Source organism: Arthrobacter sp. ISL-95 (assembly GCF_018613695.1).
Lineage (GTDB): Bacteria > Actinomycetota > Actinomycetes > Actinomycetales > Micrococcaceae > Arthrobacter.
Map to the genome: position 1 here is coordinate 55,068 of NZ_JAGGPR010000009.1, position 57,671 is coordinate 112,738.

Here is a 57,671-nt window from a genome sequence, read left to right on the forward strand (position 1 = left end):
TGACAATCGAGAATGATCCTGACCAGGAAGCCGTGGACGCCGCCTGGGTCCCCATCCAGGAACTGGCCCGGAAATTGTCCTTCCCGAATGAACGCCGCATCGCCGATCTGGCACGGGAAGTGCTGCCCGAACATCTCTGAGCCCGGTACATGGGACGATAAAGGCGATGTCTGAAGCCAAAACAACCCAGTCCGTTCAGTCCGGAGAAGCACGTTCCAGCGCCATCATGGCAGCAGGAACGCTCGTTTCCCGATTCCTTGGCTTCGCCAAAACCTGGATGCTCGGCGCCGCCCTCGGCCTGGGCTCCACAATCAATGACACGTTCATTAACGCGAACAACCTACCGAACCTGATCTTCCTGCTGGTTGCCGGCGGTGTGTTCAACGCCGTCCTGGTCCCGCAGATCATCAAGGCCAGCAAGGCACCGGACCGCGGCGCGGACTACATCAGCCGCCTGCTGACATTGGCAGTCCTGGTGCTGCTGGCGTTGACGGCGCTGGTGACACTCGCGGCGCCGTTGGTCATCGATCTCACCACCCAGGGCTACTCCGAGCAACAGAAAGCCTTGGCAGTAACCTTCGCCTTCTGGTGCCTTCCTCAGATCTTCTTTTACGGGCTCTACGCCCTCCTGACGCAGGTGCTGAACGCCCACGGAGCGTTCGGTCCCGCCATGTGGGCCCCCATCCTCAACAATTTGGTGGCTATCGCCGGCCTGGGGATGTTCATCTGGCTTCTGGGCGAAAACGTCTACAACCCCCACACTTTGGACAACTGGGGGCCTACCCAGACACTCCTGATTGCCGGTTTCTCCACGTTTGGTGTGGTGGCGCAGACTGCCATTCTGCTGATCCCCGTTTTCCGTTTGCGCCTTGGCCTGCGACCCCGGTTCGGTTGGCGCGGCGTTGGACTGGGCCAGGCCGCCAAGTTGAGCGTCTGGACGTTGGCTACGGCCGCCGTCGGGCAGTTGGCCTTCCTATACGTCATGAGGATCGCCACCATTCCCGGTGCTGAGCGCCTCCGGCTGGACAATGCAGGGGACAAGGCTGCCGCTGCTGTCCTTCCCGGTAACGCCGTCTTGGAGGTCGCGAGCCAGCTGTACCTGCTGCCACACTCGATCATCGCTTTGTCCTTGGCCACCGTCCTCTTCAACCGCATGACACGCGCTTCGCAGGACGGCAACAAAGCCGAACTGCGGGACGCCCTTTCCCACGGCCTCCGCACCATGGCCGTGGCCACGGTTTTCGGTGCCTTGGCGCTCTTCGCCTTGGCCGGGCCCCTGGGCATGTTCTTCTCCGGCGGCGAGCCACAGGACGGCGTCATGCTGGCCCAAACGCTCACCATCCTTGCCCTCAGCACGCCGTTCTTGAGTGCCAACTTCATGATGTCCCGCGTGTTCTACGCCAATGAGGACGCCCGCACGCCCCTGTACGTTCAGTTGTGGCTGGCCGTGATTTACGTGGTGGGTGCGTTCTTCATCCAGTTCCTTCCCGTGGGCCAGATCATCTACGCGATCGCCATCCTCTACACGCTGGGCAACATCCTGTCCGTGGTGATCAGCGTGGCGTTCCTACGACGCCTGCTGGGTCACCTCGACGGTCCTCGGATCGCCAATTCCTACATTCGCATGGGCTACGCAGGCTTGGGTGCTGCGCTGGCCGGCGCAGGGGCACTGTGGCTCCTGGGAAGCTACCGTGCCGACGGCTTCGCGTGGAGCAGCCGCCCGGCCGCCCTGGTGACAGTGGTCGTCGTCGGGCCTGTCATGTTGCTTGCATACTTGGTCCTCCTACGCGTCTTCCACGTCACCGAACTGCGCGATCTCCTGCGTCCACTCATGGGTCGTCTGGGTCGCGGCGCACCTGCACCGGTCACCGGCGCAGCACCGGAACCCACGACGCCGGCACGCGCCACAGTCTCGGACGATACCGGTTTGATTCCGCGCATCTCCGGCGAGTTCGATGCTGCCTCGTTCAGGGCCGGGCCTGCGCTTGCTCCTCAGCGTTCCACCGAACCCGCCGAACCCGCCGCTGGAGACTCACCCGAGGCACCCAAGACTTACCTGCCGGAGGAGGACTCGCCCAGCACGGCTCGTGGCAACAAGTTCAAACCACAGGTCCCTCTGCCGGGTCGGCGCACCTACCAGGGCGACGCCGGACAGAATCCGTACTTCCCTACACGCGGAAACCATAGGAAGTGAGCCGGTGCCGCCAACATGGGCGGCGGGCCTCAATCGGCTAGGCTAGAAACGAATATAGGTAGTTGCAAAAGAGGTTCAACCGGCCAGCCGGACGAACCAGTGCAGGACCGCAGCTCCCGGACAGCCTAGGAGGAACACGTGTCCCACCCGATCGACGTCGGATCAGTACTTGGCGGCCGCTACAAGGTCACGGCCAATGTATTGACCTCGCATGACCAAGATCAGGTGCTCGACGGCGTGGACCAGGTCCTCAACCGTCCCGTGAGCATCCTTGTTGCCGGTCCCGGAAATGCCGAGCAGGTGGCACAGAGCGCCCGCGAAGTAGCCACAGGGGAGCGGCCGGGTCACGTTCAGATCCTGGACCTCGGCATCAGTGAAAACACCACTTACCTGATCACCAACCACAGCAAGGCACCGGACCTCCTGGACCTGGTGGTCGCCACCAACCCGCCGTACATTGAGCCCTTCTTTACGGAGACCCTCGGAAGCGAGATCTTCGGCCAGCCGCGCACCTATGAGCCTGAGACGTACGACGGCCTCTACGAGGATGATGAGCACGACGCCGAGTACATCCAGTACGACGAAAACGGTTACCCCATCCCGTCGGAGTATGACGAGCCCGAGTCCGAGCCTGCCGCGCCCGCACGCACAGCGCCGCACGTACCCCCTATGCCCTCTTCCAGCCCGTCTGCGCCCAAGAGCGGTATTGCGGGCAAGCTTGCTGCCGCAGCTGCCGGCGCCGGAGCAGCGGGCGTTGCCGCCGCTGCTGCGCTGAAGAACTCCGGCTCCAAGAACAACGACGCCGGTGCTGGCGCTGGTGCTGCCGGCGCAGGTACTCCCGGTGTCAGGGGCGGAGCGTCACCTGCTGCTGCCTCTCAGCCTCCTACCCAAGCCGTGTCCTCACAACCTGTCAGCCGCGAGCCTGCCCGCAGTGAACCTGTCAGCCGTGATTCGGCCGCGGAACCCAAGGTTTCGCTGTGGTCCGAAGAGGACTACGGCTTCAGAGACCGAGATGCAAGTGCCGGTGCAGCTGCCTCGACCGTCACCGCTGCTGGTGGTATCGGAGGCCGTGGCAACGACTCCGGCTACGATCGGACGGCCAGCAACTTCCCGGCGTCGTCCGCTGCCACTGGCGATTACGCAGATGACTACGCGGACGAGGAAGTTTACGAAGACGAGGCCCCTGAGAAGGAACCGCGTTCCCTTCGCTGGCTGGTAGGTGGCCTGCTCGCTGCCGTCTTGGTGGTGGGTCTCGTCCTTGCCGTGACCAACCTGGGCAGTCTCCTGCCCAGCGGCGCGCCGGCCGCGACGCAAAGCACGCCCGCCCCGCAAACCACCGCCGCGGAAAGCGAAGAGCCCGAGCCCACCGAAGCTCCGGCCCCTGCCACACCGCCGGAAATCGAAGGGATCACCCGCCTCGGCGATTTCCCCTTTGCCGCTACTTATGACAAGGACCTGGCACGGGCCTTCGACGGTAACGCAGCCAGCTACTGGTCGGACATGGAGTTCGCATCCGCAAACTGGGGTGGACTTTTCCAGGACATGCCGCTCGTGGTCAAGCTCAAGGAGCCCACAGAGGTCAAGTCCGTTGTCCTCAACCAATTGGGTGGCTCCGGTGGCAGCATCAGCGTCTACACCAATGATCGTCCTGCCATGGATGGTGCCAAGCTAGTGGGAACCAACAGTTTCACGTCCCCTGAACTGACTATGCCGCTTGCAGCACCGACGCAGACCGAGTACGTGATTGTGGTCATCAGCGCCCTCCCCAAGCTCGCTGCCCCGAAGACGCGATTTGGATTCGGTCTGCGGCTCGCTGAGGTCACCGTCCAGTAGCCGCACCCAACTAAGGAGCTGTTGAGGTCGTTCTGATTCGTCGGGACGGCCTCAACTGCTACATACATTGGCGTCACCGCTTCGATTCGTCATGCGAGCAGACGGTACCCTGAATGATGGTGGCTTTTAGGGTCCCCAACTCCAACGGAATATTTGGAACACAACAGGGGTTGAGTCAGATGGCTGCCCCGAAAGCCGCAGCATCGACTAAGGAAGAGGTTCACGCCAAGTGAGCATTGCAGAAAACAGCGCATCGCAGGTGCGTGACGTCATCATCGTAGGTTCAGGCCCTGCCGGCTACACAGCCGCTGTTTACACCGCCCGAGCCAACATGAAGCCTCTGCTCATTGCCGGTTCAGTCACTGCTGGTGGCGAACTGATGAACACCACGGACGTGGAAAACTACCCCGGTTTCCCGGAAGGCATCATGGGCCCGGACCTCATGGAGAACTTCGAAAAGCAGGCCGCTCGCTTCGGTACAGAGATCCAGTTCGAGGATGTTACCGAGCTGGACCTCGACGGCGACATCAAGACGGTGACCATAGGAACGGGGGAGACCTTCCAAGCGAAGGCCATCATTCTGTCCACGGGTTCGGCGTACCGCGAGCTCGGACTGCCCAACGAAAAGCGTCTCTCAGGCCACGGCGTTAGCTGGTGTGCAACCTGTGATGGTTTCTTCTTCAAAGACCAGGACATCGCCGTGATCGGCGGTGGCGACTCGGCCATGGAGGAAGCACTGTTCCTCACCAAGTTCGCGAAGTCCGTCACCGTTGTCCACCGCCGCGACACCCTCAAGGCTTCAAAGATCATGGGCGACCGCGCCCAGGCTCACGAGAAGATCAACTTTGTGTGGAACACCGCAGTGGAGGATGTACTCGGTCAGGACAAGGTCACCGGCCTGAAGCTGAAGAACCTCGTTGACGGCACCGAATCCGAACTCGCAGTCACCGGCGTGTTCGTCGCCATCGGCAACGACCCCCGCACCGACCTCATCAAGGGCAAGGTAGATCTGACCCCCGAGGGAACCATTGCCGTGGAGGGCCGCAGCTCCCGGACCAACATCAAGGGTGTCTTCGCCGCGGGCGATGTCATTGACCCCACCTACCGTCAGGCCATCACGGCTTCGGGCTCCGGTTGTGTGGCCGCCCTTGACGTTGAGCACTACCTGGCAGACCTGAACTCCTAAGCTGCATCCAAGCAACCATACGAAGGGAAAAGTTATGAGCAACGCAAAAGACGTAACTGACGCAAGCTTCAGCACGGATGTCCTGGCTTCCGAGAAGCCGGTCATTGTGGACTTCTGGGCAGAGTGGTGTGGCCCCTGCCGCAAGCTCGGCCCCATCCTCGACGAAATCTCGGTGGAGTACAGCGACAAGGTTGAAGTTGTAAAACTCAACGTCGACGACAACCCCGCCATCGCCGCCGAGTACGGCATCACGTCCATCCCGGCCGTGTACCTGTTCAGCGGGGGAGAAGTGAAGAGCACCGTCATCGGCGCCAAGCCGAAGCAGTTCTTCGAAAAGGAATTCGCAGACGTCCTGTCCTAACCCTGTGCTTAGTTAAGTTAGCCGAAAGCCGGCGGTTACTGCTCCTGATGGAGTGGTATGGTAGCCGCCGGTTTTTTGCTGTCCTGACAGTAATGAACCCGAATCGGTCACTTAGTGGTTCTTCTTGCTCCTGAAAGAGTCGTTCGTAACCAGAAACCACCGTTTCACTTGTCCCTACCTGGGGTAGGCAAGAACTCCAAGCAATCAGCCAACCGCACCCGTCGGCGGCCCGTCCGCACCATGATCCGCAAGCGGGTGGCTGGATGAGTAGGCATAGATCGTCAAAGATCATTTGGGCGGCCAACTGGACCTGGGGGGAGGGGGTTGAATTTCTCTTGACCCACCGCTGCCGCTGAACGAGAAGAAGATCGACTGCGTTCTTATCAACACTGCAGGCACGCTGGAACCCGCCAGTTGCGGTTCTGCCGTACAACTCACTGGGTGGTTCCCGGACTTAGGTTTATGCGCCACCTCTTCCGCAGACTGCCTTGTTTCGCGTGAAACGGCGAGGACGGGCACTGCTCTTTTTGAACCTCTCCACGCACGTCCTTGGTGGTTGTTTCACGTGAAACAACGCTTCGTATGACCGTCGGCACTATCCACTCAATTTGTACCTCAAGGGCAAGGGCAATTTGCGCCTCCCGGCAAGGAGAACGGGTCGTCAGGGAGCCTGGTGATGTTGCGTGCCCTTCCACCGGCGCACAACTTCGCCCACGGATTTGTGGGCTGCTGGGCCCAAGGTCACTCTTCAACCACTCGAAGATCGCTCAAGGTAGCCTGAAAGTCCGCTTAGCTGAGGCCATTTGGGGTCGATGGGAGTGGTCCAAACTGTGTGCTTGATGAGGTTCTTGGCACTACTGCATGGATCTTTGACTGGCTCTAGGTCTGCACCACAGCAGATTCCCTTGTTCAGCCAAGTCCCGCAACTGCCGGCTCTTGGAGCATTCAGCCAGGTCATCGACGTGCAAGCTCCCCTCCTGCTGGTCCTCCGCGTATACACGTCAGGCCGGGGTCTGGTGCCAATCAGGGCTCCGCAGAGGCCATAATGGAGGCCTCCCGATCCTTCGGCTACGAGTCGCTTCACAGGCACCTCACGAGAACCAAGGAAAGGCAGAACGCGCAGAGGGGCAACCCGGTTCTCCGGCCGGTCTATATGGCATCCAAGGGCGGGAAGGCCCGAAAAACGGTCTCTCTTGCCGGACCATTGCCCCAGGGTCCACAATTGCACGTAGGGTCAGATCGGTATGCAGTTCCACCCGAGCTGGTCAGCCAGGCACCGATCCGATCAACTCAGCCGTATGAAACATGAAACAAAACCCTCCGCCGGGACTGCGAGGGTCCTCCGGTCACCGTGCCGATCTGCGAAGCAGAACATCCGGAGTCACTTGATCTTGGCCATGACTGCCACTCCTAACCACCACGAGGGACCAAAAGCCCGAATGTCCGGGAGTCTTCTGCCGCGCCGTGGACCATGGCATCCATCGCACCCGAGAGCGCGCATCGCTGTCAGGAGCCTGATTTGCTCGAGTAGGCGATTGACCGTGTCCGAAGCGCGCACTTCACCAACCGCAACTTCAGGTATTCACATCCACGCTTACCCTCGAGCAGTCGGCTTACAGTTGCAGCCGCCTCCTGGGCATCCTCTACCCACCTTCAGCATCGGACGATTGTCGAGGCCCCTTGAAGAACAGCAGCACCAGTATTTCGCTACTGGTGCGGGTCCATGTAGGTTGCGCGGCGCCGTAAGGCGCTAAGCAGAAGGTTCGTACCGGGAGAAGCCAGTGAGGGTCCACACGCACCTTGTTTCACGTGAAACACGTGCCGGACGCCCGGCGGTGTGGTTTTGCAGTAGGTCGAGACTCGGAGACGGCTGTTCTTCGAACCACTTGGACCCTTTTGTGCACCAGATGACCTTTTAAACTCGATGACTCTGTCATATCGCCAAAGGGTCGGCGATCCACGAAGCACTGGCGCTCAAAGAGTCGGTCGATGCCGACGCCTGAGCTCAACTGCAGACGCATGTAATCCCCGGGCCAGTAGCTTCCGCCTCATAGCAAGCCCCGCTTCGCGCCCGATCCACCTCTGTCAACCACTTGGTCGATGCACAGTGGAGCGATCTATGTCCCCAGTTCAGGACGGACCCTAGTCAATACCTCGTGCGGATCTCAGTTGGGGCAGCAGTACGTCCAGCAACTCCACGTGCCCACAGGCGCTGGAAGCTGCGCATCTCGATCCCGCGCGTCCATACCTGCTGGACTCCAGATCCCTCCACGCTCAAGGTCCCTAGTTCAGCCCGCAAACACGTCGAGGGGGCTTCCGAGGTCAGAGAGACCGGGGTCGTGGCCTGCATGTCCGCGTCTATCACCATCTGTGGCCCAGGCCTGCCATGTCCCCGTCTATCACCATCTGTGATCGTACCTATTGCCGCCGTCGGAGAGACCACCGGCGTGGAGGGCACGATTTCGGTTCCAGACCTACCGTAGTGATAGACCGTGAACAGTGCTGTTTCACGTGAAACCCGGAACGCCTCTAGCGCGCTGTGAAGCCACCGGTGCTGCTGGCGCGCCAGAGGGACCACGAGTGCCCCCGGATCCACCTAGCCTCCGCTACCACAGCCCTTCAGTAAGCCCACGGCCACTGCAGCACTCCAGCCAGCCCAGGTCTACTGCGGCACTTCAGTGAAAGCACGGTTGATCCTGCGGCTACTTGGAACTCTTGCTGCCTGCAGTTCGAAAGGGCCAGGACAGTTCCGACTGTTCGCGTTAACTCAAGGAAGAGGGTGGCTATGTTCCACGTGAAACATTGCTACAAACTCCCTTCGTCACCAATCTCGCTTTCCTTTGTGGCTTTCCCAGTAGTTGAACGAGGGGACCGAGCCAGGCGCTGACGATGTTAGATCCAGCGCGAGGCAGCGGAGGCGGCCCCGCTCGGTCGTGTTCAGGTTCACTAGGGAAGTAGCAGCGCCCACCCAGCTGTGTCCTATGCGGGCCACAAGACACCTGTAGCTGTCTAAAGCTATGCGAGAACCCTGTGGCACTCGCCGCTCGCGCTCCTTGCTCGGCCTGATACATCGGATGAATCATCAACACAGCCCGATCTCCTTCGATTGAAAGTCATCTACTGCCGCCACCGGGTCAGAGCTAAAGATTGACTTGGCATGGCGTTCCTCAGACAACGATCCACCCTCGTGTGCGATGTTGAGGCATAGTCGGCTTAGGCTAACCAAACTGACGATAGAGCAGGGTCATCAAGGTTCAAACGGAAGCCAGAGCCGGCACCACTCCGGCGCGCGTGTCGACAATGGTGGACCTTCTTATCCACCCTTTTATACACAGGGTTATCCACAGGTTTATCCACTGCTCATGACCTTGCCCACATGCGATCCCCAGGAGGCCCTCAAGCCCGGAAATTCGACGAGCTGGAACACGACGAAGCGGGCACGAGACAGTTATGTAAGGGAGGCGTGCCACTCAGCCAAGTCGGGCCTCAAAAATCCTGAAATCAATGCAAATACGGCTACCGGGCAGCTTTGAGGTCACTAGACTGCTAAGACACTTCGCTCACTGAAGCACTTCGCATCCTTCCCCATCCACAAGCCAAATATCCACTTGCCTGGGTCTTTCAAAGGTGATGTGCCGGTGGCGTGACCACGCCGTGTATTCACATAGTTATCCCCAAAGTTATCCACAGTGATATCCACCGGTTTATCCACTATCTGCGATGGCGTTTTTCAAAAGCTGACCAATCCTCACCGCGGGGCATTGCGGTCAGCACTGCTCTGTTTCACGTGAAACAGAATGCAGTCATACATGCACTCCGCGCGGGCTTCCAGCCTGGCGCCGCGTGCAGGCATCTGCTTAAGCTTCCGCCTCTGCCTCGCTCACTAAGGGATGAACAACAACTAACCCGGCGCAGTACCCTAGGCGCGGCACCCATCAGACCAATCGTGAGCCACATCTCTGTGAGCAGACGTGGCGTCTCAAAGTACCGGGCACGACTCAGCCGCTTTCTTTGCACACAGGACCAATCCTCGACCGGCCCTAGGTAAGGATTCGGGTCTATCCGCGACGAGTTAGTCTGTGGACACACTTACGCGAGTGGATCGTCCTGCTCCTAGTGCTGGCCCCAATAGAGACTACTGAAGTCCCTTTTGCCAGCTCGCCTTCTGGGCCGGAGATGACATGGAACGTGAATATTTGGAGGTGTTCGCAGTCCTAGCGCACAATACGCTCAATCACCGGGCGACGATGTTCGACCTGGACCAGAACGCACACTGCCATCCCCAGAGACTTAGGGCCCGTTCAACCCGGCACCTTGATGTGCTCCAGGTTCGAGCCCACAACCCCAAGGCGGCAGGAACGGCGGACCCCTCACCAAGTGGTGGCAGCGCGCCGCCCTCACAATCGAAGGGTAAGCCTGGGTATATGTCAGCCGGTGACCTCAATGCTGGACTTGTGGTGGGCAGTAGGTAGAGGGGCACGCACTCTACGCTTGATGGCCTACGGTACAGAGCGCACTCGTGGTGAACGTCGAGATGCAGTCACTGGTGCTCACGGGGGAGCGGTACTGTCCCAAGCACGCCTCGGCCGTGTAATCTCCGCGACCCTTCCCATGGGATGTTCGAGGTCACCGACTGCCCGTCCCGGCCAGTGCCGCGCAGTGGGTTCACTACAAGAGCGCACCTGTCTGTAAGTCCACAGGCAAAGCTGATTGCTTCCGTGAAAAGGGGATCCGCTACGGCAAAAGTTCAGGGACTTGATGGGCTCCCTAGTTCGGACGCGAGCGATACGACACGGACACCGTGGGCTTTGGCCGCAGGAGCACCCCGTAGACAAAGGCTGGGAACCGTTGCTCGTCTCTCTGTGGGACCGAGCAAAGAAGAAGCAGTGAGGGCCATTGATGCAGCAGCGGCTTTACCGCTTCTCAGCGTAACAAGTCCGAGCAATCCGATACGAGCACCACATCCTGTGCAAGGCACGGTTGACGTCAACGCGTCATCCTCTTCGTCATCTCTTCCACGGACGCCAACCTAGACCGAAAAGGGCGGCGCGAGGCCGGCTGACCCGGTGTTTCACGTGAAACGGCCACCTCAATGGGCATCAGCAGTATCAGGTGGGATGGGCGGCATCTGGCAGCCACCATAGCCCAGGTCGTTGAGGGATGCGGTTTAGCGTGACGCACACTACAAATTGCTGGGCAAATGTTCCTTACGCGGCAAGTGCCCCATGTTCATGTTTCACGTGAAACAGCCGAGATGCGGTAGGGTCCAAGAGCGCTCGGCGGGTTCAGATAACGCAGATACCCAGCACTTGCGGCACCATCCGCGCTTGCTGCGGCATCCGGAAACCTATGCCCCACCTTCCGTCGCCCAACGGCTACACAGCCGCCCCGGCATCGGCATTTCCATGCAGGGGACGGCGTTCGCATCCGCGGGGAGCGCCCTGCGGCCGTATGGGAGCCAATCCACGGCTGCGGGGCAATCCTTGCGATCGAGTGGACGCCGTTCGCATCCGCGGGGAGCGCCCCTGCCGCCGTATAGGAGCCAATTCAAGGCTGCGGGGCGGTCACTGCGATTGAGCGGGCGACATCGCCCGCGGGGGGTAGTCCAAAGCCTGGCACGATCGAGGGATCAATGTAGTTCCCACTGCCCATTCCCACTAGACACGTAACGAAAAGTACGCCCGACTCCCGACTCCCTCTTGCTCTTACTTCAAGCATCGTTCCGCCAGCCTCTTAGGGACGAACTACAGGGGCATTGTCCCCGGGCCACATCAAACCAACTGCTACCGGGTAAAACACGAGCGCGACGACATGTTTCACGTGAAACCGAGATCACCGAGATCGTATGCACGCGTTTCCCTGTTCAGCCGTTTTAGCCGGGATTCCCGATGACTCTATAGTTTGTGGCAATCAAGCACCACAACGCTTCCCCGTGACGGCTACAACCTGCCCATCCAGTGCTCAGCTAGAACCTAAAAAACTGCGGAACGGGTGCATTGGGAGCCTAATCCTCCCGTTTATGGTCATGTGCCGGTTGGATGGTTGCTATCGCGTACGTGGGTCGCAATACTATTTGTTTGGCATTCGGCGACAGCAGTAATACCCAAGAAGCTGACAACTCGTGGATCGATATTAACGAACTGCAGACTTACTAGGGTCCACGCGTCCACGACTGCGCTGTTCTGCGTCAACATCTTGGGTCATCAGAATGCCCCAGGGACAGAGAAGGCCTCCCCGACGACCCTGAAGGCCCACCTGGGGCCGGTGACTGCCTAAAATCTGCAGGGAATAACCGGTTTCACGTGAAACAAGCTAGCACGAACACAGACGTCAGCATGGAGGCGGGCATCCCAATCCAAAACCCGAGCCTCCACAAAAAATAGGGCCCACACAGTATGTGAGCCCCATTCAATCGACTGTTAGATCTAGTCCTCGGCGCCTGGGCCAAGAACATCCATAATCCGGTTGAGATCCTCAACGCTGGCAAACTCGATACTGACCCGACCCTTGCGAGCACCAAGAGTGATCTTTACATTTGTGTCTAAACGGTCCGACAACGATGACGCAAGGTAATCCAGACGTTCATGCCGCGCATTCGGCTTAGGGATGCTGCTCTTGGCAGGAGCGGTGGGATCCTGGTAAAGAGCAACCGATTCTTCGGTGGCCCGGACAGACATACCCTCAGCCACTATCTTCTGCGCCATTCGTTCCATGGCTGCAGCGTCCGGGAGTGCAAGCAGAGCACGTGCATGCCCAGCCGACAAGACGCCGGCGGCTACACGGCGTTGAACCAGCGGCGGAAGTTTGAGCAGACGCAGGGTGTTGGACACCTGAGGACGGGAGCGACCAATACGGTCGGCCAACTGCTCATGCGTCGTGCCAAAGTCTTCCAGAAGTTGCTGGTAGGCCGCTGCCTCTTCCAAAGGGTTCAGCTGGCTACGGTGAAGGTTTTCGAGCAGAGCATCGCGGAGGAGGTCGTCATCCGTGGTATCCCGAACAATTGCAGGGATCGTATCCAGTCCAGCGGCTTGGACTGCACGCCACCGGCGCTCTCCCATGACCAGCTCGTACGGCTCTCCACCCTTTTCGGTTGAAGTACGTACAACGATTGGCTGGAGGACACCGATCTCACGAACAGAGTGTACGAGCTCCGCCATGTCGTCTTCATCGAAGACTGAACGTGGCTGTTTGCGGTTCGGGTGGATGTCACCGACTGGGATCTCAGCAAACCTGGCCCCGGGAACTTCCACTAACTCCACCTCAGGAGCGGATGGTCTGGCCGGAGCGGCAGGCGCGACAGACGCCGTCGACTCTTCTGCTTCGGTTGCTTTCTTGTTCGCGGCCGATCGTGAAGCGGGCGTTTTGGAGACAGTGTTTGAGGGTGCAGCAGATTTAGCAGTGGAGGACTTTGTCGCCGCGGCCTTGGTGGATGACTTGGCAACAGCGGCACCATCTGCTGCGGATGCAGCAGGCGACTCTTCAGCCGCCGGCTTTGAATCAGCAGCGCTGGATTCATCGAGTAGCGTCTCCACAGTCGTCGATGCTGTCTTCCTCGCCTCTGGAAAGAACAGATCCACAGGACGGGACGGTGCAGCACCATTTCCCTGGGCCGAAGCCGAGCTAGGAATGAGAGCCCCAAGACCCCTGCCGAGGCCCCTTCGCTTTTCGCTCATTGATTCATCCCTCCGATGGAATAGCCGAGCACGGATCGGCCCAAGCTGTTGCAGTGTTTCAAGAATTCTAGCGTTCAGCTATTTCGGCTGCGGCTTCCATGTAGGAAAGCGCGCCGCTCGATGACGGATCGTATGTCATGACTGTCTGCTGGTAGCTGGGAGCTTCCGAGATGCGCACCGAGCGGGGAACTACAGCCCCTAGAACCTGATCCGGGAAGTGTTGACGGACCTCAGAGGCAACCTGTGCGGCCAAGTTGGTGCGGCCGTCGTACATGGTCAAGAGGATGGTCGAAACCTCCAGATCAGCATTGAGGTGCTTCTGGATCATCTCAATATTCTTCAGGAGTTGGCTCAGACCCTCCAGTGCGTAGTACTCGCACTGGATAGGAATAAGTACTTCGCTGGCGGCGCAGAACGCGTTGACCGTCAGCAGCCCAAGGCTTGGCGGGCAGTCGATGAAGATGTAGTCCAGGCGATCCTCGCCGTCGTTCGCGCGCTCCTTGGCATAAACGTCAATGGCACGGCGGAGGCGCTGCTCGCGGGCAACGAGGGAAACGAGCTCAATCTCGGCTCCCGCCAGGTGAATGGTGGCGGGTGCGCAGATGAGATTGGGAATGTCGGGGCACGGAGCCACGACTTCTTTGAGGGGAAGATCGTTGATCAGAACGTCGTAAATACTGTCTACGTCTGCGTGGTGTTCGATACCCAAAGCAGTGGACGCATTGCCTTGGGGGTCAATGTCTATCACCAAGACGTTGAGGCCGGCCGATGCCAAAGCCGCAGCAATGTTCACCGTCGTGGTGGTCTTGCCGACACCGCCCTTTTGATTGGAGACAGTGAAGATCCGGGTTTTCTCGGGCTTGGGCAGTTCCCTGCCGATCAACCGTTCGCGCCTGCGGGTCTCGTTAGCAAGTTGACGGGCGATGGGGCTGGAATCATCGATGGAATCCATGACGTTGCGCACTCCATCTGAGACGGTTTCACGTGAAACGGCAGCATTATCAACCGAATCAGTACGCACGATCGCAGACTGAAGAGATGCGGAGGGTGTAGCCATGGCCCGCGCGGACCCCAAAGACATAAACGGGGGGATTCGCTGCGTGGAGGTTTCACTACTGCCCACTGGTCACACTCTCACTCTCATTTGGCGCTTTGCTGCCGTTCTCTAGCCTAACCGCTCAGCCGCCGACACGCGGGAAACCGAGCGGGACCTACGCCGTCTTTCCGGGCTTGTTGACGATAATCCTCACCACTGTGGTGGGTTCCTCCAAAAGCTCCTGTCCGCAAACCACAACTGACGTGTCCACGCCACCGAGTTTGCGGATGACCTTCTTGGACTTCTCGATCTCTTCGGCGGCGCTGCGTCCCTTGATGGCTACTACTTCGCCGTGGCCGTTCAGAAGTGGGATGGTGAGGCCAGCCAGATTGGAGAGTGCAGAAACTGCCCGTGCGGTCACAACATCCGCGTCCACCATTCCAACTGCGAGCTCAGCCCGCGTCCTCATGACGGTGACGTTATCCAAGCCAAGGTCATCCACCACCTCCTGGAGCCAGATGACTCGCCGTTCCAACGGTTCGATCAAGGTCAGTTCGAGGTCTGGGCGGGCAATTGCCAGGCAAAGGCCAGGAAGGCCAGCACCGGATCCGACGTCGGCAACATGGCTGTCCATGGCGATGGCGGACTCAATGACTGCACAGTTCAGGACGTGGCGGCTCCACAGACGTGGAATCTCGCGCGGCCCTATGAGCCCGCGCTCCGTACCCGAGGTAGCCAGGTGCTCCACATAGCGCTTGGCAAGATCCAAGCGCTCCCCAAAAATCTTCTCTGCCGCTTCCAGTTCAGCTGCGGTGATTTCAACCATGAGCTGCTAGTCGGCCGAGACGACGATGTGGCGGCCTGCGCCTTCGCCTTCGGACTCTGAGACGTATCCAAGGTCAGCCACGGCGTCATGGACAATCTTGCGCTCGTAAGCACTCATCGGTTCCAAAGCTACTGTTCCGCCATCAGCCTTGACCTTGGCGGCAGCATCCTCAGCGATCTTCTGAAGAACGCCGGCGCGCTCCTTACGGTATCCGTTGATGTCCAGGACCAGGCGTGAACGGCTTTCCGTGGCGGACAAAACCGAGAGGCGGGCCAGTTCCTGCAATGCCTCCAGGACCTCTCCATCGCGCCCTACGAGGCTGTCCAACGCTGCAGACTCTTCATCAGCACCGATGGAGATGTACGTGCGTCCGTTGCGGACCTCAATGTCGATGTCACCGTCAATGTCGGCAATATCAAGGAGTTCTTCAAGGTAGTCGGCGGCGATGTCGCCTTCTTCTTCCAAGCGGCTGGCCGTCTTGGACTGCGTCTCTTCCTGCGAATCTTCCTGGTCTTCAGTCACAGGGGTGATAACTTCTTCAGTGCTCTCGGCAGACATTACTTCTTCTTCCTGTTCTTACGTTGTGGCTGGACGCGCTGGGCCCTGATTTCGGCGGCTGCCGCAGCAGCAGCTTCGGCTTCAGCGGCAGCGTCCGCAGCGGCATTCTTCTTTCCACCCAGCAGCGGCGGCAGGCCCTTGGCGGCACGACGCTCTTCAAGCGCCTTGGCTGCAGGGGACCCCGGTGTGGGCATGCGGCGAATAACGAAGAACTGCTGGCCCATGGTCCAGAGGTTTGTGGTGGTCCAGTAAATGAGGACACCGATGGGGAAGTTGATGCCACCGATACCGAACACGAGAGGCAGGATGTAGAGCATCATCTTCTGCTGGCGCATGAACGGGCTCGCCATCGCCTCTTCGGACATGTTCTTGGCCATGATCTGCTTCTGCGTGATGAACTGCGAGGCCGTCATGGCAAGGATCATGATGATGGAGAGGGTCCACACGGCGACTTCGGTGCCAGGGACACCACCGTGAAGCAACGATGCCGACAGCGGCGCACCAAAGATGCTCGACTGATCGAACTCGACTACTTGCTCGTGGCTCAGTGCACCGATGCCTTCGCCAGCGTTCTTGGCAGTGGAGATACCCGACAACACCTGGAACAGCGCGAAGAAGAACGGCATCTGGATCAGCATCGGCAAACATGCCGAAAAGGGGTTGGTGCCGTGCTTCTTGTACAGCGCCATCTGTTCCTGCGCCATGGCTTGGCGGGAGAGCTGGTCAGTCTTGCCCTTGTACTTGGTCTGTAGTTTCTTCAGATCGGGCTGCAACAGCTGCATACCGCGCTGCGCCTTGATTTGTTTGACGAAAACAGGAATCAGGGCGGCACGGATCACCAACACGAGGCCAATGATTGACAGTGTCCACGTCCAGCCGTTGGCGGCGGGAAGGCCGATGAAGCTCAGTCCGTCGTGGAAGCCAACCATAATGATTGACACCAGCCACTTGAACGGAAACATGATCGTTCCAAAGAAGTCCATACGATATCCCTATTCGTTAGGCCGCAGAGCGGCCTTCTTCATCAGCCTGAACAGCCAGGAACTGGTCCGGATTGTTCAGTACAACAATTGTGGGCGTCCGGCCTTCAGGCCAATGACGATGGCCAGCGGGGACATGGTCCACTCCGCCGGCATTCCAAGGATGACATTTGGCGAGCCTTTTGGCTGCGAGCCAGCTGCCCTTCACGGCGCCGTGCACCGTTACTGCTTCCAGCGCGTACGCGGAGCAGGAGGGAAAGAAACGGCAAACCTGGCCGTACAGGGGCGAGATGACCTTGCGGTACGTCTTCAGCAAAAGAATAAGGATGTTGCGGGGCAGCTCCCAGAAGAACATGCCTACCGCCGCCGGAAGGCTCCGATGCGGAACCTTCCCGGAGGGGTCGCTTGAGGAAGGAACGACGGCGGTGCTTATGTCATGCACGCGGTGTCCCTTCCGTAGTGGTGCCGATGTGTTCAGTCGAAGCTTTGCGTGGATCTGAGCCACTCAATCGCTTCGTCGTCACTGCCAGTGCGGCGTTGTAGTCCGAGAGCAACTGCTCCCAGCTGGCCGTTGCAGCTGCGGGCAGCGCCCGGACTACTACCGCCAGACCCCTTCCATGCGTATGCAAGGACAGGGCGCCTACTTCTCTCAGTCTCCTCTTAACGAGGTTCCTGGTCACGGCGTTCCCGACGGCTTTGGAGACAATGAAACCGATTCGACTCGGCTCCCCGGCCCCTATAGGGGCCGTATATAACACTAAGTTCCGGCGTCCATTGCGGACGCCGGAACGTACAGTTGTTGAAAAGTCGGTAGACGTCCGCAGACGGTTAGGGGTGGCTAGCACCGTCGAACCCGCAAAAAGACCCTGACCGACAAGTCAGTTATTTACGCCGACAGTTCGACGCGGCCCTTGCCGCGACGGGCAGCCAGGATGGCGCGGCCGGCACGGGTGCGCATACGAAGGCGGAAGCCATGCTTCTTGGCCCGACGGCGGTTATTCGGCTGAAAAGTCCGCTTGCTCACGTTAGTTACTCCAGTGGATCAAAGGTGCGCCCACCCGATCAAAAAAAGGGGAAGAACTGGCCGACGCTAAGTTTTGTATGTGCCTGCCGCCGTTGCCTTCCGCACGCTGAACGTACGGGGTTACAACTGATCTCAAAAGCGGACACAAAGGACTTCACAACGTTAGGGCAAAAAGGGACCCACAGTCAAACCGGGAGCCTGCCGCAAGGCTATCCACAGCTGTGCCCAACTGCTGTGCTCAGCCTGTGGATGAAGTGGCTCACAGGCCACTTTCCCGAACCACAACGGTGTAATTATCCACAGGCAACTTCCCAGCTATCTTCTAGCGATTTCATCCCCTAGAGTGGCTCAGTAGCCCAATGTCCACCCGCTGTGTATAACTCTGTGGATTATCGCCCAGAACAGCGCCGCCGGAGAGACTTCGGCTGCCAGCAACGCCGGCAAGCAAGTATTTAGGAACTGATTGATGACAGTAGACGAAGCCAACCACGCCAACACTGTCGGAAGTTCCTGGCGCAGGGTGCTGAGCCTCATGGAACAGGACGACCGGGTTTCACCCCGGCAGCGCGGTTTCGTCATCCTCGCCCAGGCACAAGGCCTTATTGGTTCTACCTTGCTGGTGGCCGTTCCCAATGAACTCACCCGGGAAGTTCTCCAGACGCAGGTCAAGGATGCCTTGGACGATGCTCTGCGCAACGTTTTCTCGGACGACATCCGCTGCGCGATTGACGTAGACACCGATCTGGTTCCCGTCCACGCAGAGCCGGAACCCGTCGTCGAGCTTTCTGCTGTTTCTGACTTCGCCGAACCGAAGCCGCAGCCCACACCCCCTAGTACCTCGCACGAGTTCGGGCGCCTGAACCCGAAGTACATCTTCGATACTTTCGTGATCGGTTCCTCAAACCGTTTCGCGCATGCTGCCGCAGTGGCTGTGGCGGAAGCGCCTGCAAAGGCATACAACCCGTTGTTCATCTACGGTGACTCGGGACTTGGCAAGACCCACTTGCTGCACGCGATCGGACACTATGCCCGCAGGCTCTACAGCGGCATCCGGGTCCGCTACGTGAACTCCGAGGAGTTCACCAACGACTTCATCAACTCCATCCGTGACGATGAAGGCACCAGCTTCAAGACCACGTACCGCAACGTCGACGTGCTGCTGATCGATGACATTCAGTTCCTGGCAGGCAAGGACCGGACCCAGGAAGAGTTCTTCCACACGTTCAACGCGCTACACAACGCCAACAAGCAGGTTGTCATCACCTCCGATCAGCCGCCCAAGATGCTGGCTGGCTTCGAGGATCGCATGACGTCGCGCTTCGAGTGGGGCCTGCTGACGGACATCCAACCACCGGAACTCGAGACCCGGATCGCAATCCTTCGTAAAAAGGGCCTCAGCGAAGGTCTTTCCGCCCCGGATGACGCGCTGGAGTACATCGCTTCCAAGATCTCCAGCAACATCCGGGAACTGGAAGGCGCGCTGATCCGCGTCACGGCGTTCGCGAGCCTCAACCGCCAACCGGTGGACGTGGCCTTGGCTGAAATGGTTCTGAAGGACCTCATCACCGACGACGGCGCCCAGGAAATCACGGCGAAGCAAATCTTGGACCAGACAGCCGACTACTTCAAGCTCAGCATGGAAGAGCTTTGCAGCAAGTCCCGTACACGCACCCTGGTAACTGCCCGGCAGATCGCCATGTACTTGTGCCGGGAGCTGACGGACATGTCCCTGCCAAAGATCGGCCAAGAGCTCGGAGGCCGTGATCACACCACAGTCATCCACGCAGACCGAAAGATCCGCGAGTTGATGGCAGAGCGCCGTGTGATTTACAACCAGGTCACCGAGCTGACCAACCGGATCAAACAACAGCAACGCGACTCCTGAAATCCACATCGCGCCCGCCACTACATACCTTATTAACAGGTGCATGTGGATAAGCCTGTGGATACTTAAGGGGACAAGCGCGGTTAATGGGCTTAAAACCCTTAAGCCATCTGTGGATCATCAAAAACCGGCTTGGGAGTTGTCCCCATCCACACCCTGTTTAAAACCCAGTTAACACACAATCCGTGAACAGGGCTTAACCGCGGAACTGCGGGGCGAGATCGGGTTATCCACAGTTTCCACAGCAGTTATTAACACTACGAATCCCAAAAAATTGAAATCCCTCAAATAACAATCTCGATCTGCCACCCACCCCCACCCGCAAATGACAGAGACCACAGGCCGGGCCAAGGCCGGCCAGATGCTGTCCACATACGAGGGGTCCGGCCGCATGGGGATGGGTTAATCGCGGATCTTCCGGCTAAGCTGTCAGCAGCGCTCCCATCCCTGGGTCTGTTTGTAGTTCGCTAAGTGCGGACCATGCAGGTTCCGGTGCCGGACTGCGAAGATTTAGCGGCTTCCAAGCAGGAATCCGCAGCTACTACATGGCAGCAGCAATGAAAGGCGGCACCCCTCCGTGAAGTTCAGAGTCGACCGCGACGTCCTGGCAGAAGCCGTTACGTGGACCGCGCGGTCGTTGTCTCCGCGGCCGCCTGTTCCGGTGCTTTCCGGCCTCCTCCTCAAAGCGGAGGCGGGAACCGTCAGCCTGTCGAGCTTCGACTACGAGACCTCGGCCCGTTTGGAAATTCCGGCAGATATCGCCGTTGAGGGCACCATTTTGGTTTCCGGCCGTCTGTTGGCCGACATTTGCCGCAGCCTTCCCTCGGCTCCTGTCGAAGTTGAGACCGACGGCAGCAAAGTGACACTCACTTGCCGTCGAAGCAGCTTTCACCTGGCCACCATGCCCGAGTCCGAGTACCCAACGTTGCCCGCCTTGCCTACGATCAGCGGAACCTTACCCGGTGACTCCTTCGCCCAGGCCGTTTCCCAGGTGATCATCGCGGCGAGCAAGGACGACACCCTGCCCATCCTTACCGGCGTTCGCATGGAGATCGAGGATGACCTCATTACGCTTCTTGCTACGGACCGCTACCGGCTGGCCATGCGCGAAGTCCCCTGGAAGCCTGTCACTCCGGGCATTTCCACCAGCGCTTTGGTTAAGTCCAAAACCCTGAACGAAGTAGCCAAGACTCTTGGTGGCAGCGGAGACATCAACCTCGCCCTTGCCGACGACGACAGCCGGCTCATTGGCTTCGAAAGCGGCGGACGAACCACAACATCGCTGCTGGTGGACGGCGATTACCCAAAAATCCGCTCACTGTTCCCGGACTCAACCCCAATCCACGCCACGGTCCAGACACAGGAACTCGTAGAAGCTGTTCGCCGTGTCTCGCTCGTCGCCGAACGAAACACTCCGGTTAGACTCGCTTTCACGCAAGGCCTGCTAAATCTCGACGCCGGTACAGGTGAAGATGCGCAAGCTTCCGAAGAGCTGGAAGCCCAGCTTTCCGGTGAAGACATCACGGTGGCCTTCAACCCGCACTACCTCGTTGAGGGTCTAAGCGTGATCGAAACCAAGTACGTTCGCTTCTCCTTCACCACCGCCCCGAAACCTGCCATGATCACGGCCCAGGCGGAAGCAGATGGCGAAGACCAGGACGACTACCGCTACCTCGTGATGCCGGTCCGCCTCCCCAACTAAGCGGCAACTGTGACTGTAATGAACCTTCAGAACAGCCACAGATGCGAGCCAGTTGGGCCCGGCCCTTCACCGCTTCCCGCCACCTTCGCAGAAAAGAGTTCACACTGTGCACATCGGACTGATCGGCCTCGGAAAAATGGGTTTCAACATGCGGGAACGCATGCGGAACGGCGGCATTGAGGTCACAGGTTTTGACCGTAACCCTGATGTCTCCGATGTGGCGTCCGTGGATGAGCTCATCGCTGCACTTTCCGCCCCGCGGTTGGTATGGGTGATGGTTCCATCCGGTGCCATCACTGATGCGGTGGTGACCGAACTTGGCGAGAAGCTCAGCCCCGGGGATCTGGTGATCGACGGCGGGAACTCCCGTTTTACCGAAGATCAGAAGCACGCTGCAGCGCTAGCCGAGAAGAGCATTCGCTTTGCGGATTGCGGTGTATCCGGCGGTGTGTGGGGCCTCCAAAACGGCTACGGCCTGATGGCAGGCGGCAGCGAGGAAGATATTGAGCTCGCCATGCCTGTCTTCGACGCTCTCCGTCCGGAAGGGGAACGGGCCGACAGCTTCGTCCACGTGGGCGGGGTCGGCGCAGGTCATTACGCCAAGATGGTTCACAACGGTATCGAATACGGCCTCATGCAGGCATACGCCGAAGGCTACGAACTGCTGGCAGCCAAGGACATTGTGACGGACCTTCCGGGAACGTTCCGTGCATGGCAGAAGGGCACGGTTGTCCGGTCCTGGCTTCTGGACCTCATGGTCAAGGCATTGGAAGAAGATCCGGGCCTGGCCTCGATCGACGACTATGTTGAAGACTCCGGCGAAGGCCGTTGGACCGTGGAAGAAGCAATTGCCAACGCAGTGCCCGCCCCCGCAATCACGGCTGCCCTCTTTGCCCGCTTTGCCTCCCGCGAAGACAATTCTCCGGCCATGAAGATGGTTTCGGCTCTGCGCCATCAGTTCGGCGGACACGCCACCCGTCCGGCCAACTAGGCCGCAGGAGTCCTGCAAACGGCGTGTACCTCGAACATCTTTCGCTGACGGATTTCCGAAGCTATGCACAGGTGGACCTGAAGCTCGGCCCCGGTGTGACGGTCTTGGTGGGTTCCAACGGAATCGGCAAGACCAACCTCATGGAGGCCATTGGGTATTTGGCCACGCTGAGTTCCCACCGGGTCAGCACGGACGCGCCGTTGCTTCGATTCGGCACGGAGCGTGCATTGATCCGTGCCAGGCTGGTCCGTGGAGAGCAGTCAACGGTCATCGAGCTTGAGATCAATTCCGGCCGGGCAAACCGGGGACGCATCAACCGCAGCAATCCGGTCCGGGCCAGGGATATCCTTGGGATCTGCCAAACGGTGCTGTTCGCGCCCGAAGACCTGGCGCTGGTCAAGGGTGATCCTTCGAATCGCAGACGCTTTTTGGACGAATTGCTGGTGAGCCTCGTTCCGCGGCATGCTGCCACCCGCAGCGACTACGACCGCGTTCTGAAGCAACGCAATGCCTTGCTCAAGTCCGCCCGGGCCGGCAAGTTCACCGCCGGGCATGAAGCAACCCTGGACGTCTGGGATCATCACATGGCCCGCGCCGGCGCAGAACTACTCCATGCCCGCCTTGAACTTGTGGAACGACTCCGTCCTCACCTGAACAGCGCTTACGCACAGCTCACGGACGGTTCCAAGGATGCCGGTGCCGTGTACCGCTCAACCATTCAAGGCGTACTCGACGACGACGGCGGGCCGGCCGACCACGGAACGGAACCTTCGGGGTCGGTAGATGACCTCCGGATGCTGTCCGTTGACGAACTCACGGAGCGGTACATCCAGGCTTTCGCTGCGTCGAGGAAAAAAGAGCTCGAACGGGGCATCTCGCTGGTGGGTCCGCACCGCGATGAACTGGAGCTGATTCTGGGAGAGGCCCCGGCAAAGGGCTATGCGTCCCACGGTGAAACGTGGTCCATGTGCCTCTCCTTACGCTTGGCTTCCTACTATGTGATGTTGGACGACGCCCGCACCGGGGGCACCGCTCCGATCCTCATCCTGGACGACGTTTTCGCTGAACTGGATGTCCAGCGGCGGCGTAAACTGGCCGCTATAGTCGCCGGTGCCGAGCAAGTGCTGGTGACCGCCGCCGTCGACGCCGATATCCCTAAGGAGCTGGCCGGACGGCGCGTAACCGTTGTTCCGGGAGGCATCGATGGCGAAGGATAGCCGCGAAGGACTGCAACCCGGTCGCGAACCGGATGAAATTGATGCTGCCCAAGCGGCGCTGAACCGCATGCGCGAGGCTGCGGCTGCGCGCGGAGAAGTGCGTCAGCGTGCGCCGAGGCCCGGGTCCGCCCCCAAACGTAAGGGGCTCCGGGATACCAGGGGTTTCGCCCAATTCCACGGTAGCGGCCGGGATCCTTTGGGCTTGGGAAAAGTGGTGGGCCGCTTGGTGACCGAACGTGGTTGGACATCGCCGGTGGCTGTTGGTTCCGTCATGGCGGAATGGGAGACGCTGGTGGGACCGGATATTTCCGCCCACTGCACGCCGGAGAGCTTCACCGACACCACGCTTCATGTTCGTTGCGATTCCACGGCCTGGGCCACCCAGCTGCGGTTGCTGAGTACCAGCCTCCTGGAGATGTTCCGCAACGAACTGGGCGAAGGCGTGGTCACCAGCATTCAGGTGCTGGGACCGTCGGCTCCGAGTTGGCGAAAAGGCGGACGCAGCGTTAACGGTCGAGGACCGAGAGACACGTACGGCTAAACGGCGTGCAGGGCGTTTCAACGCCCCAGAGTCGTATAGGCCCCCGTCGGGACCACCGCAGGGCCATTGAAGATAGGGCCAGCGGTCTCTCATGGCCATATTCAGCTGTCGGCTGCCCCCGTATTTGCAAGGATTTGCGGCTTTCCACGATAGAATTGGCGTAGATCACTGAGCGCCGGTGAAACGTCGTCGGGTCCTGAATCCACTCCTGTGGCATCGGGGACCCCGGTCGTCGGAGTAATCGGCGCAATCAGTCACGTGCCCGTTGGCGGCCGCGGTTCGCCGTGGGCAGCTCCGGGAACGGCCGACATCGAGTACAGAGGAGTCGAAAGCGCCTGTGGCTAACGACAATGCAGAGACCTTGGCAGTAGAGCCCGAAAAGGAGACTGTTCCCAAGCCTGACACGCCCGCGGAGGCGCCCAGGGAGTACGGTGCCAGCGACATTACCGTGCTGGAGGGCCTCGAGGCCGTGCGCAAACGCCCCGGCATGTATATCGGCTCAACCGGCCCCCGCGGTCTGCACCACCTGGTCTATGAAGTGGTGGACAACTCTGTTGATGAGGCTCTGGCTGGTTACTGCAGCCACATCGAAATCACGCTCCGCGCTGATGGCGGAGTGCGCGTGGTGGACGATGGCCGCGGCATCCCGGTGGATATTCACCCGACCGAGGGCAGGCCCACTGTTGAAGTAGTAATGACCATCCTGCATGCCGGCGGTAAGTTCGGCGGCGGCGGTTACGCCGTTTCCGGTGGCCTCCACGGTGTGGGTATTTCCGTAGTTAACGCCCTGTCGCGCAAGGTTGACACGGAAGTCCGCCGCCAAGGCCACGTTTGGCGCATGACCTTCGTCGACGGCGGCAAGCCCCAAGGCGAACTCGTTAAGGGCGAGGCTACCGACGTCACGGGGACTTCCCAGACGTTCTACCCGGACGGCACCATTTTCGAATCCACCGAATTCGACTTTGAGACACTGCGTGCGCGTTTCCAGCAGATGGCCTTCCTCAACAAGGGCCTGAGGATCACGCTGACGGATGAGCGTCCGGTTAACCGCGACGGCGACGACGATCTTGATCTGGATGCCGTGGCAACCGAAGGTGAGGTAGCCGCTGAGCACCGCACCGTTGTGTACCAGTACCCGGACGGCCTGCTGGACTACGTCAAGCACCTGAACTCGAACAAGAAGGTTGAAATCGTCCACGAGGACGTCATCGCTTTCGAAACCGAAGACACCGAGCGGCACATCGCCGTCGAGGTCGCCATGCAGTGGACTACCGCTTACTCGGAAAGCGTCCACACGTATGCGAACACCATCAACACCCATGAGGGCGGAACGCACGAAGAAGGCTTCCGTGCCGCCATGACCTCGCTGATCAACCGCTACGCGCGCGAGAAAAGCATCATCAAGGAAAAGGAAGACAACCTTACCGGTGATGACATCCGCGAAGGTTTGACCGCCGTCATCTCTGTGAAGCTTTCCGAGCCGCAGTTCGAAGGCCAAACCAAGACCAAGCTGGGCAACTCCGAGGTCAAGGGCTTCGTCCAGCGCGTTGTCACGGATCAGTTGGGTGACTGGCTGGAACGGAACCCCGGCCCCGCACGCGACGTGATCCGCAAAGCCATTTCGGCTGCACAAGCTCGTATGGCCGCTCGTAAAGCCCGCGACAATGCCCGACGGAAGAGCCCGCTGGAGTCCTTCGGCATGCCCGGCAAGTTGTCTGACTGCTCTTCCAAGGATCCTTCGCGCTGCGAGGTTTACCTGGTGGAGGGTGACTCGGCCGGCGGCTCGGCCAAGCGTGGCCGTAACCCGGAGACCCAGGCCATCCTGCCGCTGCGTGGCAAGATCCTGAACGTGGAGCGCGCCCGCCTGGATAAGGCCCTGGGAAACGCCGAAGTCCAGTCCATGATCACAGCTTTCGGCACGGGCATCGGTGAGGACTTCGACATCAGCAAGCTTCGCTATCACAAGATTGTTCTGATGGCCGATGCTGACGTAGATGGCCAGCACATCACCACTCTGTTGATGACGCTGTTGTTCCGCTACATGCGCCCGCTGATCGAGAACGGCTACGTGTACTTGGCCCAGCCCCCGCTGTACAGGATCAAGTGGTCCAACGCCGCCCACGACTACGTGTACAGCGACCGCGAACGCGACGAGACCATCCGTAAGGGTGCGTCCATGAACAAGCGCCTGCCTAAGGACAACGGCATCCAGCGCTACAAGGGCCTTGGCGAGATGGACTACACCGAGCTGTGGGACACCACCATGGATCCGGATCATCGCACGCTGTTGCAGGTGACCATGGATGACGCGCTGGCCGCTGATCAGACATTCTCCGTCCTGATGGGCGAAGACGTTGAATCACGCCGTAACTTCATTCAGCAGAACGCCAAGGACGTCAGGTTCCTCGATATTTAGGGCCCACAAGGGGCAACTAAATATTCCAGAACTGACATATACCTGAAACGGAAACCTTAGATTATGAGTGACGAAACTCCCGAAGTCCCGGAACCGAAAGACGTCGAGGATGTTGTTCTCGAGAGTGATGTGCTGACCGACCGCGTGGAGCAGGTGGACCTGCAGACTGAGATGCAGCGGTCCTACCTGGACTACGCCATGGCCGTTATCGTCGGACGCGCCCTCCCGGACGTCCGTGACGGCCTTAAGCCGGTGCACCGGCGCGTTCTGTACGCAATGTTCGACGGCGGATACCGCCCCGACCGCTCCTTCAACAAGTGCGCCCGCGTGGTTGGCGACGTCATGGGTACCTATCACCCGCACGGTGACATGGCGATCTACGACGCCTTGGTCCGCCTGATCCAGGACTGGACAATGCGCTACCCGTTGGCACTGGGCCAGGGTAACTTCGGTTCGCCTGGCAACGACGGCGCTGCTGCGCCGCGTTACACCGAAACCAAGATGGCCCAGCTGGCCATGGAGATGGTCCGGGACATCGACGAAGAAACCGTCGACTTCCAGGACAACTACGACGGCAAGAACCAGGAACCCACCATCCTGCCGGCGCGTTTCCCCAACCTGCTGGTCAACGGTTCCTCGGGCATCGCCGTCGGCATGGCCACCAACATTCCGCCGCACAACCTTCGCGAAGTTGCCGAGGGCGTGCAGTGGGCGCTTGAAAACCCGACTGCCACGCGGGAAGAGCTTCTTGAGGCGCTGTTGCTGCGTATCAAGGGACCTGACTTCCCCACAGGTGCCAACATCCTGGGGCACAAGGGCATCGAAGACGCCTACCGTACCGGCCGCGGCTCCATCACCATGCGCGCCGTGGTCAACGTGGAGGAACTTCAGGGCCGTACCTGCCTGGTGGTGACCGAGCTGCCCTACCAGGCCAACCCGGACAACCTGGCCATCAAGATTGCCGAGCTGGTCAAGGACGGCAAGATCTCGGGCATTGCGGACCTCCGCGATGAAACCTCAGGCCGCACCGGCCAGCGCCTGGTGATCGTGCTCAAGCGCGACGCCGTGGCCAAGGTGGTCTTGAACAACCTTTACAAGCACACGCAGTTGCAGGACAACTTCTCAGCGAACATGCTGGCAATCGTCGACGGCGTTCCGCGCACCTTGAGCCTGGACGCCTTCATCCGTCACTGGGTTGCGCACCAGATGGACGTCATTGCGCGCAGGACCCGCTACCGTCTGCGCAAGGCCGAGGAAGAAGCGCACATTCTGCGTGCACTCCTGAAGGCCTTGGACATGCTGGACGAGGTCATTGCCCTCATCCGAGCCTCCAACACCACGGAAGCGGCCCGCGAAGGACTCATGGAGCTCCTGGAGATCGACGAACTCCAAGCCCGAGCCATTTTGGACATGCAGCTGCGCCGTTTGGCTGCCCTGGAACGCCAGAAGATCCAGGATCGCCACTCGGAGCTCGAAGCGATGATCCAGGAGTACAACTCGATCCTGGCTTCCGAGGAACGGCAGCGCCAGATCATCAGCGAAGAACTCGCAGAGATCGTGGCCAAGCACGGCGACGATCGCCGGACGCACATCCTGATGGGTTTCGATGGTGATATGTCCATGGAAGACCTGATCCCCGAAGAGGAAATGGTTGTCACTATTACCCGCGGCGGCTACGTGAAGCGCACCCGGAGTGACAACTACCGTTCGCAGCAGCGTGGCGGCAAGGGAATCAAGGGCGCACAGCTACGTGGCGACGACGTCGTGGAGCACTTCTTCGTGACCACCACCCACCACTGGTTGCTGTTCTTCACCAACCTTGGACGCGTGTACCGGGCAAAGGCTTACGAACTGGCCGAGGCTGGACGTGATGCCAAGGGCCAGCACGTTGCCAACCTGTTGGCGTTCCAGCCGGACGAGCACATTGCCCAGGTCCTTGACCTGCGTGATTACCAGCAGGCCCCGTACTTGGTACTTGCCACCAAGAACGGTCTGGTCAAGAAGACGCGGTTGGAGGACTACGACACCAACCGCACGGCCGGCGTCATTGCCATCAACCTGCGCGATGAGGATGAGCTGGTATCGGCCCAGTTGGTCAGCGAAACCGATGACCTGCTCCTGGTGTCCCGAAAAGGCCAGTCCATACGCTTCACGGCCACCGATGATGCTTTGCGTCCCATGGGCCGCGCCACATCCGGTGTGACGGGTATGAAGTTCCGTGAAGACGATGAACTTCTTGCCGCAGATGTGGTCCAGGACGGCTCGTTCGTGTTCATTGTGACCGAGGGCGGCTACGCCAAGCGGACCGCCGTTGACGAATACCGGCTCCAAGGCCGTGGTGGCCTGGGCATTAAGGTAGCCAAGCTTGCTGAAGACCGTGGTGACCTTGTTGGAGCCTTGATTGTGCAGGAAGAAGACGAAGTCCTGGTGGTCATGGAGGGTGGCAAGGTGGTCCGCTCGGCCGTGACCGGCGTCCCTGCCAAGGGCCGCGACACCATGGGTGTCATCTTCGCGAAGCCGGACAAGAATGACCGCATTATTGAGGTCGCGCGCAACAGCGAACGCGGCTTGGAAGGCGAAGAGTCCGAGGACGGACCCGACGATGACGTAACGTTGGCTGCAAACGACGGCGCCTCCGAGGCGACCGTGACGGCCGATACGGAAAACGACGCAGACCCGGAAATCGAAACGGGCGCGGAGCTGAACGAAGACAACACCGGAGGTAACGAGTGAGTAATTCCGACTCATATCCCAAGCCGAGCACAGGTGTCCCCGGCGGACTCCGGCAGCCCTCAGGCAACGCGCAGTCGGGAACGCCTGCGCGTCCCCAGCAGCGCCCCGGAACCGGGTCAGCAGGATCCGGGTCCGCGGGAGCGCGGCCCGCAAGCGGCACTAACTCCGCTCCGCGTCCTGCCGGCGCTCCCGGACAGCGCCCGGCACAGGCCGGTCAGCGTCCCGCGGGCGCTCCCGGACAGCGCCCGGCACAGCCCGGCCAGCGCCCCGCTGGCGCAGCCGCCCAGCGTCCCGCTCAGGGCGGACCCGGCCTTGTGAAGCCGGCGCCCAAGGCAAAGGTCCGCCGCGCGCGTCTCCTTGTCAGCAAGGTGGACCCGTGGTCGGTTCTGAAGATGGCATTCCTGTTGTCCGTTGCCTTGGGCATCGTCACCGTGGTTGCAGCAATCGTCCTGTGGACTGTGTTGGATCTCACAGGCATCTTTGACCAGGTGGATAGCCTTCTTGGCACCTTGGCAGGTTCCGAGGGCAGTGGGTTCGAACTGAAGAAGATCGCTTCGCTTGGCCAGGTGGCATCCTTCGCCACCATCATTGCCGTTGTGAACGTGGTTCTGTTGACTGCCCTGTCCATGCTCTCGGCCGTGCTGTATAACATTTCCGCAACGTTGGTTGGTGGCGTCGGCGTCACCCTGACTGACGACTAGCCAAAACTCCCGGAAATACGCCGAAATCGGTGGAAAAGCTCCGGGGAAAAGCCTCGATTTGAGATCGGGCCGGGATGTGCTGTACAGTCATATCTCGGCCCGATGAGGCATCGGGGCGTATAGCTCAGGCGGTTAGAGCGCTTCGCTGATAACGAAGAGGTCCCAGGTTCAAGTCCTGGTACGCCCACGGAACCACAAAGAGGTTCAGGTAAAACTGAACCGGAATGAGGTGCTTGTGAAGAAGTTGCTGATAGTTGTAGCAGCTGCAGTCGCAGGCGTTCTGGTCTACAAAAGGCCCAGGAATCCGAAGCCCGGAAGGATGTCTGGAGCAAGTCAACCGACACGGTGGACTAGCCGAGGAGCCCGGTACGGATTGGTAATTACCAGTCCTGACATGGGGTATGATTGATGGGTTGCTTCTTATGGGGGCATGGCGCAATTGGTAGCGCACCTGCTTTGCAAGCAGGGGGTTCGGGGTTCGAGTCCCCGTGCCTCCACCATAAGAAAAGTCCCGGTCAGAAATGACCGGGACTTTTGCATTTAACTGTCCTTTAGAAACCCGCGGCAAGTCGATTATCCCGAATTCTCAGCGGGCTTCTGTTGCTTGGCAGGCGTGGAACCTTCACCACACTAGGGTGGATCCGTGACCCTTCTCATTGCTGCGCTCGGTGTCCTGGGTGTAGCTTCCTCCGGACCGCTCATCGCCGGCACGCTAGGTGCCACGTCGGTGACCGCTTTGGCCATCGCGTTCTGGCGCAATGCGATCGGTGCGGTGGTCATGGCGGGACCCGTCATCATTCGTGAACCTAAAGCGTTCGGGAGGATCTCACGACGTGAGTTTGGCTGGTCTGCTGTGGCCGCAGTGGCGCTGGCCTTCCACTTCGCTTGCTTCATCACCGCACTTCAGCTGACGTCAGTGGCTGCGGCTACTGCGTTGGTATGCCTGCAGTCAGGCTGGATCGCGGTGTTTCAGTTGTTCAGGGGTACCCGGCATAGGTGGCCGGTTCTTGTGGGGCTGGGAATCGCTTTCGGCGGCGTCGTGGCTATCACCGGCTTCGACATGGGTTCATCCCCGGAAGCGCTCCTGGGCGACCTCCTGGCACTCGCCGGCGGCGCCTTGGCCGGCCTCTACACGTTGGCCGGAGGCAAGGCGAGGCAATCCATGGGAACGGGGACCTACACCACGCTCTGCTACGGCATGTGTGCCGCGATTGTGGCCGTCCTGGCTTTGTTCAGCGCTCAGCCGCTCTCAGGGTTCGACGCCGGTGGTTGGCTCGGCATTATTGCCATCACCGTTTGCGCGCAGCTGGTGGGGCACACGGCGTTCAACCACTTGCTGGCCACGATGAGCCCGTTGCTGGTGTCCATGATCATCCTGCTGGAAATTCCAGGTGCTGCGATTCTGGCAGCGGTTTTCCTGAGTGAAACCTTGCCCGCCGGGACGTATGCGGGGTTGGCGCTGATCCTTGTGGGACTGGCCGTAGTTGTGGGCGGCCAGCGGCACCGACGGCCCGAAGCAGACCGACGCGAAGCCGAACTGGGCACAGACTAGGGTGCCGCCGTCGGGCGCTTAGACACCGCCGCGGCGGGCGCCTTGCGCAGAGTTGGCCGTGTGGATGGCGCGGAGCAACTTTGCGGGGAAGTAGACCGAGAAGAACACCACCATAGGTGCCTTCAAAGCCATCTTCTTGACGTTGTGGGCCTTGTACGTGCGATCGAAACGCTGGACGTAATACCGATAGTCCCTGGGCGAGTCCTCAAGCCGCCGCGCAGACATCCCCGACACCATCTGGGGAAGGTACTGCACTTTGAGGTCGTGCTCGAACAGGTGCAGTGAAAGATCGATGTCCTCGTGCATCTCGTCTTTCGGGTCCAGGCACGCTTCATCACGGATGGTTTCCCATGCCGAGCGGCGAAGAGCCATATTTGAGCCGAAGAGGAAATGGTACTGGTGCTTGGCCAGGCGGAGCATGAGCTGGCGCATTTTGTCGTCCGCCTTGAGCCCGAACCGGCGCATGGGCATGTCGTAGTAGACCACCGGGCCTGTGGCCGCCGCTACGGAGAGATCCATGAAGGCTTTTTGGACCTGTTCCACCCAATCCGGTTCAAGGACTGAATCGGCGTCGATGCGGCCCACCACATCCCCTGTGGCGTTGTTCAGCCCGTGGTTGCGTGTGGGGATCAGACCCTGCGCCGTCTCCTGCTGCATGAGGATGATGGGGCTTTCAGGGTATTCCTGCTGCATCTGGCGCACGATCCTGGCAGTGCGGTCCGTGGACAGATTGTCCACAACGATGATCTCTTCGGCGGGAACTGACTGGTAGATGGCGGCGATGAGGCACTGACGAATGACGCTTTCCTCGTTGTACGCCGGGATGACGATGGATACGCCGGGAGGTTCCGGAGCATCCTGGAGGGAACCCGCAAGGGGTCTATCGGCTGACATCACCTCAAATCTAACACTCGGGGCCTTGTGGCCGATGGAGGCTTTGGTTACAAGCCGGCAAACACCGAAGGGATCCCGGCAATGGCCGGGATCCCTTCAGATTTCCAACTTTTCAAGCCCGTGTTGTGGGCTTGGAGTCAGGGGTTAGTTCTGTGCACCCTTGGCATCGGATTCCTTGCCATCGGTGTCCTTGTGCAGGCTCGCCGCAATGTTCTTGACGGCAGTCTTGGCGTCCGTGGCAACCTTTTCCGTGGAGTCCTCAACGTTCTTGAAGGCATCCTTGGTAGCCTGCTCGGCCTCAGCTGCGGCTTCCTCCGGCGTGATGTCCGTAGCTTTGGGCTCAGCAAATGCTGCTGCCGGAGCGGACACGGAGGCCTCGGTCGGAGCAGTAGTGGAAGCAGCTGCCGGAACAGGAGCGGGTGTCGGTGTCACCGGAGAAGGCGTCTTCCACGGATCCTCGACCGGCTTGGAGGCCTTCCAGGCAGCAACACCTGCAGCGGCGGCGGCAGCAATCACCGTGACGATCAACCATCCGCGCTTCTTAGGCTTGGGCTGTTCCTTGACCAGCGCAGTGGAAACCGCCTTGCTCGCCTGATCCGTCGCAGCTTTGATCTGCTTGCCGGTGGCCTGGGCCTGCTCCTGGACGCTGTGGACAACGCCGGAATCAACCAACCTCTGCGCCACGGCATCCACCTGCGCGGGGGCATTTTCGAGGACGTGGTGAACGGCTACCGAGGCCTGTCCCAACTGCTCGGAGAGCTTGGGGAGGTACTCGTCCACCACTTTGTCCCGTGCAATGCCGAGCGCCGGAGTGGCTCTGTTGAGCGTCTCCTGGATCCTGGGTGTTGCGTCCTCTACTACGTCATGGATTTTCGGCGCGAGGTGCGCCAATCCATCCTGAATCCGCGGCGTAACAACTGCAACGCCGTCGGCGAGGTTGTGCGCAGCGGACTTCAGCCCCTCTTGGATCTTGGGGGAAGCGGTATCAATGCCGTGCTGGATACGCGGAACAGCCCAATTGACGGCTGCTTCCACACGCGGTGCAGCCCAGTCGCGTGCGTTATCCACACCGGCCGTTACTGATTGTTCGAGTTCGCGGGCAATACGGTCTGATTTCTTCACAACTACCTCCCGATACACATGCTCGTTTGTTGCTAGCCTACGTCGCTTGTGGAACACCGGCTATTCCTCTGTCCGAGTTCGTCCATGATTTCACCGAGCGCGGAACCGGCTTTACAGCCGGACGCGCGTTGACCCTGCATGGAAGAATGGGGCCATGACCATCGCAACCGCAAAAGCAACCATCCACACGAGCCTCGGCGACATCAAGGTTGACCTCTTCGGCAACCACGCTCCCAAGACGGTCGCCAACTTCGTTGGCCTGGCCACGGGCGAAAAGTCCTGGAACCACCCGGAAACCGGCGAAGACAAGACCGGCACACCGCTTTACGACGGCACCATCTTCCACCGGATCATCAAGGACTTCATGATCCAGGCCGGCGATCCCCTGGGACGCGGCGTGGGCGGCCCGGGCTACCAGTTCGACGACGAAATCCACCCTGAACTGACCTTCAACGCTCCCTACAAGCTTGCTATGGCCAACGCCGGCATCCAGATGGGCAAGGGCACCAACGGGTCACAGTTCTTCATCACCACCGTGAACACCGATTGGCTGTTCGGCAAGCACAGCATCTTCGGCGAAGTGACGGATGAGGAATCCCGCAAGGTAGTGGATGCAATCGAGTCCGTCCGCACCGGCATGGGTGACCGCCCGGTTGAGGACGTTGTCATCAACAGCATCGACATCGAACAGCTCTAGTCACACGCTGAACCAGAGCTCATGAGTTACGGAATTCCGTCGGCAGAGCCGTCCGCTGATATTCCGGTGTGCCCCAGGCACCCGGACAGGCCCTCCTATGTGCGGTGCCAGCGCTGTGGGCGCCCTGCGTGCCCCGAGTGCCAGCGGGCGGCCGCCGTCGGATTCCAATGTATTGACTGCGTCAACGAACAAAAACGTACGACGCCGACATACCGTTCGCCGTACGGCGGAGCCTTGGCAGTGGGCCGGCCCTTGGTGACGTTCGTGATTATTGGTCTGTGCGCACTGGTTTACGTTCTCCAGTGGGTCGTGCCAGGGGACGCGGTCTTCCAAAACTTCGCGTTCGCTAACGTTTTCGCGGAGAACGAACCGTGGCGGATGCTAACGTCCGCCTTCCTGCATTCCACAGGCTTCTTGCTCCATATCGTCCTGAACATGTACACCCTCTGGATCTTCGGACAAGCCCTTGAGCCTTTGCTCGGGCGAATCCGGTTTCTCGCTGTCTACCTGATTTCCGCAGTCGGTGGCTCAGTGGGCTTCCTGCTACTCACCCCGGATCGGCCCTTGGTGGGCGTGGTGGGTGCTTCCGGCGCGATCTTCGGTCTCTTTGGCGCCATGCTTGTTGTGCAGCGTCATCGGGGTGGAGAGACCAAGCAACTTTGGGTTTTGATCGCCATCAACGGTGCCATCGGATTCTTTGTCCCCAGCATTGCCTGGCAGGCGCACCTCGGTGGCCTGATCACCGGCGGCTTGGCTGCCGCCGCAATTGCATATGCTCCGCGGGGCAAGAACCAGGCGTTGCTACAAGCCGGTGGGTTGGCGCTGGTAGCCGGCCTGTTGGCCGTAGTCACCTGGTTCCGTGTCTCTGCAGGCTAACCTGCGTCACCGACATTCCTGACCGGCTGACGAAGGATTGTCTTGAGCTTCTCCGGTGCGGTGCGCCGCGGATCACTGAGGTAAATCTCGTGGTGCCTCCCTGTCATTTCCATTGACTGCTCCGGAATGAACTTGTTGTGCATCTCCTCAAGTACCGGTCCCTCTTCGTCATAAGGACCCACGTGTAGTGTCTGCACGCTTAAACCCTCATGAAGGGGCTCCAGGCGAAGTGCCACCAGTACCGGGCCGTCCCCCTTCTTGGCGACTGTCTCCCGCACCATTTCCAGATGCTCCTGGGTGACCCATTCGGGGACCATGTTGAGGACCGTCCAGTCCCAGCGTGACTTGTTCCTGGAACTGGTGAATGACTCCATGTCATCCGACCACCACAGCGCCTCCAGCGGCATCACTGTGTAGTCGTGGCCCAGCTCGCGCTTACTGAGGAACTTCAAGGCGTAGGCAACCGGGTACAGCGTTGTCAGCGCGTCTTTGTAGGACTGGGCTGTGTTGGGGTCCCCGTGACCGTCGATCATCAGGTACTGCATGACAGGAACCGTCACCACTACGAATTGGCCGTGCTTGGCGCTGTAGCTGGGGATCAGCTTCTTGAAGTCGATCTTCATGGCACCACCGTACTCCCGACGCTTATCCACAGCTGTTATCCACACTGTGTGTAACTTACATGGGTGTAGTTACTTCCCTTAACCGTCCTACGGCTCGTCAAAACGGAAGATATCCCCCGAAAGGTATGGGTTTCTCCACACCTGTGGATAACTTTGTCCCCTACGGGTGCGGAAATGTGGACAAAGAGGCGACTTCAGCAGCGGCTGTGGACAATCCTGTTAATGACGCTGTGGAGAGTCAAGTATCAACAGCGTTATCAACAGTGTTAATAACTTACATCTCTGTAGTTCATGGGTCAGAAGAGCTCCAAATACCCTGCAAACCGGGGATCCCACCGTCGAAACCCACAACCTTTTCCCCAGCTGTGGATAACTTGTGGGTAGGGGGTTGTTGTTAAGTGGGTAACTTCCCGGTGCTAACCGTGACGAGCGGCGAGGAGCCAAGGGGTTGGCGGCCTGCTCGAAAACGTCCGAAAGAGGGCTTTGGCAAATCCGGCAATGCTGAAACTCTGAACTTCGGATGAAGCTTGTAGGGCTAATCCACAGCCCAGTGCACAGTGGGTATAAGTGGTTTCGCTCGAGCTGCTCACCGAAATCAGCGGACTGGCACCGGTTTCGACCCCGAGTACATGGATGTCCACAGACTTTATCCACCCCTGTGGATAAAGTTACACACTTCTGTGGACAAGATCTGTGGACTAACCGACCCCTTGGCAGGCAATCAGGCAGTTAGGCCCAAACCCCTGAGGTTCCGCGGCGGTGGCTGTCCATCAGATGGGTGTCAATAATGCCTACAGCTTCCATGAGGGCATACATGGTGGTGGGTCCCACGAAAGCGAACCCCTTCTTCCTCAGCGCTTTGGATAACGCGACGGATTCCGGGGAGCATGTAGGTATGTCCGCCATGGTGGTGGGCATTGGAGTGGTGCGGGGCTGGAACGACCAGACGAAGTCCACCAGACCGCCCTCTTCGCGCAAGGCAATGGTGGCCTTGGCGTTAGTGATGGCGGCTTTGATCTTTAGTCGGTTGCGCACAATTCCGGCGTCGAGCATGAGCCGCTCTTCGTCGGCGTCGGTGAACGCCGCGACACTCTCCGGGTGGAAATCCAGGAATGCTCGCCTGAAGGCATCCCGTTTCCGGAGAATGGTGGCCCAGGACAAACCAGCTTGGAACGCTTCGAGGCTGATGCGCTCATACATGCCCTGCTCATCGCGGACCGGCATTCCCCACTCGTGATCGTAGTAAGCCTGCATCAGGGGATCTGAGGATGCCCACAACGGACGCGCCAGGCCGTCCTCACCAACGGTGATACCAGTATCCGGGGTCACGCATGCTCCTCTGGTGCCCGGCCGTTCAAGAACCAGACAGGTAATTCAGCTTCCTGGAATATTCTGCCCGGTGCCTCGGACATTCTTAGGGATGGACGCCGGCATCACGATAATCCCGTGACTCGCATGGTGATGTTGATCCGGCCCCCTGAGAGTCCGCAACCGTCCGGTGACGTTCCCGGCAAGACTCTGGGGATGCCGTGATAAGCGAACCTGGACGGTCCTCCAAAGACGAAGAGGTCTCCGGAGCGAAGTTCAACGTCTGTGTATGGCTTGGTCCGGGTCTGCGTATTGCCAAACCGGAAGAGGCACGTCTCTCCGATGCTCAGCGAGACTACAGGTGCGTTGGAGCGCTCGTCCTTGTCTTGGTGCATTCCCATGGCGGCGCCGTCGTCGTAAAAGTTCACCAGCGCGGCGTCGGGCGTGTAATCGGTGGCCAACGCGCTCAGGGCTTTGTCGTTTTCAACGCCGGAGGCGTAGGCCGCTTCCACTGCCTTCCGACCCAAGCGCACCATCCAGTCCGGAAAATCAAGCACGGGACGGCCGTTAACGTCAGTGGCTTCCCGTGTATAGCGGTAAGGCTGCCAGTGCCAACCAAGGCACACGGTCCGCACCGACATTTGGTGTCCGCCCGGAAGAGTTGCTGCACGCAGGGGAACCGGCCCGTGGGTCCATTCGCCAAAGCGCGCCACAATCCATCGTTGCTGCTCAAGGGTGAGCCAGCCAGGCATGTGTACGGCACCGGGCGCAATCAGGCGGGGACCGGCGTCGTGAGTTTCCGGCTGTACAAGCTCCAGCGGAAACAGCGCGTCCTCGCTCATGCGGCCGCCTCAAGGCGGAGCAGTGCGCGTTTGGCCTCGCTTCCGCCGAGGTAACCGCCAAAATTGCCGTCCGACTTTACTACCCGGTGGCACGGCACAATGAGGGGCAAAGGGTTGGTGGCACAAGCTGTTCCCACCGCGCGGACCGCATTTGGACTGCCGGCTGCCTGGGCCACCTGGGCGTAGCTGGCTGTGCTGCCGTAAGGGATCCGAGGCAGGTGGCGCAGGACGTTGAGACGGAAACCGCGGGACAACCGGAAGTCCAGCGTGAGACCGAACTCGGTCCTGGTGCCCTTGAAGTACTCGTCGAGTTCCCGAGCGGCGTCATCCAGACGTGCCGGAGCCTGAAGAATCCGGGGACTCACCGTGTTTGCCAGCAACTGCAGAACGGCGTCGTGGTCTTCCAGCTCGAAAGCGACGCGGACTATCCCACGATCCGTAGCAGCCAAGAGAAGTTTTCCCAGAGGGGAATCCACAATTCTGTACGCGATGTCCAAGGTATGGGTGAGCTGAGCGTCGCGTGCAAGGCGGGCATGGAGGCTGGCGATGGCCGGTTCGAGCCCGGCGTCCAAGGGGTGTAGGAGCGAAATAACCTCGGCGTGATCGGGGCTGAGTTCAAGGGTCATCAGATATCACCTTTCGAGGATGTGTGAGCCAGCGACTGGTGGATGGTGAGAGCAGAGCGGAGAGATTTCACGCCGTCGGCACCGGCGCGACGGGCAGCCTCGGCGGTGCCCCCCAACAGGGCAGCAACATCTTTATAGGGAAGGCCTCCAAGGTAGTGGTAGGCCACGGCCTGGCGCTGCTTCGGGGGGAGGCCCGCTAGGGCGTCGAGCAGTTCCTCATGACCATCACCAGGAATGCCAAGACTGGAAGATTGTTCCGGTGGATGGTCAACCGGCAGGGCGCGGCGGGTTCCGGCCCGCACATGGTCTATGCATTTCCGGTGCGCGATGGTGACCAGCCAGGCTTCAACGTTCGCTTCCGAAGGGAGGGCCGGGTACGCCTGCAGGGCTGCCAGGAAGGTATCTGACCACGCATCATCGGCGTCGTGCACGCCGAGAATTGCACGGCACACCCGAAGCACTGTGGGGCCCTGTTCGCGGACCACGGCTTCGAACGGCTTTTTGTTGACCATCTGCCCGGGCTTCATCAGAAGAGCTTGCCTCCCCGCACTTCTGCCGGCTCTTCCAGTTCCAAAAGGAAGCGCTTGTTTCGAAGCCCACCTGCGTACCCGGTGAGTTGGCCGTGGCGCCCTACGACGCGATGGCAGGGAATGAGGATGCTGATGGGATTGCGTCCGACGGCCGAGCCGACCGCCTGGGCCAGGTGGGGATCCCCCAACTCCGCGGCCAACTCTCCATAGCTGACGGTTTCCCCGAAAGGAATATGTTGCAGCCTGTTCCAGACCTTCTCTTGGAAGGGGTTCCCCAGCGCTTCGAAGGGGACATCGAACGCCGTCCGATGACCATCCAAGTACTCGGTGAGTTCGGTCCGGGTCTGTGTGAACACGGGATCGTCAATCCCGGTGGGTTCTCCGAAGTAATCGGCCGGGGGCATATGCCAGTGGCCCTCGTAGAAGATGCCCGTCAAAAATTCCCCGCGGGCAGTCAACGTTAACGGTCCCAGCGGGGAATCCAAGGTGGTGTGCCGACTGCTCATATCTTGTAGACGTTCACGGGCACCGAAATGTGAGGTGGTGAATTCCTAGGAGCGCCAGCGCGTGGTCATGAGGAAGCCCACGATTGCAATCCCGAAGCCTGCCACGATGTTCCACGAGGCCCACTCGCGGATGGGGAACTGACCCTCAGTGATGTAGAAAGTGATGATCCAGATCAGGCCGACGATCATCAGGCCGAACATCACAGCCTTGTACCAAACCGGGTTGGGCTTGTACTGCTGTGCTGCGGAAGTCTGCTGGGCCTGACGGGCAGGCCGCTTGCGGGGCTTGGACTCGGGCACGGATCCTCCTGGCTGTTCGGTTAATACCCGATTGCGCCAGCCTTGATATCCTGCAGGAAGGAAATTTCCAGCGGTTAACGGCCACACGGCGTTCCGGGTTGGTTCTAGCTGTCAAGTCTAGCCGCAACCGGGGGTCCGCCTGTGCCGCCCGCGCCCTATGCAAGGAGACCCTGTGGCGCATCAGCAGCAGACGGCGGCATCAGCCATGCCGTCCGCCCGCCAAGGGAAGGAACTGCGCCCGCGTCAGCGAATTCGCGCCTCAGACGTCATCCGCAAAATCAGCCAGATCCTGGGCGAACTGCTCATCACGGCAGGCATCGTCCTGCTCCTATTTGTGGGCTGGGAGCTGTGGTGGACCAACGTAGAAGCGGATGCCAAGCAGACCGAAGCGGTCAAGAGCTTCGCCCAGGAATTCACCGGGCCCGTAACTCCCGTCGCACCTGCCGCCCCCGTGGACTACGGACCTCCGGTGGTTACTCCGGCACCCGCCTACGCGGGAATGATCGGGATCATGTACATTCCCCGTTTCGGCCAGGACTACACACGCCCCATTATCGAAGGCACCGGCTCGGACGTTCTGGACACGTTGGGACTGGGACATTACGGAACCACCAGCATGCCTGGCGCCCCGGGTAACTTCGCGGTAGCCGGCCACCGTCAAACCCACGGCGCTGTACTGGACAACATCCACACCCTGGTTCCCGGGGACAAGATCTACATCCAGACAGCAGACGGCTATTACACCTACGTGTTCCGCAACAACCAGATCGTCCTCCCGGACCGCGCTGACGTCTTGATGCCCGTTCCCACCAAAGCGGGAGTCCAGCCCACGGAAAGTATCCTCACCATGACGAGTTGCAACCCGCGGTTTGGTGCACAGGAACGAATCATCGCTTACTCAATGCTGGATAGTTGGCAACCTGCCTCAGCCGGGCCGCCGTCGGAAATCGCCGCGCAAGTAGCCCGGGCACACGGAAAGGGGTAACGAATGTACGCGTGGATCTTCCGTAACCTGCCGGGACCCCTGTGGATACGGATCCTGACATCCCTGGTACTGGTAGGCGTCGCCTTGGTGCTGATGGTCCAGTTCCTCTTCCCGTGGTTTTCTCAATTCACCACTCTGACCGACTCAACGATTGGTTTAGTGCAGCAACCATGAGCACAACAAAAATTCTTGTAGTGGATAACTACGACAGCTTCGTTTACACACTGGTGGGGTACCTCCAGGAACTTGGGGCCGAGACAACAGTTGTCCGCAACGACGACGTGACGCTTGCCGAGGCAACAGAACTCGCAGCAAGCCGCGACGGCGTCCTGGTCTCCCCCGGTCCGGGTACGCCCGCCGAAGCAGGCGTCTGCATAGAACTCATCAAGTGGTGTGGCGAGGCCGCCAAGCCCATGTTTGGGGTCTGCCTGGGACATCAGGCACTAGCGGAGGCTTATGGCGGAGTAGTCACTCACGCACCGGAACTCATGCACGGCAAAACCTCACCCGTCCAGCACGAAGGCAAGAGCGTCTTTGCCGGTCTCCCGTCACCAGTCACGGCAACGCGCTACCACTCCCTCGCAGCCGTCCGGGACTCCATCCCGGACGTTCTGGAAATCACCGCCGAGACCACCAACGGAGTGGTGATGGGTCTGCAGCACAAGACCGCACCCCTCTGCGGCGTACAATTCCACCCGGAATCGGTACTCACCGAGGGCGGATATCAGATGCTGGGCAACTGGCTGGAGTCTCTCGGCATGACCGGCGCGGCCGAACGAGCCTCGAAGCTGAGCCCACTGATCAAACAGTAAGCAGACCCAAAGACCGTCTGTCGCGGGCCGGTGACCGGAAGCGTGCGTCTAAGCGAGGAACGAGCGAGCACGCGGAGGTCGGCGGACGCGGCTGACGTCCGCGCCCCTACTTCTTGGTTGGCGTGGGCTTCGGTGTCGGCGTCGGCTTCTCGGTCTCCGTGGGAGTCGGGGTAGGAGTGGGTGTGGGCGGTGGAGCCGGGGCCTTGGCTACCGTGACAGTTACCACCTTGCCCTGAGCCACCTCAGTATTGAAGGCATCGCTCTGAGCCGTGACTGTACCCGGCACAACTTGCGAGTTTTCCTGCTCCACAATCGAGATCGTCAGGCCGTTGGCCGTCAGCGCGGCCTCCGCTTCAGCTACTGGCAACGCGATCAGCTGGGGCATGAGGACCTTGCCGGTGGAAACCTGCAGCTCCACTTTGGATTCCACAGCGATCGCGCCGCCCGGTGCGGGAGCCGTGCCGATCACCACGCCCGCGGGGACAGTGGGGCTGTGGGTCAAAGCGGTCACGACTTCACCGGTGATGCCAAGCCTCCGCAAAGCTTCCCGTGCGTCCGGTTCAGTGCGCCCCACGATGTCCGCCGGGATGGTCACTGAGCTGGGGCCGCTGGAGATTTTCAGGATGACTTCAGCATCTTGTTCCAACATGGCGCCAGCAATCGGCGACGTCCCGATTGTCATGTCCTTGGCCACGGTGTCGCTGGGCTCACGAACTGACTTGGGCTTCAGTTTGGCTGAATACAGTTCCTGGAGTGCTTGGCTTTCGGACATGTTGGTTACTGCCGGCACTGCGATTTTCGCAGGGAGCGGCGGTTGCATGTTCATGAGGCTGTAGAGCCAAAATCCGCCGCCGGCCAATATCAGGATCGTGAAGATCACCAACGTGGCGACCCAGGCACGACGCCGGGACTTCTGGCCCGCGGGCAGTTCACGTTCCGGTGGGAGGCCCAAGGGAAGAGGTTCTTCCTGGGGCTGTTCAACAGGTTCGTCTTTGAACTGCTCGGCATCGAGGAAGCCCACGGCCGTAGTGCTCAAAAGCTCTGTTGCCGGGTCTTCCGGTTCCACGAGGTCGTTGGGGTCGGTGGGAGCCTCGCTGGCTGCCACTGCGGGTACTGGGATGCCGTTGCTGGCTGCACGCAGGGCACGGCGGAAGGCTGCCGCATCCTGAAATCGGTCCGTGCGGCTCTTCTGCAGCGCCTTTACCAAGACGGAATCAAGTGCCTCGGAGACTTCCGGGTTGTGGGCGCTGGGCAGGTCCGGCGTTTCACGGACGTGCTGGTAGGCCACCGATACGGGGCTGTCACCGATGAACGGGGGCCGGCTGGTCAGCAGCTCGAACAGCAGGCAACCGGCTGAGTAGAGGTCGCTGCGGGCATCCACCGTTTCACCCCGGGCTTGCTCCGGCGAAAGATATTGGGCAGTTCCCACCACGGCCTGTGTCTGGGTCATAGTGGCGGCAGAATCGGCCATGGCACGCGCGATGCCGAAGTCCATGACCTTTACGTCACCGGTATCGGCACACACCATCACATTGGCCGGCTTGATATCGCGGTGGACGATGCCCGCACGGTGGCTGTATTCGAGCGCACCGAGGACTCCCAGAGTGAAGCCGACAGAGTCCTTCACACCAAGCTCGTTGGCCTTGATCATGTCCCGCAGGGTACGTCCGGCCACATACTCCATGACGATGTAAGGAACACGTACGTCCTCGCCGGGCCCTCCCGGCACCGAGTATTCACCGGTGTCGAAGATGGCCACAATGGAAGGGTGGTTCAACGCAGCGACAGCCTGGGCCTCACGTTTAAAGCGGGCCTGGAATTGGGGATCGCGTGCGAGGTCAGCGCGCAGAACCTTCACGGCGATGGTCCGCCCCAGCATGGTGTCGGTTCCCCTGTAAACGTCCGCCATGCCGCCACGACCGATCAACTCGCCAAGTTCATAGCGGGAATTGAGGATGCGCTGAGAGGACACTGGTGTGCTCTCCTCTCGGTGCGCAGGACCTGGACGTGGCGTTGACATGGCGGCTTACTTAACTTCTCGGGCTGCCGGAGCCGCTGGGCGTGGAAGTGGGCGTCTCAGGCTCGGTGGGCACCAGAGCCTTGGACAGGTAGTACGTGACCGTTGAGCCCGCTGCAACCTGGGTACCGGCCGCAGGTGAGGAACGGACGAACGTTCCGGGCTCCTGACCGATCGCCCCGTTGACGGGTTCTCCTGCCACCCACTGCAGTCCGGCTCCCTCAATGGCCTGCCGAACCCGGGCTTCGTCTACTCCAGGTCCGATGGTGGGTACGGCCACCAATTCAGGACCCTTGGAGTAGGTCACGGTGATGGTTTGTCCCGGCTCCACAGGACCGGTGGGGTTGAGACTAATCACGATTCCTACGGGAGCTGTGTCATCGAAGACTTCCTGACCATTCACTCCAAGACCCAAAGCGCGAAGCTGCCCGCTGACCGTCTCGAAAGGTTGGCCCTGGTACTGCTCCGGGATGACGTTGATCTTTTGTGGCACCGACTGCGTGGGCTGTGGCGCTTCAGAGGTCTCCGTAGGCCTGGGCGTAGGTGTAGCCGAGGTGGAGGTGGGACTGGCGCTCCGGCTGGTGCTCGTGGTGGTGGACTCGCTAGGCGCGGGGCTTGGCGAGAAGAATCCGGACTGGGAGATCAGGAAACCAACCAAGGCAAACAGGACCAGAAGAATCAGGGCAACAAGGGGCCAGGTCCACGGGCTGCGCTTCTTGCGCTCCGGCTCGGCATCGTCAAAGTTATCTTCTTCGGTGTATACCACTCCTTCGTCGTCACCGAGCTGCCGTTCCGCCTCCAGGGCATTCGCGCGGGTCAGGGGGTTGTCAGAAGACGCGGCTGCGGCTCCAAGAGCAGCTCCTGCGGCGCCGGCGCCCAGCACCGGAAGTGCGGAGGTCGCCGTCGTCGACTGCTCCTTGCCGTAAGGCGAGGTGACGACGCCGGTGGGCGCCGTTGCGGTGTCCACCGGTGCCGTGATGGGTCCGGTAGTGGATTCGAACAACAGCATGCCGGGTACAGCGGCGTGCGCCGTGGCGATGTCGCCGTTGCGGATGGCCTCCGCGGCTTCGGCCAGCTTGATGGCGTTGGCCGGGCGGTTCTTGGGATCCTTGGCAAGCATGGACATCAGCAGAGCGCGCACGGGGGTGGGCAGCGTCTCCGGAAGGGGCGGTGGCGCATCATTGACCTGGGCGAGGGCAATGGCAATCTGCGATTCGCCGGAGAACGGACGGTGCCCGGTAAGGCACTCGTAGCCGATGACGCCCAGGGAATAGATGTCCGAGGATCCCGTTGCCGTCTGGCCGGTTGCCTGTTCCGGGGCCAAGTACTGGGCGGTGCCCATGACCTGGCCGGTCTGCGTGAGCGGAACCTGATCCGCCAACCGGGCGATGCCGAAGTCGGTGACCTTGACGCGGTTGTCCGGCGTAATCAGCAGGTTTCCCGGCTTGATGTCGCGGTGGACCAGACCCTGCGCGTGGGCAACTGCCAGGGCGCGTGCCGTCTGGGAGATGATGGAGAGAGTCATGTCCGGAGACAGCACCTGCTCGCGCTCAAGGATGCCGCTCAGCGGGTGTCCGGGCACGAGCTCCATGACCAGGTAGGCCGAACCGGCTTCCTCGCCGTAATCGAACACGTTGGCGATGCCCACGTGGTTGAGGAGGGCGGTGTGACGCGCCTCGGCACGGAAGCGCTGGAGGAAACCGGGGTCACCCGTGTATTCCTCCTTGAGCACCTTGATGGCAACGATCCGGCCAAGGATTTGGTCCTTGGCCTTCCAGACCTCGCCCATGCCGCCAATCGCAATGCGACTGGTCAGCTGGAACCTGCCGCCGAGTGTGATTCCCGAAGTAGGCCTCACTTATTCAACACCGCCTCAAAAATCTTCTTTGCGTTCGGACTGGTTAGCTGGGCCCCGGTTAGCACGTCGACACTCTCCATGACAATGGTGACGGCTACTTGCGGGTCGTTTGACGGGGCGAACCCGGTAAACCATGAATTGTTCAAACCTGAATCGCCGAGCTCGGCGGTGCCGGTCTTGCCGGCCACCTTGACGCCGGGAACGGCTGCACCCTTGGCAATGCCGTTGTCCACGGCACTGGTCATCCACTCAGTGATCTGACTCGCGATGGGCTGCGTGGTGCTGGTGCGTAGCGCCTCGGGCTTGGGTTCGTTGATGACGCGCAGATCAGGCGCGCGGATGGCCTCAACCAGGTTCGGCTTCATCTGCACTCCGCCGTTGGCGATGGCCGCCGTCATCATGTTGATCTGGAGCGGTGTGGCTTTGACGTCGCGCTGACCCACCGATGACTGGGCCAACTGAGCCTGGTCCAGGTCCTCAGGGAAGACACTGACGGCCTGCTGAAGCTTGAGCTGATCGCCGAAGTCCTGTCCGAAGCCGAACTTCTCCGCCTGGTCCCGGATTGCGTCTTGACCGAGATCAAGGGCAATGCTCGCGAACGGGGTATTGCAGGACTGCTCCAAAGCGAAGACGAACGACGCCGTTTCGCGGACGTTGCAATTACCGCCTGCGTAGTTGGGCAGGCTGGCACTGCTGCCTGGCAACGGAAGGCTGCTGGGATTCGGCAGCTCGCTGTCCTTATTGTATTTGCCGGAATTCAGCGCAGCCGCAGTATCAATGAGCTTGAAAACCGATCCGGGCGAGAGCAGGTTACCCGTGGGGCCGCTGACGTTCTGGTTCAAGTTGATGCCGGGAATCTGGTTCAGCTGTGCGTAATTGGCATCCGCCGTGGTCCGGTCATGGGTGGCAATCAAGTTGGGATCGTACGTCGGCTTGGAAGCCATAGCCAGAATGGCACCGGTCTTGGGGTTGGTGACCACAATGGAACCGCGCTGACCTTCAGGAATGAGATCCATAGCCAGCTGCTGGAGGGCAGGATCCAAGGTCAACTCCACGGATGCCCCCTTGGGCTCCTTGCCAAGGAACATCTGACTCATACGATCCAGGAACAGCTGATCGGAGTTGCCCGCCAGGGTTTCCCCCATGGACTGTTCCAGACCGGTGGAACCAAAGAACTTGGAGAAGTATCCGGTGATGCCGGCATACAGCTCCGGCTGGTTGTACTGGCGCTGGAAGGCGCAGGACTCAGTCCCGGGAACCGATTCAGCCACCGGCTTCCCGCCCACAATGATGGAGCCGCGTTCGTTGCAGAAGGATGCCAAAACTGCGCGCTGGTTCCATGGGTTGGCATTGAGGTCATCAGCACCAATGACTTGAACATAGCTGATGGCGCCGAAGATCAACGCGAACATGGCGACGGCCGCCATCCAGCTACTGCGAATAGCCTGGTTCATTGTTGCTTCACCGCCTCTGTTGGTGCGCTGGGTGTCTGTCCTGTGATGGGTTTACGTGTGCCCGGAGTGCTGCTGCTTGCCGGGGGTTTGTTGACCATGGGAGTGGTGTCTACCGGACCGCGGGCCGTATTGGAGATCATGAGCAGCAGGCCAACGATTATCCAGTTGGCCAGAAGGGAAGAACCACCGGCTGCGAGGAACGGAGTGGTGAGACCGGTCAGGGGAATGAGCCGGGTAACTCCACCGATCACTACGAAGCACTGGAGGGCAATGGCAAAGGACAGGCCACATGCAAGGAGCTTGCCGAAAGCATCCCGGGTGCCCAAGGCTGCGCGGAATCCGCGGGTGAAGAGCAGCAGGTAAAGCATGACCACGGCGAAGAGGCCAATCAGGCCCAGCTCCTCACCGATGAGGGCCACAATCATGTCGCTGTTGGCGAAGGGCACCAGGTCCGGCCGGCCTTGGCCAAGGCCAGTACCTACCAGGCCGCCGTCGGCCATGCCGAACAAGCCCTCCACGATCTGCCCGCTACCTCCGGGAGACCTGCCGAAGACCTCCGGCGTAAAGGCATTGATCCAGCTATCGATGCGGAAAGCGACGTGGGAGAAGATCTGGGAGGCGATGAAGCCGCCGCCCAGAATCAGCAGCAGGCCGATGACCACCCACGAGATCCGGCTGGTGGCCACATAAATCATCACGATGAACAGCCCGAAGAACAGGATGGAGGATCCGAGGTCCCTCTGGAACACGAGCACACCAATGCTCACCAGCCAGGCGGTGATCATGGGGCCGAGGTCCTTGAACCGCGGAAACTGCATGGGGCCGATCTTCCGGCCCGCCAACAGAATGAGATCCCGGTTGGAGGACAGGTACCCCGCGAAGAATATGGCAAGAGTGATCTTGGCGATTTCACCGGGTTGGAATGTCATGGGTCCCACACGGATCCAAACCCGCGCACCAAGGATCTCGCCTGCGGAGATGCCGGGAATCAATGGAAGGAGTAGCAGGAAAGCACTGACCGCCAACGAGATGTACGTGAAGCGGCGCAGGATCCGGTGATCCTTGAGGAACCAGATCACGGCAATGGAAACTGCCATGGCAATGAGAGTCCAACGGAGCTGGTTGTTGCCCGTATCGTCCCCGGGCCCGTCCATCCGATGAATCAACGCAAGGCCGAGCCCATTGAGCGCAACAACGATCGGAAGTATTACCGGGTCTGCATACTTTGCGCGAAGCCTTAGAACAACGTGGAATGCGAAGGCTGCAACCGCGAGGAGGCTGGACTGGAACCAGAAGTCGCTATCCAGGCCGACTTCCGAGTTGAGACTCACCAACGCGCTGGCCCCGATGCCCACGGCAAGGGCAAGGACAATGAGCACCAGTTCGACGTTCCGGCGGGGTTTGGGGGCTATCTCAGTCTGCATTATTTGGCCGCCTCACAGGGAGTCGGGACGGGCGAAGGAGTAGGGCTCGCAACAGCAGCCGTACTTGGAATAGGCACAGTGGCAGTAGGCGCCGGCGTAGTGGATGCCGCTCCTGATGGCGTAGCTGTGGTGCTGGCCGTTGGCGCGGGGCTCGGGCAGTTCGCCGAGGCGCTTCCAGTGTTCCGCAGGTTCTCCACGATGCTCTGTGCACCGTCGAGATCGCCCGCCGGTACTGTCTGGCGTACGCTCTGTTGGCCGTATTCCGGCAATGAATCCACCCTGATATCGGTGACGGCTTCCAGGCGGGAAAGCTGAATGGGGCCGAGCCTCTGCGAGATCCCATTGAAAATAGCAACACGCTGATCGTATTCGCCCACGTAGTAGCGTGTCTGGGTCCAGGCATAGCCAAGCCAGAGGCCCACCACAACGCCCAAAACAACAACGGCTGCGACGGCAGGCATCAACCAGCGCACCCGGCGACGAGGCGGCTCTTCGACCTCAACACGGTCTTGCTCAGCCTTATGTGTGAGGACAGTAGCTGCCCTTCGTGCCACAGTCCGGCCGGCGACGGTAGGAATGGAGCCTGTCTCGGCAGCAGTTGCTGCAGCGCCAACAAGTTCATGAGGCCGGCTGGCCAATTCTTCGCGCAGCACTTCCGCCGACAAATGCTCACCGAGGTGGGGGTCGGTGGTGGCGGGAGGTTCTGTGGACTCGCCCGAGGACGCATCGTCGGCGTCGTCTTGTTCGCGGTCAGGATCCCCGGCGCTGAACGACGACCCAGCATCGGCCTGCCGCGCGGGTTTGGCCTGGGGCTCAGTTTTGCTGTCCTCTGCCACCTTGTCTGCAGACAGGTCATCGGGGGACTTGGTGGCCGTGACTGCCTCGGGCTCGTCAACCGCGGCAAGCGCCGCTGCCGGAACGACGTCGACGGCGGCGGTGTTGACGTCGTCGTCGGTCTGCTCCGCAATCTCCAACATCACCACGGTGACGTTATCCGGGGCGCCGGCTTGAAGCGTCAAGTCCACAAGGATCTCAGCGCATTCGCGCAGGTCCTTGGTTTCGCGGACCATGCGCTCCACGACGTGGCCGGCTACGTAATTGAGGCCGTCGGAGCAGAGTAGCCAGCGTTCACCCGGTTCAACATCCAAGACGTCCAGATCCAGCTCAGGGCTGGCGTCGACGTCGCCGAGGACTCGCATCAAGACGTTCTTGTGAGGATGCGTTTCTGCTTCCTCCGGGCGGAGCCTGCCTTCGTCAATGAGCCGCTGCACGAACGTGTGGTCAATGCTGACTTGCTCGAATTCCTTGTTGCGCAACCGGTAAGCGCGGGAGTCGCCAATGTGGGCGAAGTGGAGCTTGCGGCCCTCCAAAAGCAGGGCCGTAACGGTGGTGCCCATGCCCGAAAGTTTGGGATTCTGGTGCACAAGCTCGGAAAGAAGGGAATTGGCGGTCTGGATCTCATCCGCCAGGACCGTGTCTGCACCCTCCGGATAGTCGTCATGATCAAGGTGGATCATGTCCAGAACCGTTGACGCGGAGGCGACATCGCCGCCGGCGTGACCGCCCATGCCGTCGGCCACCACAGCAAGATGACGGCCCACATATGCGGAGTCGTCATTCTTGGAGCGGATCCGTCCGACGTCGGAACGCGCCGCGTAGCGCATGATGAGCGGGCGCTCCGCAGGCTTTTCCTGACCTTTGGGGGCTTCGGGGGAGGCCATGGACTACGGCCTCAATTCAATGACCGTCTTGCCGATTCTCACGGGGACGCCAAGCTCAACCGGCAATGCGCGGGTGAGCTGTTGATCGGCCAGGTAGGTGCCGTTGGTAGAGCCCAGGTCCTCGATGAACCAGCGGCTGCCCTGCGGGAACAGACGTGCATGCCGGCCGGAAGCGTAGTCATCCTCCAGGACGAGCGTGGCTTCCTGCGCGCGTCCGAGCAGGATGGGGCTTGCGGCCAGGGGGACCGTGGTGCCCTTGAGCGGGCCCTCAGTAACTACAAGTGTGCGTGCATGCTGGATTGCCGGCGGTGGTGAGGCCGCAAGTTCCGGATGCTTGCGGACTTCGCGCGCTGTGGGAACGCCAGTGACAGCCTTACGGCCAATCTGGAAGTCGCGGCGCATGGTGGTGACGATGCTGAAAATCAGGACCCACAACAAAAGAAGGAACCCGAAGCGAAGCGCTGTAATGGTCAGTTCGCTGATGTCGTTCACGCGTGGCCACCCGGGGTTTGGGGGAGGAGGCGGAAAATGATCTTGGTACGTCCCATCGTGATGGTTGAGCCGTCTGTGAGCTCCACGCTGCCGTTCACTTTATGTCCATTAACGTAACTGCCGTTGGTGGAGCCGAGATCAACGGCCCACGTGCTGCCACTTTCAGTGCGGACCTCAAGGTGCTTCCGTGAGACGCCGGTGTCATCCACCAGGATGTCGGCTTCCGAGGAGCGGCCCAGCACCACAGACCGGGCATTGAGGGAATACCGCTGGCCACCAATATCCAGCACGGGCTGGAGGCGGGTGGGTTGCCGTGCCGGCGCGGCCGGAACGTTGGATCGAGGAGCCTGTGGGGCGGGAGAAGCGTCATCGGACGATTTCTCCGTCCGGGAAGTGATCTCGAAATGTCCTGCACGTTCTTCGTCGTTGCGTCGGAAGGAAATGCGGACAGCGCCTTGGAGCGTATAGCCCTGGCTGCGGACGTGCTGGATAACGACGTCGCACAGTTCCTCTGCAAGCGGGGTGCCCCATTCCTGGGCCCGGGAAAAGTCCTCATCACTGAGCAGGACATCGAAGACATTCGGAGCCAGCGTCCGCCCGGCAGCGATGGTGATGGACTTGTTGTCCAACTCGCGCCTCAGCTTGCTTGCAATCTCCACTGGCTCAACACGTGCCCGCGACCCCGTGGAGAAGACGTTACGGACGGCCTTTTCAATGCCGCGCTCGACTTTGTCCAGCAAACCCATGGTCCTTCTCCTTTCCTTGCCGCGGCACCCATTGTGCCTGGTCCGATAGTCCGTCCATTGCACCGTCCGCGCACACAGCGAAGTACGCGCCTGACGGCCCTTCCACTTCCCGATACTACTGGGACTGACTGGGAATGGCCTTAATCCACAACGCCTTGTCACCCGGAAAAGTTCGTTCCCGGCCCATGCTGGCGCGGGAGGCGGGGGATGAAATATTCGTCAGGTACAGCTGATGATGGGGTACTCCTTGCCTGCTTGAGGGCCCCTCCCGCCGGTCGATTGGTGTTTTGCTCCGGATGTCCGTTATGCTTGATCTCGCTGCTTTTGAAGGAAACAAAGCTGGGAGACCAGCCTAAGTCCGGAAAAAGAAGTTGCGCGCGAGTGGCGGAACGGCAGACGCGCTGGCTTCAGGTGCCAGTATCCGAAAGGGTGTGGGGGTTCAAATCCCCCCTCGCGCACGCAATTGAAAGAGCCCCGGTCTTAGGACCGGGGCTCTTTTGTTTTGTCCGATCCCGGCTCCAGCTCCCGGCTCCAGCCGACCCCGCCCTCCAAACCCGCCCTTGTCTGGTCTCCTCGGCGTTGTGCGGCGGGGGATTCGTACAAGAGCGGGATTTGTCGGGGGTCCGGGAAGCGCGATCTCAGGCACCCAACGCGCGACCGTCAGCTGCGCGCGGAACCCGTGAACCGGCGTCGTGAATTGCTCAGGTGCAGGCGCATGGCAGCTGCGGCAGCCACGGGGTCGCCCTCCGAAATTGCTGCGTATATAGAGGAGTGCTCGTGGACCACTTGTTCGAAGCGGCTGCGGGTATCCTGCTCATCGCCTGAAACGAGGCGCGGGCGGGGCATAGTGATCATGGTTTGACCAAGCGCTGAGATGCAGTCCGTATAAAAGGGGTTGCCCGTGGCGGCGGCAACTGCGCGGTGGAACTCGAAATCAGCCTTCATGGAGTGCGCCGGGTGGCCTGAGCTTGCGGTGAACTGCTCCAAAGCGCCGTGCACCGCCTTTAGCTGCCGCTCCGTGTGGTTGTTCGCGGCCAAAGCAGCGGCTTCGGTCTCGACGCCGATCCGGAAGTCGAGCATCTGCAGCCGCTCTTCCATGCTGGCAACGGCCCGCGTTCCCGGCGCAGGAGTGGGTCCGTCGGCGGGCGGGGTCAGTGCGAAGCTGCCCCGCCCACGTTCGGTTTCCACAAGTCCCTCAGCCTGCAAGCGAGTGAGTGCGGAGCGCACCACGGTCCGGCTCACCCCGAACTCGCCGATGAGGGTGTTTTCGCTGGGGAGCTTCTCACCTGGCTGGATGACGCCGTCCACGATTCGGTTGCGAAGATCGGCGGCGAGATCCGCGGTCAGGTTTCGGCTCATGGGTTCAAGGTTACGCGCCGAATTCCACGGATTCGGTGGTCCAAGCGCGGGCCTGATCGCTCAGGGTGACGCCAAGTCCGGGACGGTCCGGAACGATCATGCGCCCATTCTTGGTTTCCAGGCGATCCTCGAACAGCGGGTCCAGCCAGTCGAAGTGCTCCACCCAAGGCTCACGCGGGTAGGCAGCGGCCAGATGTAGGTGGATTTCCATGGCAAAGTGCGGCGCCAGACCAAGGCCTCGTTCGTCCGCCAACGCCGCGAGGCGCAGGAACTGGGTGATGCCGCCTACGCGCGGGGCGTCCGGCTGGATGATGTCGCAGCCGTTGGCGTTGATGAGGCCCTTGTGTTCCGCTACGGACGCCAACATTTCACCCGTGGCGATGGGCGTGTCCAGGGCCTGGGCCAGATGCGCATGCCCTTCGAAGTCATAGGCGTCCAACGGCTCTTCGATCCAGATCAGGTTGAATTCCTCGAACTGGCGTCCCATTCGCAGCGCTGTAGCGCGGTCCCATTGCTGATTGGCGTCCACCATGAGCGGCACGTCCCAGCCGATGTGCTCGCGAACACCGGCGACGCGACGGAGGTCTTCCTTTGAGTCCGGCAGTCCGACCTTGATCTTGATGCCGCCAATGCCGTCCTCGATGGATCGGGTGGCGCGTTCCTTGACCTCATCCAAGGTGGCGTTGAGGAAGCCGCCGGACGTGTTGTAGGTCTGGACGGAATCGCGGTACGAGCCCAGCAGCTTGGCCAAGGGGAGCCCGGCGCGCTTGGCCTTCAGGTCGTAGAGAGCGATATCTATTGCGGCCAGAGCTTGCGTAGCCACGCCCGAGCGGCCCACCGAGGCACCGGCCCAGAGGAGCTTGGTGTAGATCTTGCCGATGTCGTTGGGGTCCTCGCCGATGATGCCTTCGGCGACCTCCTTGGCATGGGCGTACTGCGCGGGGCCGCCGGCGCGTTTGGAGTAACTGAAGCCGATGCCGCTGTGGCCCTGTTCAGTGGTGATCTCGGCAAAGAGGAACACCACTTCGGTCATGGGCTTCTGCCTGCCGGTGAAAACTTTGGCGTCACTGATGGGAACGGTGAGGGGCAAACGTGCCGTGGACAACTTGACGTGGCGAATGAGATCTACGGTGCTCATGGTTCTCCTAGTGGGTACGGCGTCCTTGCCTATACTTAGGATACAAGTGAAGTACTTGTAGTACAAGAGTGAATGAATTGCGCGAAGTGGCGTCCACAGTGGGCACCTGCCGCCCCTGTGCTCGTAGACTCCCTGTGTGTCAGTACGAGAAATAGGACAAAGAGTGGCCAGAGATCGCAAGGATTCGCAGAGTGAATATCCCGTGACAAAGGAAGCAGTTTCGGGCAGGGTCCGGAAGGGTCTGGCAGCGACCATCGGCGCTCTAGCAGTGTCCCTCGCCCTGGCCGGTTGCGTAGGGGGTGTCTCCGGCCCGGGGAGCCAAGGGGCCGCACCAGTTGCCGGGGAGTTCGATACGCTCACTGCTGACGGGGCCGAACGTATCAAGTCGCAAGGGTCAGCACGGTTGGACATGTCTGCAGGGAAACTCGAAAAGGAGTCCGTTGGCCTTCCTGCGGATGCTGCAAAGGGTCCGCTGATCTTCGCTCAGGAGGGCCGCGAGATTCAGGTCAGCATCGCCGGTCCCAAAGGAACCGTGTCTGGAAGCTCTGACAGCCTGAAATTCGCAACTGACTCTGCGCGTGCCGACTTCAAAGAGGTCACCTTCTACCATCGTCACGAAAAGCGGGAGGACCTGGAAAAGGACATTCGTGACGCGGTTTCCCGTTACGGGTTGGACGCCGCCGACGCGGAAAATTGGCTCAAAAGCGTCCAAAGAACCAGCAGCCCGGTGGAACTGTACAAGCATAGGCTCGGCCCGGGTACGTCTACTGGGTTGGCGGTCACTTACGACATCGTCTACGACTTCCCTGATCCATCTGTCATCAGCGTTCGCGTCAGCCCCATGGACGGCTGAGTAGTTAGTCAGATGCGGTTTGCCGCAGCGCCCCGAACCCCGTAATTAGCGCCTCAAGCCCCAAGCTGAACGCTATGTCGGTGGGCCTCTCGTGCCGTTCAAGAGCCAGCCGGTCCACGGCTGCGGTGAAGTTGGGGACCTGCTCGGCGAGGCCGCCGGCGTCGAAGATGTCTTCAGGGGCGGTGACATCGTAAGCGGCGCCGAACACGAACGCCTCCAATGCCACGATCGCGGAGATGATCTTCTCGTCCGGGAATCCGGCGTCGCGGAAGCCGGCGGTCACGGCCTCGTACATCGCCAGGGTTTTCGGCGCATTTGCCACCGGGAGGACTGCAATCACGGGGATCAGCGGCGTATGCTCCGAGAACACGTCACGGTAGGACCATGCCCAGCGACGCACAGCAGCATCCCAGGGTTCCACCCCGAAGGCGGAGACATCCACCATTGCAGCGAGGTGGTCTTCCACCAGCAGCAGGACGTCATCCTTGGAGGCGACATGGTTGTAGAGCGCGGACGGCGCGACTCCAAGGGAGCGTGCCAGGGCCGCCATGGTGAGTCCGTCGTAACCCTTGCTGCTGATCAACTCAAGCGCCGCCGTCGTGATGCCGTCCTGGTCCAGGATCGCCGCAGTCGGCCGACCGGCGCGGCGGCGTACGGAGCCGGCCGGAAGTGCGGAAGGAGCGGGCGTTGGTGCGGGCATCGGAGGCCTTTCTGCTGCCTGTGTCCCCAGCATTATTCCATCGGGCCTTCACACTGGGCGTCTCCAACGCTACTATGGAGATAAATGAATGGCATTCATTTATTGGTCAGCCACCACGGACGGCCACGGAGAGGACATCATGCAGAATCTTGATCGCGACGTTGTAATCGTCGGCGCCGGACCGTCAGGGCTGACGGCGGCACGCGAATTGAAAAAGGCCGGACTCAGCGTCGCAGTGCTTGAAGCACGTGACCGCGTGGGCGGCCGCACTTGGACCGACACGATCGACGGCGCCATGCTGGAAATCGGCGGCCAGTGGGTTTCACCGGACCAGACAGTCCTCATGGAGCTGCTGGACGAGCTCGGCCTGAAAATGTACTCACGTTACCGCGAAGGCGAGTCCGTCTACATCGGCGCCGACGGCAAGCGCACCCAGTACACCGGTGACACCTTCCCGGTGAACGAAAACACCAAGGCCGAGATGGACAAACTTGTAGCCATCCTGGACGAGCTTGCTGCCGAAATCGGCCCCACCGAGCCCTGGGCCCACCCCAAGGCACGCGAGCTGGACACCATCTCCTTCCACCACTGGCTCCGCCAGAACTCCAATGACGAGGAAGCCTGCAACAACATCGGCCTCTTCATCGCCGGTGGCATGCTCACCAAGCCCGCCCACGCCTTCTCCGCGCTGCAGGCAGTCCTCATGGCCGCCTCGGCCGGTTCCTTCAGTCACCTCACGGATGAGGACTTCATCCTGGACAAGCGGGTCATCGGCGGTATGCAGCAGGTTTCGCTGCTGCAGGCAGCAGAGCTGGGTGACGACGTCGTACTTAACAGCCCGGTTCGCACCATCAAGTGGGACGACAACAACGTAACTGTGGTGTCCGAACAGGCCACCGTAAACGCGCGCTTCGTCATCATGGCCGTGCCGCCCAACCTGTACTCACGCGTGTCGTTCGAGCCCCCGCTGCCGCGCCGCCAGCACCAGATGCACCAGCACCAGTCGCTGGGCTTGGTCATCAAGGTCCACGCCGTGTACAGCACGCCGTTCTGGCGCGAAGAAGGACTCTCCGGCACAGGCTTCAGCGCCGGTGCACTGGTTCAGGAGGTCTACGACAACACCAACCACGGGGACGCCCGGGGCACCTTGGTGGGCTTCGTGTCCGACGAAAAGGCTGACGCCGTGTTCGAGCTCAGCGCCGAAGACCGCAAGAAGGCCATCCTCGAGTCCATCGCCGGATTCCTTGGCGACAAGGCACTCACCCCTGAGGTCTACTACGAGTCCGACTGGGGCTCCGAAGAATGGACCCGCGGCGCGTACGCTTCCAGCTACGACCTCGGCGGCCTGCACCGCTACGGCAAGGACCAGCACGCGAACGTCGGACCGGTCTACTGGTCCTCGTCCGACCTCGCAGCTGAGGGTTACCAGCACGTGGACGGCGCGGTCCGCATGGGCCAGGCAACTGCCGCCCGCATCGTCGAAGCCAACAAGCTGGCCGCTGTACCCGTCTCCTAAGGCGATCAGTACCAAACCGGCAGGCGGGGGAGCACCACTTCCCGGCCTGCCGGCTCCACTGTTTAAGCAGCACCCGTTTACGAACCACCCCGCTTCACCACAGGAAAGGGACCACCATGCGCTACGTAGTGGGCTACACAGCCAACGCAAGGGGGCACGACGCCGTCCACCTTGCAGTGGCGCTGACCAGGAACCACGATGCCAGCCTGGACCTGGTTCTGGTGATCCCGGAAGATTCGCCGTTCAACGCCGTCTACCCTCCTGAGGCCGGCTACAACGACATCCTCAACGAGCAGGCACAGCGCTGGTTGGACGAAGGCCTCGCGTTGGTCCCGGCCGACGTCACAGCCCGCGCCCACATCCGCCGCGGTGACTCAGAAGCGCAGACGTTGATCGACGCCGCAGTGGAAATGGACGCTGCGGCCTTGGTGATCGGCGCAAGCAACGCTGGACTCCTCAAGCGGTTCACGATCGGCTCTGTTGCGAGTTCGCTGCTCCACTCATCGCCGGTTCCGGTGGCTTTGGCGCCCCACGGTTACCAGCGCACGGATCCAATCACGCGCTTGAGCTGCGGCTTCGGAACGCGCGCCGGCGCTGATGAGCTGCTCGACGTCGCTGTTGAGTCCGCGCGGGACCGTGGCCTTCCGCTGCGGCTCGTCTCCTTGTTGGCACTCGACGGCGGTAACTCGCCCGGGTTGGCTGACGCCGCCTGGGTGCATGCCGCAGACCGTCTTGCCGCCGTCGGGAGTTCCACCGAAGCGTCGGGTGCCGACGTCCCGGAACCGGAGATCGTCGTCGCGCAAGGCCGAACTATCGAAGAAGCCGTTGACCGACTCGACTGGGAAGACGGCGAAATCCTGCTG

50 protein-coding genes and 3 tRNA genes (2 of these 53 cut by a window edge) are annotated in these 57,671 nt (G+C 60.6%); 26 read left to right on the top strand and 27 right to left on the bottom strand.

The features are described 5' to 3' along the window. The 5 genes from J7I86_RS14200 to trxA all read left to right on the top strand — a co-directional run. Positions 1-140, top strand: partial view of an NUDIX hydrolase gene (locus tag J7I86_RS14200; protein WP_026005276.1) — the final stretch only. It extends 364 nt beyond the left edge of the window; the window shows 140 of its 504 coding nt (coding positions 365-504); its start codon lies off the left edge, out of view; the stop codon is at positions 138-140. 26 nt (positions 141-166) lie between these two features. Further along, positions 167-2,194, top strand: a complete 2,028-nt coding sequence (gene murJ / locus J7I86_RS14205) for a murein biosynthesis integral membrane protein MurJ (RefSeq protein ID WP_214820821.1) — start codon at positions 167-169, stop codon at positions 2,192-2,194. A 138-nt stretch (positions 2,195-2,332) separates the two neighbouring features. After that, positions 2,333-4,027, top strand: a complete 1,695-nt coding sequence (locus J7I86_RS14210; RefSeq protein WP_214820822.1) for an ABC transporter substrate-binding protein — start codon at positions 2,333-2,335, stop codon at positions 4,025-4,027. A gap of 229 nt (positions 4,028-4,256) precedes the next feature. Further along, entirely contained in the window at positions 4,257-5,213 is a 957-nt protein-coding gene (trxB, locus tag J7I86_RS14215) for a thioredoxin-disulfide reductase (RefSeq protein ID WP_214820824.1), read from the top strand. Between the two features lie 34 nt (positions 5,214-5,247). Continuing rightward, positions 5,248-5,574: a thioredoxin gene (gene trxA / locus J7I86_RS14220; protein ID WP_141282958.1), complete on the top strand. Its 327-nt coding sequence runs from the start codon at positions 5,248-5,250 to the stop codon at positions 5,572-5,574. Between the two features lie 6,425 nt (positions 5,575-11,999). On the opposite strand, the gene J7I86_RS14225 is transcribed toward trxA, so the two are convergent. The 8 genes from J7I86_RS14225 to rpmH all read right to left on the bottom strand — a co-directional run bounded on the left by J7I86_RS14225 (position 12,000) and on the right by rpmH (position 17,671). After that, positions 12,000-13,247 (bottom strand): ParB/RepB/Spo0J family partition protein, encoded by a 1,248-nt coding sequence (locus tag J7I86_RS14225; protein ID WP_214820825.1) that lies wholly within the window; start codon positions 13,245-13,247, stop codon positions 12,000-12,002. 67 nt (positions 13,248-13,314) lie between these two features. Continuing rightward, positions 13,315-14,370: a ParA family protein gene (locus J7I86_RS14230; protein WP_258141744.1), complete on the bottom strand. Its 1,056-nt coding sequence runs from the start codon at positions 14,368-14,370 to the stop codon at positions 13,315-13,317. Between the two features lie 88 nt (positions 14,371-14,458). Then, positions 14,459-15,109 carry a 16S rRNA (guanine(527)-N(7))-methyltransferase RsmG gene (rsmG, locus tag J7I86_RS14235; protein WP_214820827.1) on the bottom strand — a complete coding sequence of 217 codons (651 nt, stop codon included), beginning with the start codon at positions 15,107-15,109 and terminating at the stop codon, positions 14,459-14,461. A 6-nt stretch (positions 15,110-15,115) separates the two neighbouring features. After that, positions 15,116-15,667, bottom strand: a complete 552-nt coding sequence (locus J7I86_RS14240; protein WP_214820830.1) for a R3H domain-containing nucleic acid-binding protein — start codon at positions 15,665-15,667, stop codon at positions 15,116-15,118. Next, positions 15,667-16,650, bottom strand: a complete 984-nt coding sequence (yidC, locus tag J7I86_RS14245) for a membrane protein insertase YidC (RefSeq protein WP_214820832.1) — start codon at positions 16,648-16,650, stop codon at positions 15,667-15,669. Before yidC ends, J7I86_RS14240 begins: the two co-directional genes overlap by 1 nt. Positions 16,651-16,666: 16 nt before the next feature. Beyond that, positions 16,667-17,152: a membrane protein insertion efficiency factor YidD gene (gene yidD / locus J7I86_RS14250; RefSeq protein WP_214820834.1), complete on the bottom strand. Its 486-nt coding sequence runs from the start codon at positions 17,150-17,152 to the stop codon at positions 16,667-16,669. After that, positions 17,082-17,492, bottom strand: a complete 411-nt coding sequence (gene rnpA / locus J7I86_RS14255; protein WP_214820836.1) for a ribonuclease P protein component — start codon at positions 17,490-17,492, stop codon at positions 17,082-17,084. Before rnpA ends, yidD begins: the two co-directional genes overlap by 71 nt. A gap of 41 nt (positions 17,493-17,533) precedes the next feature. Beyond that, the gene (gene rpmH / locus J7I86_RS14260) at positions 17,534-17,671 is read right to left on the bottom strand and encodes a 50S ribosomal protein L34 (protein ID WP_011776797.1); all 138 of its coding nucleotides are present in this window, start codon (positions 17,669-17,671) and stop codon (positions 17,534-17,536) included. 466 nt (positions 17,672-18,137) lie between these two features. Here rpmH and dnaA point away from each other — a divergent pair, with 466 nt between their 5' ends. The 12 genes from dnaA (at position 18,138) to J7I86_RS14320 (ending at position 31,409) form a co-directional block, all read left to right on the top strand. Then, a complete protein-coding gene (gene dnaA / locus J7I86_RS14265) occupies positions 18,138-19,556 on the top strand; it encodes a chromosomal replication initiator protein DnaA (protein ID WP_024818846.1) in 1,419 nt (472 codons plus the stop codon). Positions 19,557-20,133: 577 nt separating this feature from the next. Further along, the gene (dnaN, locus tag J7I86_RS14270; RefSeq protein WP_214820838.1) at positions 20,134-21,258 is read left to right on the top strand and encodes a DNA polymerase III subunit beta; all 1,125 of its coding nucleotides are present in this window, start codon (positions 20,134-20,136) and stop codon (positions 21,256-21,258) included. A 106-nt stretch (positions 21,259-21,364) separates the two neighbouring features. Continuing rightward, on the top strand, positions 21,365-22,249 hold the full coding sequence (gnd, locus tag J7I86_RS14275) for a phosphogluconate dehydrogenase (NAD(+)-dependent, decarboxylating) (RefSeq protein ID WP_309476733.1): 885 nt from the start codon (positions 21,365-21,367) through the stop codon (positions 22,247-22,249). A gap of 23 nt (positions 22,250-22,272) precedes the next feature. Continuing rightward, a complete protein-coding gene (gene recF, locus J7I86_RS14280) occupies positions 22,273-23,466 on the top strand; it encodes a DNA replication/repair protein RecF (RefSeq protein ID WP_214820842.1) in 1,194 nt (397 codons plus the stop codon). Continuing rightward, complete coding sequence (locus J7I86_RS14285; protein WP_214820844.1) at positions 23,453-24,007, top strand: DUF721 domain-containing protein; 555 nt, start codon at positions 23,453-23,455, stop codon at positions 24,005-24,007. Before recF ends, J7I86_RS14285 begins: the two co-directional genes overlap by 14 nt. Before the next feature lie 337 nt (positions 24,008-24,344). After that, the gene (gyrB, locus tag J7I86_RS14290) at positions 24,345-26,423 is read left to right on the top strand and encodes a DNA topoisomerase (ATP-hydrolyzing) subunit B (protein WP_214820846.1); all 2,079 of its coding nucleotides are present in this window, start codon (positions 24,345-24,347) and stop codon (positions 26,421-26,423) included. A 63-nt stretch (positions 26,424-26,486) separates the two neighbouring features. Next, entirely contained in the window at positions 26,487-29,156 is a 2,670-nt protein-coding gene (gene gyrA, locus J7I86_RS14295; RefSeq protein ID WP_214820848.1) for a DNA gyrase subunit A, read from the top strand. Next, a complete protein-coding gene (locus J7I86_RS14300; protein ID WP_214820850.1) occupies positions 29,153-29,857 on the top strand; it encodes a DUF3566 domain-containing protein in 705 nt (234 codons plus the stop codon). The genes gyrA and J7I86_RS14300 overlap by 4 nt, the downstream gene beginning before the upstream one ends. Before the next feature lie 113 nt (positions 29,858-29,970). After that, positions 29,971-30,044: transfer RNA gene (locus tag J7I86_RS14305), tRNA-Ile, on the top strand. A 48-nt stretch (positions 30,045-30,092) separates the two neighbouring features. Continuing rightward, positions 30,093-30,266 (top strand): DLW-39 family protein, encoded by a 174-nt coding sequence (locus J7I86_RS14310; protein WP_309476734.1) that lies wholly within the window; start codon positions 30,093-30,095, stop codon positions 30,264-30,266. A gap of 15 nt (positions 30,267-30,281) precedes the next feature. Beyond that, positions 30,282-30,357, top strand: a tRNA-Ala gene (locus J7I86_RS14315). A gap of 143 nt (positions 30,358-30,500) precedes the next feature. Beyond that, positions 30,501-31,409: a DMT family transporter gene (locus J7I86_RS14320; protein ID WP_214820852.1), complete on the top strand. Its 909-nt coding sequence runs from the start codon at positions 30,501-30,503 to the stop codon at positions 31,407-31,409. Positions 31,410-31,427: 18 nt separating this feature from the next. Here the strand turns inward: J7I86_RS14320 and J7I86_RS14325 are convergent, their stop codons facing one another. Both J7I86_RS14325 and J7I86_RS14330 read right to left on the bottom strand, forming a co-directional pair. Then, the gene (locus J7I86_RS14325; RefSeq protein ID WP_214820854.1) at positions 31,428-32,303 is read right to left on the bottom strand and encodes a glycosyltransferase family 2 protein; all 876 of its coding nucleotides are present in this window, start codon (positions 32,301-32,303) and stop codon (positions 31,428-31,430) included. Between the two features lie 144 nt (positions 32,304-32,447). Then, the gene (locus tag J7I86_RS14330; protein WP_214820856.1) at positions 32,448-33,425 is read right to left on the bottom strand and encodes a hypothetical protein; all 978 of its coding nucleotides are present in this window, start codon (positions 33,423-33,425) and stop codon (positions 32,448-32,450) included. Between the two features lie 154 nt (positions 33,426-33,579). Between J7I86_RS14330 and J7I86_RS14335 the strand changes: the two genes are divergently transcribed. After that, positions 33,580-34,122 carry a peptidylprolyl isomerase gene (locus tag J7I86_RS14335; RefSeq protein ID WP_024818858.1) on the top strand — a complete coding sequence of 181 codons (543 nt, stop codon included), beginning with the start codon at positions 33,580-33,582 and terminating at the stop codon, positions 34,120-34,122. A gap of 21 nt (positions 34,123-34,143) precedes the next feature. Continuing rightward, positions 34,144-34,998, top strand: a complete 855-nt coding sequence (locus J7I86_RS14340) for a rhomboid family intramembrane serine protease (protein ID WP_214820858.1) — start codon at positions 34,144-34,146, stop codon at positions 34,996-34,998. Here J7I86_RS14340 and J7I86_RS14345 read toward each other — a convergent pair. From J7I86_RS14345 to J7I86_RS14375, 7 genes are all read right to left on the bottom strand, one after another. Further along, the gene (locus J7I86_RS14345; protein ID WP_214821072.1) at positions 34,995-35,621 is read right to left on the bottom strand and encodes a GyrI-like domain-containing protein; all 627 of its coding nucleotides are present in this window, start codon (positions 35,619-35,621) and stop codon (positions 34,995-34,997) included. The genes J7I86_RS14340 and J7I86_RS14345 overlap by 4 nt on opposite strands. 729 nt (positions 35,622-36,350) lie before the next feature. Beyond that, positions 36,351-36,950, bottom strand: coding sequence for a DNA-3-methyladenine glycosylase I (locus tag J7I86_RS14350; RefSeq protein ID WP_214820859.1), 600 nt, complete (start codon positions 36,948-36,950; stop codon positions 36,351-36,353). 104 nt (positions 36,951-37,054) lie between these two features. Continuing rightward, a complete protein-coding gene (locus J7I86_RS14355) occupies positions 37,055-37,771 on the bottom strand; it encodes an alpha-ketoglutarate-dependent dioxygenase AlkB (protein ID WP_214820860.1) in 717 nt (238 codons plus the stop codon). Continuing rightward, positions 37,768-38,397 (bottom strand): methylated-DNA--[protein]-cysteine S-methyltransferase, encoded by a 630-nt coding sequence (locus tag J7I86_RS14360; RefSeq protein ID WP_214820861.1) that lies wholly within the window; start codon positions 38,395-38,397, stop codon positions 37,768-37,770. Before J7I86_RS14360 ends, J7I86_RS14355 begins: the two co-directional genes overlap by 4 nt. Continuing rightward, the gene (locus tag J7I86_RS14365) at positions 38,397-38,924 is read right to left on the bottom strand and encodes an RNA polymerase sigma factor (RefSeq protein ID WP_214820862.1); all 528 of its coding nucleotides are present in this window, start codon (positions 38,922-38,924) and stop codon (positions 38,397-38,399) included. Before J7I86_RS14365 ends, J7I86_RS14360 begins: the two co-directional genes overlap by 1 nt. Next, on the bottom strand, positions 38,924-39,433 hold the full coding sequence (locus J7I86_RS14370; RefSeq protein ID WP_214820863.1) for a methylated-DNA--[protein]-cysteine S-methyltransferase: 510 nt from the start codon (positions 39,431-39,433) through the stop codon (positions 38,924-38,926). Before J7I86_RS14370 ends, J7I86_RS14365 begins: the two co-directional genes overlap by 1 nt. Before the next feature lie 45 nt (positions 39,434-39,478). Then, positions 39,479-39,733, bottom strand: coding sequence for a cell division protein CrgA (locus tag J7I86_RS14375; RefSeq protein ID WP_214820865.1), 255 nt, complete (start codon positions 39,731-39,733; stop codon positions 39,479-39,481). Positions 39,734-39,890: 157 nt separating this feature from the next. Here J7I86_RS14375 and J7I86_RS14380 point away from each other — a divergent pair, with 157 nt between their 5' ends. Genes J7I86_RS14380 through J7I86_RS14390 form a run of 3 tightly spaced genes read left to right on the top strand, consistent with a single transcriptional unit; the run spans position 39,891 to position 41,530 of the window. Further along, entirely contained in the window at positions 39,891-40,718 is an 828-nt protein-coding gene (locus J7I86_RS14380) for a class E sortase (RefSeq protein WP_214820867.1), read from the top strand. Between the two features lie 3 nt (positions 40,719-40,721). Further along, complete coding sequence (locus J7I86_RS14385) at positions 40,722-40,892, top strand: hypothetical protein (RefSeq protein WP_214820869.1); 171 nt, start codon at positions 40,722-40,724, stop codon at positions 40,890-40,892. Further along, entirely contained in the window at positions 40,889-41,530 is a 642-nt protein-coding gene (locus J7I86_RS14390; protein ID WP_214820871.1) for an aminodeoxychorismate/anthranilate synthase component II, read from the top strand. The genes J7I86_RS14385 and J7I86_RS14390 overlap by 4 nt, the downstream gene beginning before the upstream one ends. Positions 41,531-41,636: 106 nt before the next feature. Here J7I86_RS14390 and pknB read toward each other — a convergent pair whose 3' ends face one another. The 7 genes from pknB to J7I86_RS14425 are packed head-to-tail and all read right to left on the bottom strand — an operon-like array spanning position 41,637 to position 51,242. Next, positions 41,637-43,550 carry a Stk1 family PASTA domain-containing Ser/Thr kinase gene (gene pknB / locus J7I86_RS14395; RefSeq protein WP_214820873.1) on the bottom strand — a complete coding sequence of 638 codons (1,914 nt, stop codon included), beginning with the start codon at positions 43,548-43,550 and terminating at the stop codon, positions 41,637-41,639. A gap of 10 nt (positions 43,551-43,560) precedes the next feature. Beyond that, on the bottom strand, positions 43,561-45,405 hold the full coding sequence (locus J7I86_RS14400) for a protein kinase domain-containing protein (RefSeq protein ID WP_214820875.1): 1,845 nt from the start codon (positions 45,403-45,405) through the stop codon (positions 43,561-43,563). Beyond that, positions 45,402-46,859: a penicillin-binding transpeptidase domain-containing protein gene (locus J7I86_RS14405; RefSeq protein WP_214820877.1), complete on the bottom strand. Its 1,458-nt coding sequence runs from the start codon at positions 46,857-46,859 to the stop codon at positions 45,402-45,404. Before J7I86_RS14405 ends, J7I86_RS14400 begins: the two co-directional genes overlap by 4 nt. Further along, positions 46,856-48,286 carry an FtsW/RodA/SpoVE family cell cycle protein gene (locus J7I86_RS14410; protein WP_396019884.1) on the bottom strand — a complete coding sequence of 477 codons (1,431 nt, stop codon included), beginning with the start codon at positions 48,284-48,286 and terminating at the stop codon, positions 46,856-46,858. The genes J7I86_RS14405 and J7I86_RS14410 overlap by 4 nt, the downstream gene beginning before the upstream one ends. Next, positions 48,283-50,004 carry a PP2C family serine/threonine-protein phosphatase gene (locus J7I86_RS14415; RefSeq protein WP_214820881.1) on the bottom strand — a complete coding sequence of 574 codons (1,722 nt, stop codon included), beginning with the start codon at positions 50,002-50,004 and terminating at the stop codon, positions 48,283-48,285. Before J7I86_RS14415 ends, J7I86_RS14410 begins: the two co-directional genes overlap by 4 nt. Before the next feature lie 3 nt (positions 50,005-50,007). Beyond that, on the bottom strand, positions 50,008-50,487 hold the full coding sequence (locus tag J7I86_RS14420) for an FHA domain-containing protein (protein ID WP_024818875.1): 480 nt from the start codon (positions 50,485-50,487) through the stop codon (positions 50,008-50,010). A gap of 5 nt (positions 50,488-50,492) precedes the next feature. After that, positions 50,493-51,242 (bottom strand): DUF3662 and FHA domain-containing protein, encoded by a 750-nt coding sequence (locus tag J7I86_RS14425; protein ID WP_214820883.1) that lies wholly within the window; start codon positions 51,240-51,242, stop codon positions 50,493-50,495. 375 nt (positions 51,243-51,617) lie between these two features. Here J7I86_RS14425 and J7I86_RS14430 point away from each other — a divergent pair. After that, positions 51,618-51,700 (top strand) — tRNA-Leu (locus tag J7I86_RS14430). Positions 51,701-51,902: 202 nt separating this feature from the next. Here the strand turns inward: J7I86_RS14430 and J7I86_RS14435 are convergent. Both J7I86_RS14435 and J7I86_RS14440 read right to left on the bottom strand, forming a co-directional pair. Next, positions 51,903-52,601: a FadR/GntR family transcriptional regulator gene (locus J7I86_RS14435; RefSeq protein ID WP_214820885.1), complete on the bottom strand. Its 699-nt coding sequence runs from the start codon at positions 52,599-52,601 to the stop codon at positions 51,903-51,905. 10 nt (positions 52,602-52,611) lie between these two features. Then, positions 52,612-53,739 (bottom strand): L-talarate/galactarate dehydratase, encoded by a 1,128-nt coding sequence (locus tag J7I86_RS14440; protein ID WP_214820887.1) that lies wholly within the window; start codon positions 53,737-53,739, stop codon positions 52,612-52,614. 202 nt (positions 53,740-53,941) lie between these two features. On the opposite strand from J7I86_RS14440, the gene J7I86_RS14445 reads away from it, so the two are divergent. Then, complete coding sequence (locus J7I86_RS14445) at positions 53,942-54,592, top strand: hypothetical protein (RefSeq protein ID WP_214820889.1); 651 nt, start codon at positions 53,942-53,944, stop codon at positions 54,590-54,592. A 4-nt stretch (positions 54,593-54,596) separates the two neighbouring features. Here J7I86_RS14445 and J7I86_RS14450 read toward each other — a convergent pair whose 3' ends face one another. Further along, positions 54,597-55,325: a TetR/AcrR family transcriptional regulator gene (locus J7I86_RS14450; RefSeq protein WP_214820891.1), complete on the bottom strand. Its 729-nt coding sequence runs from the start codon at positions 55,323-55,325 to the stop codon at positions 54,597-54,599. 55 nt (positions 55,326-55,380) lie between these two features. Here J7I86_RS14450 and J7I86_RS14455 point away from each other — a divergent pair, with 55 nt between their 5' ends. Together J7I86_RS14455 and J7I86_RS14460 are read left to right on the top strand one after the other, a co-directional pair. Further along, the gene (locus tag J7I86_RS14455) at positions 55,381-56,808 is read left to right on the top strand and encodes an NAD(P)/FAD-dependent oxidoreductase (protein ID WP_214820893.1); all 1,428 of its coding nucleotides are present in this window, start codon (positions 55,381-55,383) and stop codon (positions 56,806-56,808) included. Between the two features lie 116 nt (positions 56,809-56,924). Continuing rightward, a protein-coding gene (locus J7I86_RS14460; protein WP_214820895.1) for a universal stress protein crosses the window boundary here: on the top strand, positions 56,925-57,671 show its 5' portion. It continues 126 nt past the right edge of the window; 747 of the gene's 873 nt are visible here — the first part of the coding sequence; its start codon is at positions 56,925-56,927; its stop codon lies off the right edge, out of view.

Coding starts and splice junctions, on each gene's coding strand:
- J7I86_RS14455 (WP_214820893.1), top strand. CDS start 55,381: ATGGCATTCATTTATTGGTCAGCCACCACGGACGGCCACGGAGAGGAC.
- pknB (WP_214820873.1), bottom strand. CDS start 43,550: ATGTCAACGCCACGTCCAGGTCCTGCGCACCGAGAGGAGAGCACACCA.
- murJ (WP_214820821.1), top strand. CDS start 167: ATGTCTGAAGCCAAAACAACCCAGTCCGTTCAGTCCGGAGAAGCACGT.
- J7I86_RS14360 (WP_214820861.1), bottom strand. CDS start 38,397: ATGACCCTTGAACTCAGCCCCGATCACGCCGAGGTTATTTCGCTCCTA.
- J7I86_RS14450 (WP_214820891.1), bottom strand. CDS start 55,325: ATGCTGGGGACACAGGCAGCAGAAAGGCCTCCGATGCCCGCACCAACG.
- J7I86_RS14340 (WP_214820858.1), top strand. CDS start 34,144: ATGAGTTACGGAATTCCGTCGGCAGAGCCGTCCGCTGATATTCCGGTG.
- J7I86_RS14415 (WP_214820881.1), bottom strand. CDS start 50,004: ATGGCCTCCCCCGAAGCCCCCAAAGGTCAGGAAAAGCCTGCGGAGCGC.
- gyrA (WP_214820848.1), top strand. CDS start 26,487: ATGAGTGACGAAACTCCCGAAGTCCCGGAACCGAAAGACGTCGAGGAT.
- J7I86_RS14335 (WP_024818858.1), top strand. CDS start 33,580: ATGACCATCGCAACCGCAAAAGCAACCATCCACACGAGCCTCGGCGAC.
- J7I86_RS14385 (WP_214820869.1), top strand. CDS start 40,722: ATGTACGCGTGGATCTTCCGTAACCTGCCGGGACCCCTGTGGATACGG.
- J7I86_RS14240 (WP_214820830.1), bottom strand. CDS start 15,667: ATGTCTGCCGAGAGCACTGAAGAAGTTATCACCCCTGTGACTGAAGAC.
- J7I86_RS14355 (WP_214820860.1), bottom strand. CDS start 37,771: ATGAGCGAGGACGCGCTGTTTCCGCTGGAGCTTGTACAGCCGGAAACT.
- J7I86_RS14435 (WP_214820885.1), bottom strand. CDS start 52,601: ATGAGCCGAAACCTGACCGCGGATCTCGCCGCCGATCTTCGCAACCGA.
- J7I86_RS14345 (WP_214821072.1), bottom strand. CDS start 35,621: ATGAAGATCGACTTCAAGAAGCTGATCCCCAGCTACAGCGCCAAGCAC.
- J7I86_RS14405 (WP_214820877.1), bottom strand. CDS start 46,859: ATGAACCAGGCTATTCGCAGTAGCTGGATGGCGGCCGTCGCCATGTTC.
- J7I86_RS14440 (WP_214820887.1), bottom strand. CDS start 53,739: ATGAGCACCGTAGATCTCATTCGCCACGTCAAGTTGTCCACGGCACGT.
- rsmG (WP_214820827.1), bottom strand. CDS start 15,109: ATGGTTGAAATCACCGCAGCTGAACTGGAAGCGGCAGAGAAGATTTTT.
- J7I86_RS14390 (WP_214820871.1), top strand. CDS start 40,889: ATGAGCACAACAAAAATTCTTGTAGTGGATAACTACGACAGCTTCGTT.
- J7I86_RS14285 (WP_214820844.1), top strand. CDS start 23,453: ATGGCGAAGGATAGCCGCGAAGGACTGCAACCCGGTCGCGAACCGGAT.
- J7I86_RS14325 (WP_214820854.1), bottom strand. CDS start 32,303: ATGTCAGCCGATAGACCCCTTGCGGGTTCCCTCCAGGATGCTCCGGAA.
- J7I86_RS14370 (WP_214820863.1), bottom strand. CDS start 39,433: ATGAGCAGTCGGCACACCACCTTGGATTCCCCGCTGGGACCGTTAACG.
- J7I86_RS14380 (WP_214820867.1), top strand. CDS start 39,891: ATGCAAGGAGACCCTGTGGCGCATCAGCAGCAGACGGCGGCATCAGCC.
- yidC (WP_214820832.1), bottom strand. CDS start 16,650: ATGGACTTCTTTGGAACGATCATGTTTCCGTTCAAGTGGCTGGTGTCA.
- J7I86_RS14425 (WP_214820883.1), bottom strand. CDS start 51,242: ATGGGTTTGCTGGACAAAGTCGAGCGCGGCATTGAAAAGGCCGTCCGT.
- trxA (WP_141282958.1), top strand. CDS start 5,248: ATGAGCAACGCAAAAGACGTAACTGACGCAAGCTTCAGCACGGATGTC.
- dnaA (WP_024818846.1), top strand. CDS start 18,138: ATGACAGTAGACGAAGCCAACCACGCCAACACTGTCGGAAGTTCCTGG.
- J7I86_RS14365 (WP_214820862.1), bottom strand. CDS start 38,924: ATGAAGCCCGGGCAGATGGTCAACAAAAAGCCGTTCGAAGCCGTGGTC.
- J7I86_RS14225 (WP_214820825.1), bottom strand. CDS start 13,247: ATGAGCGAAAAGCGAAGGGGCCTCGGCAGGGGTCTTGGGGCTCTCATT.